The sequence below is a fragment of the Thermodesulfobacteriota bacterium genome (assembly GCA_040754335.1).
In the GTDB taxonomy this organism is placed as follows: Bacteria; Desulfobacterota_D; UBA1144; order Nemesobacterales; family UBA2774; genus 2-12-FULL-53-21.
This window is the reverse complement of the sequence record JBFMCV010000007.1, coordinates 57,672-115,342: the sequence shown is the minus strand read 5'-3', so window position 1 is coordinate 115,342 and position 57,671 is coordinate 57,672. Positions and strand designations below refer to the sequence as shown.

Here is a 57,671-nt window from a genome sequence, read left to right as displayed (position 1 = left end):
GCTCGGTAAAAAAAGAGCCGTGGGGGTGGTTTACTATGACAGGGGCGGAAAGGAGCATTTCGTCGGAGGCGATTATATCGCGGTCGCATGCGGAGCCGTAGAGACGCCCAGGCTCCTTTTGAACTCCGACATTAAAGGAAACGGGCTTGTCGGGAAGAATTTTATGGAGACGACTTTCTACGAAGCCGTAGCCATGCATCCCGAAAGGCTTGATTCCTATCGCGGCATACCGATTGACAGCATTATCTGGAAATGGAACAACCCCGACCCGGAGAGGGGGTTTCCCGGCGGACTGAGGTTATTCCCGACCGCAGGCAGCGCGCTGGGGCCGGTTAACTATTCCCTCCGTTATTTCGAAGGCTGGGGAGAAAATTACGTCAAGGAGATAGAGAAGTGGTTCGGACACGCAATCAGCGTGGGCGGGATCGCCGAATTCTTCCCCAATAACGACACCTTCGTCACGCTCGACCCCAAGATAAAAGATCAGTTCGGGTCCCCGGTCGCCCAGATTCAATCGTTTCTGGGAGAGCCGGAATTAAAGTCGCTGGAGTTTATTTCAAAAAAGTCGAAAGAGATTTTAAAAGCGAGCGGGGCCGGAGACGTAGTCGAGGAGGTCTCCTCCTATGACTTCTTTTCGGCCACCCACGTCTTCGGAACGTGCCGCATGGGTGAAGATAGAGAGACCTCTGTCGTAAATCCTTCCCTGAGAGTCCATAGCATTCCCAATTTATTAGTTACCGATGCCAGCGTCTTCCCCACGTCAGGAGGAGGAGAAGCACCCTCTCTCACGATAGAAGCCCTGAGTTTGAGGGCAGCCGACCTTCTGTTGAGAGATATCAAGAAAGGTTGAACATCTCTTGGTTCGATTCGGATCAAATCTGTTTTTCATCATTCTCCTGAGCGCCGCGGTCGGGGTTCCCGTCGATCCGGCGGCTTCCGCGGAGGACGTACCCGGGTTCGTCAATGTACAGAAGGAATCAGGCGTATACATAGGCGGCCCGCTCGGTCATGCGGCGGTCTGGGGAGACTACAACAACGACGGCTGGCAGGACATCCTGCTCTCGAGCCTGACCATGTTGAGGACGACGAAGTCCAAAAAGAAAAAAAACAGCGAGGCCGGCGTTGAGGGCGGCGAGGGGATTTCGAGGGATCTATTGTTATTTATGAATGTAAACGGCGGGTCTTTTACTGAGACTACCGGCGAAACGGGGCTGCCCGATTTAAGAGCGAAAGCCGCTTCATGGGCCGATTACGATAACGACGGGTATCTGGACGTCGCCGTGATGACCATAATGGCCGGGAAGCCTCCGATTTTATTCAAGAATTCGAAGAAGTTTTCTTTCGCGGACGTTTCGGAAAAAGCGGGTTTGACAATAGAAGGTCCGAACCCGAGTCAGGTCCTCTGGGTCGATTACGATAACGACGGATCGGTCGACCTCTTTCAGGCCGGCACCGGGGGATCGCTCCTCTACCGCAACAAGGGAGACGGAACCTTCGGGGAAGTGTCGGGTCCGGCCGGGCTCGGCGTCAAGGCCAGGACAAATGGAGCCGTTTGGTTCGATTCCAATAACGACGGTTTTCAGGACCTCTTTCTCGCGAACACAGGGACTAATGCTTTTTATTTGAATAAGGGCGACGGTACCTTTGCGGATTACACGGAAAAGTCAGGGCTTTCGGGGGAGGCTTCCTGGAGAACGACCGCAGCTTGTACGGGTGATTATAACGGTGACGGATACCTCGACATATATGTCACGAATCTGGGTCCCCGCATGAGGAACGCGCTTTACAGGAACAATGGAGACGGCACATTTACCGACGTCACGTCCGATACGGGGACGGCGGATGCGGGGGACGGGAGGACATGCGCCTGGGTCGACTTCGACGCGGACGGCGATGTGGACCTTTTCACCACCAACCACGTCCATCCAAACAAGTTATACCTCAATTCGGGCAAAGGCGCATTCACCGACGTCGCGCCCGAAGCGGGAATCGATTTGCCGAAAGACGTATTTGCCGCGACGTGGGGGGATTACAACCGCGACGGGTATATCGACGTGTTTCTTAACGGCCACATCGGTACTGGGCTCATGAAAAATAACGGCAATTCAAATTATTCTATCGTGCTCAAGCTCGAAGGCGACGGCAAAAAGAGCAATAGGTCGGCGGTCGGGGCCCGGGCGGCGGTCTCAACACCGGCAGGCGTTCAGATAAGAGAAGTATCCGGCGGCAGGGGGTGCTGCGAGCAGGACATGCTCCCCCTGTATTTCGGCTTGGGCAAGGAGAAAGTCGCTGATGTCGAAATTACGTGGCCGAGCGGCAAGACCTGTTCTTTCAAGGGTGTCTCGGTCGAGAAGGTCAGGGAGTATACTATCAGCGAGATGAAATGCGGAATTAACCCGTCGAGCTGAAGCCTTGCGCGGCGTATACACTCTCTCATGGAACAAGAGATGAAAGCAGATTTTTCCCTTACGGTGGTGCTTCCTGCGCATAACGAGGAGGGCAACATCAAAAACACCGTTGAGAAATGCCTCTCCTACCTCGAAAAGAATGTCGGCGATTACGAAGTCGTGGTAGTGAACGACGGCTCATCGGATAGAACGCGAGAGATAGTAGAAGAGATGTCTTCTGCTAATCCCTGCGTGGTGCTCGTCAATCACGAAACCAACAAGGGGTACGGCTCCGCGCTCAGGAGCGGTTTGGATAGAGCCTCGAAAGATTATATTTTCTTCATGGACAGCGACGGGCAGTTCGATATTAGCGACCTAGGCCGACTGATCCCGTATGCGGGTCCGGACAGGGCGGTTATCGGTTACAGGGAAGACAGGGCTGATTCTCATATCAGGTCCTTGAATGCCTGGCTATACGGCCTATATATATATTTTGTCTTCGGACTTAAAGTAAAGGATATGGACTGCGCCTTTAAGATTTTTCCGAGGAGCGCATACGAGTCAGTGAGGCCGATAAAATCCGAGGGTGCGCTTTTCAGCGCCGAGTTCCTGATAAAGCTGAAGCGCAATGGGTTTTCATTCAAAGAGGTGCCCGTGAGGCATTTCCCCCGCATTTTCGGCTCTCAAACCGGGGCGAATATGAGGGTGATAATAAAAATGTTCAAGGAATCGTGGAAGCTGAGAAATGAGCTCAGGGACAGATGAAAATAGAGGGTACCTGGGGGATCCTTACGTTCGTTTCACCCTGATTCTCGCTGCGGGGCTGATACTCAGAATCTTCTTCTCCCAGTTTCTCACTTACAGGCCTGATTTTGGTGCATGGACCGGATGGGGAAGCCAGATTTCATCCGCGGGGTTCGGCGATTTCTACGAAAGGCACTGGTGCGATTACATGCCCGGCTATCTCTACGTGCTGTGGGTGCTCGACAACGTCCACCGTGCGCTACCCGGGCTCTCGATAGACATACTCTTCAAGCTCCCCGCGAATCTCGCCGACCTCGGTATCTCTATACTCATATATTATTCCCTCAAGCTGATAACCGGCTATAAAAACGCGATGATAGCGTCGGTCGTATATTTTTTTAACCCGGCGTCGCTTTCGAATTCGACCTTCTGGGGTCAGGTAGACTCATTTCATGCCTTCCCCATACTACTCTCGGTTTATCTGGGGCTGAGGCGGAAATTCATACTTTCAGGCGTGTTCGCCGCGCTCGCGTTCATGATCAAGCCCCAGAGCCTGGTCATATTCCCGCTGATAGGTTTCCTTGCCCTGAAGCCGATAATCGGTACGGGGTTTAGACCGGGCGTCCGGTCTCTATTGCCCTCATTCGAGATGGCGGGCGCAGCTTTGATTACGGCGTTTATCGTCACTCTCCCTTTCATATGGGATGTGGTGGATTCGGCATATCATCTGATCACGGGACCCGCTGATTTGATAATGGAAAGGTTCGCCGCGTCATACGGGCAGTATAAGTCCTCGTCCCTGAACGCGTTCAATTTCTGGGGCGCCGTAGCGATGTGGTACAACGATGACACGAAGTTCATGGGCGTTTCATACAGGACAATAGGCACATCGATATTCGGCGCGGTCTATCTGCTTATAATGGGACTGCTGATAAGATTCTCCGCCGCCCTGAGGGATAAAGAATCCGGTGACTACGGTTATTACGTGTTCGAGGCGATTACGCTTGTGCTTTTCACGCTCTTCCTCTTCGTGACCCGGGCCCATGAAAGGCATCTTCTGCCCATGATAGTATTCTTCACCCTGATTACGTTTCGTACTTGGATATTCTGGTATTTATATGCTATTGTGTCCGGTGTTTATGTGGTTAACATGATTTATTCATATGTGCAGCTTACGACTTCATACGCGGGGATACCTGAGAATTATAACAAATATTTGATTCCGGGAATGTTTTTTTTGTACCTCGGTGTATATATCGTTCTACTCATTAGTTATGTTAAAGATACAGTCAAATATGAAACTTCATTCGATACTCCCTACCCGAGGACTCCGTAAGAGATAACCATATGCCAGAGCAATCTTTTATCGGTAGATACAAGTCCGAGCTACTTCTCGCGCTGATACTGCTGTTCGCTTTCGGGATAAGATTCTACCGCCTGGAGATACCCGACAGTTACTACTTCGACGAGGTCTATTTCGCCTTCACGGCGCAGGAAATGGCTAAAGGGAACAGAGCCGCCTGGGAAAGCAGCGCGAAGGCTCCCGAAGACCTTGCTTACGAATGGACTCACCCTCCGCTCGGGAAGGAGATAAGCGCGATCGGCATCCTGATTTTCGGCAATAACACGTTCGGATGGCGGTTTTTCCAATCCGTCTTCGGGTCGCTGGGAGCACTGTTCATCTACTTGCTCGGTAAGGAATTATTCGACAGTAAATCGGCAGGGCTGATAGCCTCTATCTTGTATAGTTTTGAATCTTTTGTTTTCGTCCTGAGCCGGATTACAATGGTCGATATCTTTATCGCCGTCTTCCTGATCCTTGCGTCTCTTTTTATCGTCAAATATGCGAGGACCAGGCGGAATTCATATCTTTACCTGACCGGGTTCTTCTGCGGGGCCGGGATGTCCGTCAAATGGAGCGGCGTCTATATTACCGAGTTCCTTGCAGGGGTGGCGCTTTTTCTGATGTATTATTTCGAGGTATATACCACGAAGGTCCGCGACAAGGAATTTATCGCCTCTCTTTTAAAAATCATCCCGAGAATGGCGCTCGCATTCATCGCAATTCCGATCCTCGTGTACCTGGCTACGTACATACCCTATTTCTATCACGGCAATTCGTTCCAGGACTTTCTAACCCTCCAGGGATACATGTTCGGGTATCACGGCGGGGTAACTGAGACCCATCCTTATCAATCGTCATGGTGGAAATGGCCTCTCATGCTTAGGCCTGTTTTCCTTCATTATGCGGATTTGGGGAAAGGAATGAGATCCGACATTTATTTAATGGGTAATATTTTCATATGGTATACAGGAATATTGTTCCTGATCCTGGGCATAATACAGGTGGTAAGAAAGGAAACGCCCCCACTCCTTTTCACCGTGCTGAGCGTTTTTGCATATTGGCTCCCTTGGGCTTTTTCTCCCCGGAAGGTCGTATTCCTTTATCATTTCCTCCCCTCTCTTATATTCATACTTTTGACAAGTACGTATTTTCTGAATGAGCTGTGGAAAAGTTCCCGAAAAGGGAAGATTCTCGTAGTCATCTATTTCTGCATCGCCGGCGGGGTGTTCTTCTATTTTTTCCCCGTTCTCTCCGCGCTGCCGATCAGGAATGTTGATCTCGACCGATACATGTGGCTTCACACGTGGAAATAATCTAATGGGTCCTCGTCTGGTGAAGATAGTTTCAATGACCGGAGTGACGGCTTGGAGATTCGGGACGTGATATGAAAAAGTCGGATATAGCCGCTTCTATTATACTCGGCGTCATAATATCGGCGTTTATGATAGCGATATTGAGCACTCTCAAGGACGAGCTCCATATACGGTACGTGCCCTATAATATGATTTGGCCCGCATTCCTGATAATCATCCCGTCTTTAGTAATGCTCTGGGTCTATCTCGCCTCTCATCTCGGGACCAGGTGGCATATACTTTTTCAATTCGGGAAATTCATACCGATCGGGGTATCGAACACGGCGATCGATTTCGGGATTCTCAACTTTCTGATGTTTATCACCGGTGTCCACAAGGGCTACATGTTCTCTGTCTTCAAGGGTATGTCCTTCCTGGTTGCGGTGGCTAACAGCTACGTGTGGAACAAGTTCTGGGCGTTTGAGTGCATGGAGAGGGACGGCATGGGGAAGCAGTTCGTCAAGTTCATAAGCGTGTCTGCCATAGGCTTTGCGCTCAATGTCTTGGTAGCTTCGTTCATGGTTAACGTCATAGGCCCCCTCGGGGGCGTTTCGCCCGTAATATGGGCGAACATAGCCACGCTTACGTCTATAATACTGGTGATACTCTGGAACTTCCTAGGTTATAAGTACCTGGTATTTAATAAGTAGATCAAATATCTGCCCTTCAATTTTGGTTGTCTTAATACTAAAAATTTTTCTGTAATTTCGCTGCAAGAATCGATATCCCGGTTAATTGAGTCTTCCGGCGGGAACCAAGTTTGCGACTTCTTGCCATTGAGGGGTTTTAACGAATTGTCTACCGGCGAAACAGTTCCTTATTTATAGTTCTTTTCAGCCTTCCTGCGTGGCATAAAAATTTTATAAATGTAGAGCCTCAATGCCTGGAGCAAGTAATCGAGGATTACCCCGCTGCTTAACTTGGTCTCTCCGTAAATCCTGTCCTGGAAAAAAATGGGCACTTCCGCAACTTTGTCGTATTTTCCTTTCACGAGGATTTCGAGGGCTATTTTAAACCCCTTCGGGTTCAATTCGATATTTTCTATCACCTCCCGTTTTAGGAGGAAAAATCCCGACATCGGGTCTTTAACGTTCGTAAGTCCTTTTGCGGCGAGGGTCGCTAGTTTGGATGAGATCTTTCTTCGGAAAGACCAGTCCCCGATTTTACCGCTGTCTATGTACCGGCTCCCTATAACGATATCGGCTTCCCCCCTGATTATGGGGCCAGCGAGGTCGGGTATTTTTTCGGGTGGGTGGCTTAAGTCTGCGTCCATGACGCCGAGGATGGAGCTCTTCGACATACGGAAGCCGTCTAAAACGGCTGAAGAGAGTCCCCTTTCATTGAGCCTTCTCAAAACCTCGAGCCGGCCGTATTCTCCCTTTAGCCCCTCGGCAATCTTCCATGTCTCGTCAGGGGAATTGTCGTCCACTATGATTACACCGCCGTCTATACCCGACTCTCTAAAAACGCCGAAGACCTTATCGAGCAGTATCGGTAAATTTTCCGATTCGTTATATGTCGGTATGACTAGTGTCAGGCTCATAGATTTGTAATTTCATTTTATCATTTAATTACAGCGAATTAAAAGTCTATTTACAATCGCCAAACAGACGCAATGAGTTTAAATGCGCAGGTAATCAGGTCTGTTCATATAAGCCCGGTCTAACATTCGTGTTACAGTTGTGAAACTCTCCGCGTCTCAGAAAAACAAACCGCCTGCATGTTCAATTATGCGCAGTAAGCCGCTGGTTATAACTTTGTTCTAATGATATATTACTGACTGCGTTTTTTCTTAAATCCATGAAAAATAAGGAAACGATACTAGTAATAATATTGCTTGCTCTAGGCCTGTCAATTCGACTTTTGGTAAGTCAAAATCCGGGTTTCGAGTCGGATGTTCTAATTCACAAATCATGGGCGGAATCCTTGCAAAAGAACGGTCTCACGAATTTCTATGGGCGTACATGGTGCAACTTGCCTCCGATATTCACTTTCTTATTATATATAATCAGCTACCCGATGATGAAATTTCGGGAATTCGGCTTTCTATTCTTAAAACTACCCGGCATCCTTGCGGATTTGGGTATAGCCGTAACTATCTACTTTGCGTCGAAACGTAAATTCGAGAAAAATGACTTATTGAAACACGCCCCGTTCATAAGCATGGCGGCGTTTTTATTTAACCCCGCTATAATCTTTGATTCGGCGTTCTGGGGAAAGTGGGACGATCCTCTTCTTTCGTTTTTCCTCCTGCTGACAATTTATAACTATAACAATTATAAAGGGGGTGTATTTTATGCCTTCTCGATACTGTCCAAGCTCCAGGGATTGATACTGGCGCCGATACTATTCAATATAAAAAATCTCCCCAGGCTGATTATATCATTCGCAATTACATCATTTGTTATATTATTGCCGTTCCTGCCCGAGATTATAACTCTCTTTAAAAGCGTTTTTATCAATTCGTTTAACAGCTTTCCCCATATTACCGTAAATGCATACAACTTCTGGTGGTTATTTAGCTCGTCGTCCTGGACAAAGGAGTGGTACGATTCACCGCTCGACAATGTTAAATATTTTTTTATTACGCCGAAATATATCGGCATTCTTGTTTATCTTTTGGTGGCGGTTCTTTTGAATATTTACCTGAGGAGATACAGATTTAATTTCCGGTCGTTATGTTTTGCATCATTTTTTATCTACTTGACGTTCTTTATTTTCTTCACGCGGGTACATGAAAGGTATATGTTCTGGGCCATACCGTTTTTGGCGCTTCTGGTCCCGCTCGCCTCTGAAAGAAAGTTTATGTATATATACGTCATTCTGTCTCTGACATTTTTCTTAAATATGTTTGCGGTATATGAGCGTAACTATGGCTCACTTTTTCATGATCCGCATACTATAACCATACTGACGGTAACGAGCTCAGTGATAAATTTATTAAGCTATGTTTACTTATTAACATATCTCATTAGAAATATTTATCGCGCGAGATGGGAACGAACCAAATTCAAATTATTAGGCATTTCATTTCCCAAGATCGCCGAATCAGAATAAATTCATCCAAATAAATTTTTATCTTGCATCGGCCAACCGCAAGGTAAGGCTGATGTATTCATCAAGCGTTTTAAGGAAGACCTCTATCTCTAAAACGCCCAGCCGAACCTGATAAATTGCACCAAAAACAGCATGTATAGCGTAAGTGATAAAAATATGAGCAGATAATTTACTTCCCTCCGTCTGCCCAAGAGGGAGAGGGCTATGAAGATCGGGAACATTGAAAGCGTATAGCGGGGGACGCTCAGCCAGAACGAAGTCGAAGTCACTACCAGCCAGGTCGCAAGCGCATATAGACAATATGACAGGCGTATCCTGAAAAACGAATAAACGATGATTGCGAGGGTCATTACGGCGAATACAAGCTCACCCCATCCCGTCATTATGGAGTCCCTGGGTTTGCTCAACACAATGCCGTCCAAAGCAACCAGAAATCCCCTGTAGAGGAAATCGAAGTGCTTTGCCCAGTGTTTATTTTGAAATTCCAGGAACTTAAGCGGGTCTCCGAACGTAATATAGTTTAATGCCAGATAGACTGCGAGCCCCAGCGGGATAATTGAAATCCAGAGTATATTTCTCCTTACCTGATTTAATTTGAATCCTTTTTGGTTTAGATACTCTATTACGAGAACAGGGAGCAGGATTATTCCTGTAATGCGCGTAGCCGATGCCAGCATCCCGAATAATCCCGAGAGCGCCCATCTCTCTTTTCTTGCGTAATAGAAACTGGCTATAGTGAGCAGAATGAACAGGCTCTCTGTATAAGCGGCATGGAAAAAATATGCGGTTGGGAATATCGATAAATATATCACCGATCTGAACGCATCCTCGCTTTCGTAGTCTAGCCTGACAAGTTTAAAGAAGTAGAATACGGCTCCTGCGTATGAGAGATTCGATACCAGGAGAGCGGCTAGAAGATAATCTCTGAATATCAAAGAAAATATTTTCACGAGATACGGATAGAGCGGGAAGAATACGATAAACAAGTATCTATCGTCTGCCGTCGAGCTCGTGTATCCGTACCGTGCGATGTCTATATAGTGCGGAGTGTCCCATACATTCCAGATCGAGATGATCGTATCGGGATATTTGTTCTCCAGGACTACGTATGCCGTATAGGCGACAACAAAAGTCCATATTATCGAGACCAGGGCTATTAAGGACAATTCTCTCGATTCGGCATTAAGCTTCATTTTGTACCGCCGGTCTCTGCTGCGCGTATCATGCTATTCTAATATTTACTGGAAAATCCGTGTATTATGTTAATCTATTATCCGGAAATATTGAATACCGGTTCCGGTATATTTGATGAATTTCAGTGCCCTGACTCCTAAAAAATATTCGCGCCTGTTTGCCCCACTTCTCTTTTTTATAGCGGGTTACGTCGTTTATTACTTAACTCAGCCCCGGATTCATGATTACTTTAACTATTTCAGCTATCTAGCCGACGCGTTTCTCCACGGGAGGCTGTATCTGGCGGATCCGCCCATACATTTTGAGGAGCTCATAGTGGTCGGAGGTAAATATTACGAGATTTATCCACCTATGCCTGCAATCGTGCTTATGCCGTTCGTAGCCCTGTTCGGGGTTTCGTTCAACCACGTCCTCGTATCCTTTATGCTGGGCGGCGTCAACGTATCGATCGTATACATGATAATGAGGAAGCTTACGGAAAACGAGGAGATACGGTTCTGGATGACAGTCCTCTTCGGGTTCGGCAGCATCCACTGGTATCTGGCCACGGTCGGCTCCGTATGGTACTTTGCTCAAATCGCCTCGACGACGTTTCTGGTCCTGGCTGTGTACGTCACGTTAACGAGCCGGAGACCGTTTCTCATAGGACTCCTTGTCGGGGCGTCATACTGGTCGAGATTGCCGACCCTTCTGACATTGCCCTTTTTTCTGATAATGCTTTCCGATACCTGGCTCCTTTCCACGGATAGGGCGGGACTGCTCGGCAGGGTAAGATTAAGGCCCATTCTTCTGCTCTGCGCGGGCGCCGGTATTTTCGTATTACTCAACTTCATATACAACTACCTCCGTTTCGGGACGCCTTTCGACGTCGGGTACGTCATGCACTCGATTTACCCGGCCAAGGAAAAACTCTCGCCCTGGTTCAATAAGGGACTCTTCGATTTGTCGTATATCCCTTATCACCTCCGCATCATGTTCCTCGAGCCGCCCGCATTCATAAGCACCTGGCCTTATGTAGTCCCGTCGCAGATAGGGCTCTCGATCCTCATTACGACGCCCGCATTCATCTTCGCCCTCTTCGCCGGAATAAGGAACAGGCTCTCTCTCGCATGCTGGTCGGCGGTGATACCGACCGCCTTTCTTATATTCATAAAAAGCGGTACGGGGTGGACGCAGTTCGGTTACAGATACGCTCTCGATTTTTATCCCTTCCTCCTCCTCCTTACTTTCAAGGGCATCGGCGGGGAGATGAAATGGTATCACAAGGCGCTTATTACAGCGGGCGTGCTGGTCAACCTCTGGGGAGTGCTGTTTATCAATAAATTCGAATGGTTCAAGGTGTATTGACCTCACAACCGGCTTTATGTATTTTACAATTTAAAATCTTATCCGGCCCGCTGAATGGATAAACCCCGCAATCTCCATGAGTACCTGCCGCCGTTAGCTATTTATGTCCTCGTAATATCCCTGATCTTCCTTATGAAGCGGTTTATGTCCGCGCCGTATGTAGTATCCGTATCCGCAGTACTCATGCTTTCGATCCCTTTTATGCTCAAGACCGATATGAGCGACCTCAGATGGGACCCGAAGGGGGTGCTCACGGGTATCGCGGTCTCGATCGTGTTGCTCCTAGTCTATATAGCCGTCCTGGCCGGTTACGGCCTGTATTCGGGAAATTCGCTCACCTTCGGCAGGCTCTCTTATACCTTCATACTCATCCAGCTTTTGCTCGTGGCCCTGCCGGAAGAGGTCTTTTTCAGGGGCTACCTGCAGCAGAAGCTCGGTAATACGTTAAAGGGCATAGTGGCCGTAAGCTTTCTATTTGCGCTCGGGCATTTCATAACGCTGTGCCTCGGAGGCGGCCACGGGTTATCGGAGTGCTCTCAGGCTGTACTGACATTCTTCCCTTCCCTCGTTATGGGTTATCTGTATATGGCGACGGGGACGCTCTGGGCGAGCATCATTTTTCATTTCCTTGCCAATATAGTCCATATCTCGGCAGGTTTTTCTTGACGGTTACGGAGGAGGGCTGAGGCGTTTTAAGGCAATGCTCGCTTAAGCCGGTATTTCCCTCCCCGATATTCCCTCTTGGCTCCGATTCGGTTAAAATACTGTAATTATTTTATTTCTTAGAGTGTTATAATTTATACACGGGCTTCGGGATGGATACTGTAAGATTGGGCCTTGCCCAGATAAACGTGCGTGTAGGCGATGTCGAAGGGAATCTCGAGAAGATCCTTGGATACATCAAAAACGCAAGGGCCTTGGGAGTCGATATATTATGCTTCCCCGAGCTCGCGGTTACGGGGTACCCCCCTGAGGACCTTCTCCTCAAGCCGCGGTTCATAAGCGATAACCTGAAAGCGGTGGACAGGGTTAGGAAGGCCACAGACGGTCTAACGGTGGTTCTAGGTTTCGCCGACCGCAGGGAAGACATCTACAACGCGGCCGCGATCCTCCGCAATAAAGAGCTCGTTGACATTTACCGCAAGCACTACCTCCCCAACTACGGCGTCTTCGATGAGGACAGGTACTTTCAGTCCGGGCTCAGGGCGCCCGTTTACAAGCTCGGAGACGCGATATTCGGCGTCAACATATGCGAGGACATATGGTATCCGGGGGACCCCACCAGAAGACAATCCGTACTCGGCGGCGCCCAGATAATTATCAATATTTCCTCATCTCCGTATTATTCGTCCAAGGTAAAGGCGCGCGAGCAGATGCTCGTTACGAGGGCCAAGGACTACTCGGCGGTCGTCGCCTACTGCAACCTCGTCGGGGGACAGGACGAGCTCGTGTTCGACGGCCACAGCGTGATAATCGGAGAGCGGGGGGAGATACTCGCCCGGGCGAAGGGGTTCGAGGAAGACCTGCTCGTATCCGACATAAACATAGACCGGGTGTTCAGGTCGCGCATGCACGACCCCAGGAGGAGGAAAGAGCATCTGGCCATGAAGGCTCACTCGGATAACCCTGAAGTGATCGTCATGGACGCGAAGAAGAATAAGGAGACGCCCGGGCCCGCGGTAAAGCCCAGGGTGGAAGACTTCCTTCCGGTCGACGAGGAAATTCTCAAGGCGCTCGTGATTGGGACGAGAGACTACGTAACCAAAAACGGTTTCAGGAAAGTGGTCATCGGCTTGAGCGGAGGCATCGATTCCGCGATAGTGACCGTCATAGCTGTCGAGGCGCTCGGCAGGGAGAACGTGGTCGCGGTTACGATGCCCTCCAGGTACAGCTCGCGGGGGAGCGTCGGGGATTCGGAAAAATTAGCCGGGAATCTTGGGATCGAGCTTCTGAACATACCTATCGAGAAAGCTTTCAAGGCTTACGGCGATATGCTATCCGGGGTTTTTGCGGGGCTTAGGGAGGATGCGACTGAAGAGAACATCCAGGCGCGCATAAGGGGCAACTTGCTCATGGCCCTTTCGAACAAGTTCCGGTGGCTTGTCCTCACTACCGGCAACAAGAGCGAGATGAGCGTCGGCTACTGCACCATATATGGAGACATGGCCGGTGGGTTCGCCGTTATCAAGGACGTGCCCAAGACTATAGTCTACAGGGTCGCCCGCTTTTACAATTCCTGGAAAAAGAAGGAGATAATACCCGCGGCGATTCTGACCAAGCCACCGTCTGCCGAGCTCAGGCCGGGTCAGCTGGACACGGACTCTCTTCCGCCTTATGAGATACTGGACCCGATACTTAAAGCCTATGTCGAGGACGACCTCAGCATAGAAGACATAGTGTCGCTCGGCTTCAGCGAGCCCGTCGTCAAGAAGGTGACCCGTATGGTCGACACGAACGAATACAAGCGGAGGCAGGCGCCTCCGGGCATCAAAATTACCGCTAGGGCTTTCGGCAAAGACCGCCGCTTCCCGATCACGAACCTCTACAGGGAGTGAGCGGCACCACAGTTATAAGCCCTGGACAAACCGCCTCTCTCCGTTTAATTTAATTACTTTCCCGTTGTTGGCCCCCATTGTTGACTTGTCTTAATTTTCATCTAACATTAATTTAGGGTTAGTCGGCTGAAATCGAAGGCCGGTCTGTTTCAGCTTCATATCATTTTATATCTTTCAGGAAGGTGTTTTTATGAAGCCCGTGGGATATCCGAAGAAACAGGGTCTGTACGACCCGCAATTCGAGCACGATTCGTGCGGCATAGGGTTTGTTGTAAATATAAAAGGCGAAAAATCCCACGCCATAATAAAAAACGCTCTGACTATTCTCCGGAACCTCCAGCACAGGGGGGCATGCGGTTGCGAGGTCAACACCGGCGACGGCGCGGGGATACTGATCCAGACCCCGCACAAGTTTTTTAAGAAGATAGCCGGAGAGGCGGGGATAACGCTCCCTCCCTATCAGTCTTACGCCTCGGGGATGGTTTTCCTACCTCCGAACGCGTCCGAGAGAAAGGAATGCATAAAGGCGTTCGAAAGGATAATAAGCGAGGAGGGTCTGTCCGTCCTAGGATGGCGCGATATACCGACCGACAATTCAACTCTGGGCTTCACGGCGGTCAAGGGCGAGCCCTACATGAAGCAGATATTCATCGCCCGCGGCTCCGGCATCGCAGACGACGGCGCTTTCGAGCGCAAGCTCTACATAATCAGGAAGCGCGGGGAAAACGATATCAGGTTCTCCGGCATGCAGGGGGGCGAGTATTTCTACGTACCCAGCCTCTCCTACAAGACGTTCGTCTACAAGGGCATGCTCACGACCTGGCAGCTAGAGCAATACTATCCCGACCTGAGCGACCAGGACATGGAGTCCGCCATAGCGCTCGTCCACTCGCGTTTCAGCACGAATACGTTCCCGAGCTGGGACCGCGCGCACCCATACCGCTATATTATCCACAACGGAGAGATCAACACCCTGAGAGGGAATATCAACTGGATGCACGCCCGCGAGGCCGTGCTTTCCACCGATTTGTTCGGAGACGATCTCGAAAAGATATTCCCGATCATACAGCCCGACGGAAGCGATTCCGCTAATTTCGACAACTGCGTCGAGTTCCTTACGCTCGCGGGGCGCCCGATAGAGCATTCGATCATGATGATGATACCGGAGCCCTGGTCCAATCACGAGACTATGAGCGACGAGAAGAAGGCGTTCTACGAATACCACAGCTGCCTTATGGAGCCCTGGGACGGGCCCGCGTCGATAGCTTTTACGGACGGGTTCAAAGTGGGCGCTGTCCTCGACAGGAACGGGCTCAGGCCGTCCCGCTATTACGTGACGAAAGACGACATGGTCATTATGGGCTCCGAGGTCGGCGTTCTGGACGTCCCGGCCGACATGGTGCTGCGCAAGGGAAGGCTCCAGCCCGGCAGGATGTTCCTTATCGATACGATCGAGGGGCGCATTGTAGGCGACGAGGAGATAAAAAACAGGCTCGCGAATGAAAAGCCTTACAGGGAGTGGCTCGATCAGAACCTCATAAACCTCTCCGATATACCGCTGTCGGAGGGGATCAAGGACGAGGAGAAATTCGACCACGAAGCCATGGTCGAGAGGCAGAGGGTATTCGGATACACGTTCGAGGATTTGAGGATAATCATGGGCCCGATGGCGGAGAACGGCGTCGAGCCCGTAGGCTCCATGGGGAAGGACACCCCTGTAGCGGTGCTCTCGAACAAGCCGAGGCTCCTTTTCGAATACTTCAAGCAGCTCTTCGCCCAGGTGACCAATCCTCCCATAGACGCGATTCGCGAGGAGCTGATTACGGCGACCGAGGTCACGATAGGCCCGGAGGGCAATATACTCGACCCCAGGCCCGAGAGCTGCCGGCTGATAAAGCTCGACAGCCCCATACTGACTAACGAGCAGCTAGAGCGCATAAGGGGTCTCGACAACAGCACGTTCAAATCCGTGACCCTTCCGATACTTTTCGAGGTCTCTGGAGGAAGCGACGGTCTCGAGGATGCACTCAAGGACTTGTTCACGAAAGCCGACAGGGCGATCGAGGAAGGGGCAAACCTGCTTATACTGTCGGACAGGGGTTTTGACAGGCAGCACGCGCCCATACCGTCGCTCCTCGCGTCTTCCGGTCTACACCACCATTTGATAAGAAACGGGAAGAGGCTCAAGGTCGCTTTGATACTGGAATCGGGCGAGCCCCGGGAAGTCCACCATTTCGCGCTCCTCATCGGCTACGGCGTAAGCGCCGTGAACCCTTATCTCGCTTACGAATCGATAGAGGACATGATAGAGCAGGGGATGCTCAGGAACATCGATAAAAAGACCGCGCTCAAGAACTATATAAAGAGCGTCGTGAAGGGCGTCGTGAAAACCATGTCGAAGATCGGCATATCCGCCGTCCAGAGTTATCACGGCGCACAGATATTCGAAGCCATAGGACTCAACCACGAGTTCGTGGACAAATACTTCACGTGGACGCCGACGAGGATAAAGGGCGCGGGGATCGAAGTAATCGCCGATGAGATAAGGATGCGGCACGAGAAGGCATTCCCGGACCGCGAAGTCGAGCCCGAGACGCTCGACGTGGGCGGCATTTATCAGTGGCGTCCCGAAGGGGAGCACCACGCGTTTAACCCGCGCACGGTGCACCTGCTGCAGAACGCCACACGCACGGGGAGCTACGAGAATTTCAAGAAATTCTCGTCGCTCGTGAACGACCAGTCGAAGCAGCTCCATACGCTAAGAGGCCTGCTCGACCTCAGGCTCGAGCCCGAGCCCATAGACATAGACGAAGTGGAATCCGTGGAATCTATATGCAGGAGATTTAAGACGGGGGCCATGTCCTACGGGGCGATAAGCCTCGAGGCGCACGAAAGCCTCGCCATAGCCATGAACAGGATAGGGGGGAAGAGCAATACAGGCGAGGGCGGGGAGGATCCGCACCGCTACGTCCCCGACCCGAACGGCGATTCGAGAAAGAGCGCGATCAAGCAGGTGGCTTCCGGCAGGTTCGGGGTGACGAGCGAATACCTCGTTAACTCGGACGAAATTCAGATAAAAATAGCCCAGGGGGCGAAGCCCGGAGAAGGCGGTCAGCTCCCCGGAAAGAAAGTCTATCCTTGGATAGCGAAGGTCAGGCTCTCGACACCGGGCGTAGGGCTCATATCGCCTCCGCCCCATCACGACATATACTCGATCGAGGACCTCGCCGAGCTGATACACGACCTCAAGAACGCGAACCAGAGGGCGCGCATCAACGTGAAGCTCGTATCCGAAGTCGGCGTCGGCACGATAGCCGCCGGAGTAGCCAAGGGACATGCGGACGTGATCCTCGTGAGCGGGTATGACGGCGGCACGGGCGCGTCGCCCCAGACGAGCATACAGCACGCGGGTCTCCCGTGGGAGCTCGGCCTCGCCGAGACCCACCAGACGCTACTCGTCAACAACCTCAGGAGCCGGGTGGTGCTCGAAACGGACGGTCAGATGAAGACCGGCCGCGACGTAGTCATCGCGGCGCTCCTCGGAGCCGAGGAGTTCGGCTTCTCCACGGCCCCGTTGGTCGTCCTCGGATGTATCATGATGAGGGTCTGCCATCTCGACACATGCCCCGTCGGAGTCGCAACGCAGAACCCGGAGCTCCGCAAGAAATTCTCGGGCGATCCTGCGCACGTGGTAAATTTCATGCGCTTCATCGCCGAGGAAGTCAGAGAGATTATGGCGCAGCTCGGTTTCAGGACTGTAAGCGAAATGATAGGAAGGACAGACAAGCTCGAGATGAAGAAGGCCATAGACCACTGGAAGGCGAGGGGTGTAGACCTCTCGGAGATACTCTTTCAGCCCGACGTGCCGCCCGACTGGGGGAGGTATTGCCAGATAGAGCAGGACCACGGTCTGAAAGATGCCCTCGACAACAAAGTGCTTCTCGAGATATGCAAGCCCGCGCTCGAAGCGGGCACGCCTGTAGAGGCGATTCTGCCCATCAGGAACGTGAACAGGACGGTGGGGACGATACTAGGGAGCGAGATCACGCGGCGTTACGGTCCGGACGGTCTTCCGCCCGACACTATAAGACTCCACTTCAACGGCTCCGCGGGCCAGAGTTTCGGGGCCTTTATCCCGAACTCCATGACCCTTATCCTCGAGGGCGATTCGAACGATTATATAGGAAAGGGTCTTTCGGGGGGCAAGATCGTGGTGTATCCGCCCAAGGGATCGACGTTCCGGCCCGAAGAGAACATCATAATCGGCAACGTAGCCTTTTACGGCGCGACCGGAGGGGAAGCCTACATCAGGGGCATGGCCGGCGAGCGCTTCTGCGTCAGAAACAGCGGCGTCCACGCCGTCGTAGAGGGCGTCGGCGACCACGCCTGCGAGTACATGACGGGCGGGCGCGTTCTCGTGCTCGGCTCCACGGGCAGGAATTTCGCAGCCGGCATGTCGGGAGGGGTTGCGTACGTTCTCGACGAGACCGGGGACTTCCCCGTGAGGTGCAATAAAGATATGGTCAGCCTCGATAAGCTCGACGGCGAGGACCTGGAAGAGATAAAAGGCATGATAAAACGACACGTCGAATACACGCATAGCGACAGGGGAAGGGACGTGCTTGCGCGCTTTACCGCCGTGTCCGGGAAGTTCGTCAAAGTAATGCCAAAGGATTACAAGAGAATGCTCGAAGCGATAAAGAAAGTCCAAAAAACCGGCCTCAGCGGGGAAGAGGCTCTAATGGCCGCGTTTGAAGAAAACAAACGAGACCTGGCCCGAGTAAGCGGCAATTAATTCTCTCCCTGTCTCGTACAAGTAAATCAATATTCGGTATAATCGTATCGACTTTGACGTGGAGGAAGTTTAATGGGTGACCCTACTGGTTTTATGGAGCATGACAGAGAGCTTGAGCCCGACCGTTCGCCCGAAGAACGCATACGGGACTGGAAGGAGTTCCATAAACACCTTCCGGAGTCGAAGCTCAGGGTCCAGGGGTCGAGATGCATGGACTGCGGAATACCTTTCTGCCAGACGGGGTCTATCATAAACGGATTGACCGCGGGCTGCCCGGTAAATAACCTCATACCCGAGTGGAACGATCTCATATACAAGGGGTTGTGGAAAGAGGCGCTCGAGCGTCTCCATAAGACGAACAATTTCCCGGAATTCACGGGCAGGATATGCCCCGCGCCGTGCGAGGGCTCGTGCGTCCTCGGTATCAACGAAACCCCCGTTACGATAAAGACGATAGAATGCACGATAATAGACAAGGGGTTCGAAGAGGGATGGGTCGTCCCGGAGATACCGGAAACGAGGACAGGGAAAAAAGTCGCTGTCATAGGGTCAGGGCCCGCGGGACTCGCCTGCGCAGCCCAGCTCAACAAGGCGGGACACTGGGTAACGGTATACGAGCGTGACGACAGGGTAGGAGGGCTCCTCATGTACGGCATACCCAACCCTCACCTGGACAAGCGCGTCGTCGAGAGGAGGGTCAAGCTTCTCGCCGAAGAGGGCGTGAAGTTCGTTACGAATACGGAGGTAGGCAGGGACTATCCGGCGGAAAAGCTCCTGAAGGAATACGACGCCGTCGTTATATGCACAGGCGCCACGAAGCCCCGCGACCTGCCTGTCGAGGGCAGGGAGCTCAAGGGCATTCATTTCGCCATGGAGTTCTTGAAGGCCAATACGAAGAGCCTCCTCGACAGCGGTCTCAAGGACAAGAAATACATATCGGCTAAGGACAAGGACGTCATAGTTCTCGGCGGGGGCGATACGGGCACCGACTGCGTCGCCACCTCGATGCGCCACGGATGCAGGAGCCTTCTTCAGTTCGAGATACTGCCGAAACCGCCTTTCGAACGCGCCCCTGACAACCCCTGGCCCCAGTGGCCGAAGGTCTATACGATAAGCTACGGCCAGGAAGAAGCGATGGCCGTATTCGGAGAAGACCCAAGGAGGTACCAGGTGCTGACGACGAGGTTCGCAGGGGATAAGAAGGGCAACGTGAAGGAGCTCCACACCATACAGATAGAATGGCATATGGGCGACAACGGCCGCACATCCTTCAGGGAGATACCGGGCACGGAAAAGGTATGGCCTGCGCAGCTCGTGTTCCTGGCGCTCGGATTCCTAGGGCCCGAAGACCTGCTCCTCGATCAGCTGAAAATTGCACGGGACGACCGCTCGAATGCGAAGGCGGAATATGGAAAGTATCAGACCAGCATCGAGGGGGTATTCGCCGCGGGGGACGCGAGACGGGGGCAGAGCCTCGTCGTCTGGGCGATAAACGAAGGGCGCCAGGCCGCGCGCGAGTGCGACAGGTACCTGATGGGTTCGACGAATCTCCCCTAGTACTTTTCTATAGATGCCGAATAATCAGATGTTAAATAATCCGGGGGATTGAATTCTCTAATTTTCTTGTCATTCTAAACCATGTCCCGGCCAACGAGCCGGGATCTATTCAGCATCTCGTCTTTCTCCTTCCCGACATTCACAAACGATTCCGAGCAACAATTCCGATCAAACGAGGAATCGGTCGCTCTATCTTAACGACCTGCTCACAGCTTACTTGGCTCCGATATTTTCTACCGGCAAATCCGGCGGCACACAGTGTGTGCTTATATACGATTCTCCCGAATCTCCTCTGCCTAACCTAAAAGTGAACCCCAGCCGTTCGTCCTGAGGCGCAGAACCTTCGCTCGTATACGATCCCACCGCATATCCTCTGCTTAATCTTGCAACTAACAAACCCGTTCGTGCTGAGCCTGTCGAAGCATGGACGGGTTTCTCGCCAGTAGGCATGTGGGAGGAATTGAGAGATTTTAGCGGCTGATGCCAGGCGGGCGGGTTCTGTTTATCCCTTGTACCATGCCGGTATCTTATCGCCTATGTAGATGTTCACCGCTTTCGTTTCGAGGTACATGTCTAGCCCTTCCGTGCCGAGCTCCTTCCCTATGCCGCTCTGCTTGAATCCCCCGTAAGGGGTTTCCGGCACTATGCCGCCGTATGTATTCACCCACAGATACCCTGCCTTCACGGCCTTTGCTACCCTGAGGGCCTTCTTTATGTCCCTCGTCCATATCCCCCCGGCGAGCCCGTAAACGGTGTCGTTCGCTAACCTTACGGCCTCTTCCTCTGTCTTGAACGGTATGACTGCAACGATGGGGCCGAAAATCTCCTCGCACGCGACCGTCGAATCGGGCTCGACGTCGGCAAGCACCGTCGGCTCGAAGAAGTACCCCTTTTTTAAATCATCGGGCCTGCCTCCGCCGTGGAGCGCCTGCCCTCCTTCGTTTATCCCTTTCTCGAAATAAGACTTGACCCTGTCGAAGTGCTCTTTCGATATGAGCGAGCCCAGCTCCGTGTCCTCGCTCCTCGGGTCACCCTGTCTTATCTTCTTTACCCTGTCTATAAACGGCGGGAGGAATTTATCGTATATGTCCTCATGCAGGAGGAGCCTCGTTACGGCGGTGCAGTTCTCGCCCTGGTTGAAGAAGCCTCCCCTCAGGGTGGCCTCGATCGTGCTCTCGATATCAGCGTCCTCGAATACGATACATGGCGCTTTGCCCCCGAGCTCGAGGGAGATACGCTTGATGGTCTCTGCCGCCGTCTTCATCACTATCTTTCCGACTTCGGTCGATCCGGTGAACGCCACCTTCGCCACTCCCGGGTGCTCCACAACGGACTGACCCGCTACCTCTCCCATACCCGGCACGACGTTCAGCACGCCGTCGGGCAGTCCCGCCTCGGAGGCGATCCTGGCCACCTCCAGTATGCCGCAGGGGGTATACTCTGCCGGCTTCAGCACTATCGTACACCCGGCTACGAGCGCGGGCGCTATTTTCCAGAGCGAGAGGAGGAGCGGGAAATTCCAGGGTATTATCTGCGCCACGACTCCCAGAGGCTCTTTAAGCGTAACGGTGAGCTGGTTTTCCGATACCGACATGCTCTCTCCGTTGAGTCTCGTGGCCGCGCCCGAGTAATATTCAAGCGTCCTGACGGAGCCCCCTACCTCGACGAGCCGGCTCTCCCGTATCGGCTTTCCTGTTTCGAGCGTATTTGTCAGGGCGACCGCTTCCTTGTTTTTGTCGAGCAGCTCGGCAATTCTGTGAACGAACCTTACCCGCTCAGCGACCGGGACCTTCGACCACGACTCGAAAGCCTTCCCCGCCGCTTTCACCGCGTTGTCAACGTCCTCCTTCTGGGCCTCGGCTATCTCTGCAAAGGGTTCTTCCGTCGCGGGATTCTCTCTGATATACGTCTTCCCGGAGACCGAATCAGTCTCCTTTCCGTTTATGAAAAGCCCGTATTTCCTTATCTTGGCAGTCAAAATTACGTACCTCCCTTAACCGCTATCCCAGAATTCTATCCAATTTTTGGGACATAAGCCAAAAAGAGAAGAATACCTCGGATACGCCCGGTGACTGCGAACCGGCCCCTTCGGGATTACGGATAATCCCCCGGCGAGTCGCCGTAACAGGTTACGGGCGACCTTGCTGCAGGTTATTTTGGCTGCTGTTTATCCGGACCGGAGTGATTCCCGATCCCCCTTTTGCTGCCTGGAAAACGGTCCTATTGCTTGGCCCTGGTTCTTCCCGTGCCCGCCGCGGGCGCCAGGAGTATCTTCAGCAGATCGCGTATCTGGTCCCTGTTGAACGGTTTTTTGAGCACCGAGATCGGTCCCAGATCGAGGGCCTGGTTCATTATCTCGCTGTCCGGGTAGCCTGTAATTATCACGACGGGGAGGTCGCTTTTCGCTTTCTTTATCTCCTTCAGGACCTCCACCCCGTTAATGTCCGGTAGGACGAGGTCAAGGAATACCAGGTCGATGTTCGAATCCTCGATAACCCTCGACGCCTCGACCCCGCTTTGAGTTGCAATTACGTCGTGTCCCTCGGAAGTAACTATCTTTTTGATATCCATTGCGACGAGCTTTTCGTCATCCACCACAAGCACGTTCTTTTTCTTTGGCAGCTGGTCCCAGAGCCACTTATCTATGAGCTCCTTCGTGAACCTCCACTGGTTCCCTACCTTGAATGCGGGAATCTTACCGTCTTCTAGCAGTCTGTAGAGTGTGGGCTTGGCGACTTTGAGGTATTGAGCGGCTTCTTCGAGAGTCAGAACTTGCTCCATTGGCGTGATTCCTCCTGTTTGTCAGTCTCGCGTGAGATAGTTATGAAATTTTTAAACTGCACCTTTTCTTGTATCACCGTCCTGTATATTCATGGAATATATACGGACGAAGCCTTTATTCGGACTTCCGGGCGGGATTGAAATTTACGAATCCAAATATGCATCATCTTATCAACCGTATATTTTATACCAACGAGGATGCAATGTCTGTATCCACGCTATTTCGGCCTATCTTCCATTAATAATTATATAATACAATTCTGGGAAAAGGCTAGTATCATTGACAATAAAAACCCTTCCAGTAATCTAAGTGAAATTCGAATTAATAAGACGGGAGAGACGGGATTTCAGTCCTCGAAATTGTTGCCGAGAAACTGCTTGTCAATGAGGAGCCTATAAGTTTTGAGGAGGCATTGGCGCTCTGCGGGCTTGAAAAGCCGGAAGTTCCCGACCTTATCTCGCTTGCCAGGAAAGTCACGCTGAAATATAAGGGCGACGGCGTTTTTTTAAGGTCAATAATCAGCGCCCAGACCGGTAACTGCCCGGAAGACTGTTCTTTTTGCTCCCAATCGGCGCATTACGATACGGAAGTCAACGCGCATCCTCTCATGGCCGCCGAAAAGATATTATTGGCGGCAAAACAATCGGAAAAGCTGGGCGCGATGGATTTCTGTATAGTGATAAGCGCGAAAGGGCCCTCCCCCAGGATCTTCAGAAAGGTGCTCGAAGTCGTCGACCTGCTGCGCGCCGAAACGGGCCTGAAAATAGGCTGCTCCCTCGGGGACCTCAGGGAAGAGCAGGCCTACGAGCTCAAGGAGCACGGGGTCTGGCGCTACAACCACAACCTCGAGACCTGCAGGAGCTACTTCCCGAATATCTGCACTACCCACACCTATGACGACAGGCTCAGGACGGCGGAGCTCGTCAAGAAAGCGGGCATGCACCTCTGCTCCGGGGGGATACTCGGAATGGGGGAATCGCCCGAACAGAGGATCGAGCTCGCGTTCGAATTGAAAGAGCTCGGCCCTAGCTGGGTCCCCATAAACTTCCTTAACCCGAGACCCGGGACGCCTTTCGAGAAGCTCCAGGCGCTCCAGCCTTTCGAAGCGATAAAAACGATAGCAATATTCAGGCTCATACTCCCCGATAAGATACTCATGACGGCCGGCGGAAGGGAAGTCACCCTGAGAGACCTGCAGTCGATGGGGCTCCTCGCCGGCGCAAACGCGATGATACTGGGGAATTACCTCACCACTCCGGGCAGGTCTCCGGAGGAAGACCTCAGGATGCTCGATGACCTCGAAATGCCCGTCAGGAAGGATGTTAACTGAAGAGAGATCCGGCCTGACAATCCCGGCTTGCGCCCCGCAACTCACTTAGAAAAACAGAGATGCCAGACAGAAAGAAAAATCCGGGGGCCTATGATAAGGAATTCGTATGGCACCCCTTCACGCAGATGAAGGAATACGAGGGGAAGGAACCCGTCGTCATCGAGCGTGGCGAAGGGGCATACCTCATCGATTCCGATGGCAGGAGGTATATAGACGGGGTCTCGTCGCTCTGGGTGAATATTCACGGCCACCGCGTGCCCGAGATCGACAACGCTATCAAAGAGCAGGTGGACCTGCTCAGCCACAGTACCCTTTTAGGCGTTACGAACCCCCCGGCTGCGCTCCTTGCGAAGGAGCTCATAGACATATGTCCGCCCGGTCTCAAGAAGGTGTTTTATTCAGGCGACGGCGCGAGCGCCGTCGAGGTCGCACTCAAGATGGCTTTCCAGTACTGGCAGCATAGAGGAAAGCCCGGCAAGACCAAATTCGTCTCTCTGCGGAACGCATACCACGGCGACACTCTCGGGGCCGTCTCGGTGGGTGGCATAGACCTCTTCCACTCCGCCTTCAAACCCCTTCTCTTCGAGACATATCAGGCCCCTTCCTATTACTGCTACAGGTGCGAGCTCGGTAAGTCATATCCCTCCTGCGGCTTGGCGTGCGCGGATGAGGCCGGCAATATCCTCGAAGCTCATCACGAGGAATTGGCAGGGGTCATATTCGAGCCTTACGTTCAGGCTGCGGGCGGCATGATAGTCTCTCCTCCCGGCTACCTCAGGCGCGTGCGGGAATACTGCGACAGATACGGCGTCCTCCTTATACTGGACGAGGTCGCGACCGGCTTCGGCAGGACGGGCAGGATGTTCGCCTGCGAGCACGAGGGCGTGACGCCCGATATATTAGTCCTCGGAAAAGGAATGACAGGCGGCTACCTCCCCCTCTCCGCCACTATAACGACCGAGGACGTGTACGACGCCTTTCTCGGCGAGTACGAGGAGTTCAAGACCTTCTTCCACGGCCACAGCTACGCAGGGAACCCGCTCGCGTGCGCCGCATCGTTGGGCAACCTCGAAGCCTTCAGAAATTACGATACGCTCGGAAACCTTAAAGAAAAGATCGATTACCTGGAAGAAGAGCTCAGGGAATTCGGCGGACTCAAACACGTCGGTGACGTAAGGAGTAAAGGCCTCATGGCCGGCATAGAGCTGGTCCTCGATAAGGAGTCCAAGGAACCCTATCCTGCGAAGATGAGAATGGGATGGAGGGTCGCGGAGGAGGCCATGAAGGAGGAGGTGCTGATACGGCCCCTCGGAAACGTCGTGGTCCTCATGCCGCCTCTCGGTATACCCATGGAAGATTTGAAGAAGCTCGTCCGCGCGACGTACAATTCGATAAAAAGGGCGACAGAAGCCGCGTGATGTTATATGCGTATACGTAGGCCGCGCATAATCTAAGCCGACGCTTTCCGCGATATGAATCACTCTCTCGACTGGATAGAAAAGGAATTGGCTCTGATCAGGGATAAAAATCTCTTCCGGGCGCTTACGGAGTTAGGGACGGGACAGTCCCCCGAAATAACCATAGACGGTAAGCGCTACGTGCTACTGGCCTCGAACAGCTACCTCGGATTGTCGGTGGACCCCAGGGTCGTCGGGGCGGCCCGCAGCGCGCTCGAGAAATACGGCACAGGCTCGGGAGGCTCCCGTCTAGTGAGCGGGAGCACAGACCTCCACAGGGAGCTCGAGGTGCGTATAGCGTCTTTTAAAAACACCGAGTCCGCGATCGTATTCAGCTCAGGCTACCTCGCGAATATAGGGACGATATCGTCACTCGTGAGCGAAGGCGATACGGTATACAGCGACGAGCTCAACCACGCGTCCATAATCGACGGGTGCAGGATTTCCCGCGCGGACGTCCGCATTTACGAACACCTCGACTATGGGCATCTTGAATCTCTCCTGACGTCTGACAGGGAAAGGAAAGGGAAGAGGCTCATCGTTACAGATACTGTCTTCAGCATGGACGGAGACCTCGCCGACCTCCTCCGGCTCGTCAGCCTCTCGGAGAGGTTCGGCTGCATGCTCATGGTCGACGAAGCGCACGCGACGGGCGTGCTCGGCGAAAGGGGAAGCGGAGCCACTGAGCATTTCGGTGTGGAGGGTGACGTGCCGATAGTCATGGGCACGCTTTCAAAAGCGATAGGCTCTCTCGGCGGCTACATCGCGGGCAGCCGGAATCTCACCGATTTCATAAGGAACCGCGTCAGGAGCTACATATTCGATACCTCCCTTCCGGCTGCCTCTCTCGCGGCGTCCATAGCCGCGATAGATATAATCGAGAACGAGCCCGGAAGGAGGGAGCACCTCCGGCGTCTGATAGAAATGTTCAAGAGCGGTCTCGGAGACATAGGCCTCACGGTGTTGCCTTCCGGTTCCGCTATAGTACCGGTGCTTATCGGCGAGGCGGAGCCCGCTTTGGAATTCGCGGCTGCGCTCAGGGAGAACGGCGTTTATACCCCTGCAGTCCGTCCGCCCTCGGTCCCTCCCGGCAAGTGCAGGATAAGGGCTACGCTCATGGCAAGCCATACTGAAGAGCACGTGAGACTAGCGCTTAACGCTTTCAAGTCCGCATTCAAAAAGTGTATGAGATGAGTCCGTTGCCCGCGGATATCTCGTCTTTTTATTCTTGTCATTCCCGACACAAACCGGGAATCAAGTCTTTTAATAATCCGTAGGAGCGGCTTCCAGCCGCGATCTTACCCCGCACCTTCTTTCTCATCCCAATCTGCTCAACAAAAACCCGTTCGTCCTGAGTTTATCGAAGGACGTAGCCCTTCCCCCGAACATCTCCAGAACCAGCACCCTATTTCATGGTATATTCAGAAACGAGACTATCCTTCTCCACCAACCTGTGCTGTCTCCGCTCTTGTCAATCGAGCTGTCTTTCGCGCTCACGTCGTCGAGAAAACCCATTACGATTTCATTGAACTCGTCGGACCTCTCGATGAATAGCAGGTGCCCCGATCCCTCGATCTCCATATATCTCGAATCCGGGATAATCCGGGCAAGCCCACGCGCGCTTTCAGGCGTGACTATCCTGTCTTCGGTCCCGTTAATGACTAGTGTCGGCGCATGAATGCTTTCCGCGCGGCCGGAGGAGTCGAAATGCATCCCCGCCATTAGCTGACGGCTCCATGCGTAACCGGGCTGCGGGTTCTCGAGCCTCCATGCCACGATCTTCTCTATCTCGTCCGGATGCGCCTTGTAGTATTCCGGCGTGAACGCTAGAGAGAGACCGTATCTTATCCTGTCTTCTTTGGTGATGCCGTATTCGAACCCGAGAGGCACGCTCGCCTTCCCGCTCATCTCGAACGTCCCCGGCAGGATGCCCCAGAGCTTGAAGAGCCCGTTCAGGTGCTGGGAGTTCTTCATTGCGTGTCTGCCCGGCCCCGAGTTCGTAGATACGAGGATCAGGCTCTTTACGAGGTCGGGGTGCCTTAACGCGAGCTCCTGCGCTATGAATCCCCCGAGAGAGATTCCGAGGACGTGTACCGGCCCTATCCCCAACGTCCTCAGGAGTCCCGAGGCGTCGTCCGCCATTATCTCTATCGAGTATTCAGAGTCCGGCTTGTCAGTGTTCCCGGCTCCCCTGTTGTCGAACAATATAACCTGGTATCTCTTGGAGAAAGCCGGAATCTGCTTATACCACATCCACGCCGAGTATCCGAGCCCCTCGATAAGCAAGACGGGCTCGCCCGAGCCGTGGATCTCGTAGTATATGTCTATGCCGTTTACTTTAACGGTACCGGAGCGCGGTCCTGTGACGGTCATATGGATGCAAGCTTCTTCCTTTCGGGTATCAAGCCGCTGCCGTTTGTAGTTCTTTGATTTGAATCGACCTCGACGAATACCTCTTTCACGGCCTGCATAGCATTGATCGCCGCTGGGAAGCCCGCGTAGAGCGCCATTTGTAGGATGATTTCGACGATCTCTTCCCGGGTCACCCCGACGTTCAAAGCCGACTGCGTGTGTACTTTGAGCTGAGCGGTGTGCCCAAGAGCGGCGAGCGCCGCGACTGTGGCGATCTCCCTCGATTTGATATCGAGCTCGGGCCTACCGTAGATATCGTTGAAGGCGAATTCCATAACCAGCTTCTCAAGGTCCGGGTGGAGCGATTTCAAGCGCTCGATCGACTTCTCTGCCCCGTTGCCCTTGATTTCCTTGAATCTCTCTATACCCTGTTCATATCTGTTCATGGTTTTCTCCATACGTATAAATTTAAGGGCAAAAAGATCAGAGTCAAGCGGTTATTTTGCAAATGCACATGTGTTATGAGTTGTAATATCTTGGTATTATTGGCATATATTACACTCTCGCAGATTTTATGTGCAAATGCAAAAATGGCCTGATTTACGCTCCGTTCTTCGTTCCACGAAGACCGCCCGATCCGCCCGGCCGTACACGGGATCAGCATACAGGCTGAATATAAAGGGATTCTTAAATGTCTCTTAATCTCATAACGGCCTGCCGGCGCTCGGTATTTTCATTGAATACCCCGTCCCGATTGACAACCGGCCTCCGTTACTTTAAAGTTTTGTAATAAATTCTAACAAATGAGAGGTGTTACGGCTATGGATTGGGGCATGAAAAACAGAATGGCCAGGATAATCAACCCGCAGACAGGCAGGGCCGTGATGGTTGCGTTCGACCACGGCTATTTCCTCGGTCCTACGCACAAGCTCGAGGTCCCTCGTGAGACAATAACCCCCCTCCTCCCTTACGCCGATACCATAATGCTTACGAGAGGCGTACTCAGGAGCTCGGTAGACCCCGAATCGTGCGCCAACGTCGTCCTCAGGGTCTCCGGAGGCTCGAGCATAGTGGGCGCCGACCTTTCCGACGAGGGCCTCACTACGTCGTTCAGGGACGCTATAAGGCTGAATGTTGCCGGCGTCGGCATATCCGTATTTGTGGGTAGCGAACATGAGAAGCAGACGCTCCTCAACCTCGCCGCGCTTGTCGATCAGGGCGAGGAATACGGCATTCCCGTCCTCGGCATCACGGCGGTCGGGAAGGAGCTGGAGAAGAGGGACGCGAGGTATCTGGCTCTTTGCTGCCGTATATGCGCCGAGCTCGGCACGCACATAGTCAAGACATACTACTGCGAGGATTTCGAGAAGGTAACGACGAGCTGTCCCGTTCCCATCGTTATCGCGGGCGGCCCCAAGCTCGAGACCGAGATGGACGTCTTCGAAATGACCTACAATGCCATACAGCAGGGCGCGGTCGGCGTGGATATGGGGCGGAACATATGGCAGAACGACCACCCCGTTGCGGTAATCAGTGCTATCAGGTCGATAGTCCATGAAAACGGCAAGCCGAAACAGGCCCACGACCTCTTCCTCAGCCTGAAGAACGAGGAAACGAAGAAGGTGGCAGGCGTATAAGTTCCGGATCATGCGTAATCCCGTAAATAAACCTAAACCCGGAGCACGCGGAAAAGAGATGCGTGTGGCGATGTACTATAACAACAGGGACATCAGGCTCGAGGAAATGCCCGTCCCTGGGATCGGCCCCGGCGAGATACTCATGCGGGTCCATGCGAGCGGAATATGCGGCAGCGACCTCATGGAATGGTACAGGCTCCCGAAAGCCCCCCTCGTCCTGGGGCACGAGGTCGCTGGCGAAGTAGTCGAAACGGGCGCCGGTGTAGAGAGGTTCAAGCCGGGCGACCGTATCATCGCCACTCATCACGTCCCCTGCAATACCTGTTATTACTGTTTGAGGGGCAATCACTCTTCATGCGGGACTCTGAGGACGACCCATTTCGATCCGGGCGGCTTCTCCGAGTACATACGCATACCCGCAATAAACGTGGACAGGGGCGTGCTCGGGCTCCCGGACGAGGTCTCCTACGACGAGGCTTCTTTCGTCGAGCCTCTCGGGTGCGTCGTCCGCGGCCAGCGTCTTGCCGGGTTTCGGATAACGGATTCCGTGCTCGTCATAGGGAGCGGCATAACGGGGCTTCTGCACATCCAGCTAGCCCGCGCCCAGGGTGCGGGACGCATAATAGCGTCCGACATAAGCGATTTCAGGCTCAAAGCCGCTTTGGAATTCGGCGCCGATCACGCCGTGCAAGCAGGCGGGGAGACGGCTTCCTTCATCCGCGGCGTCAACGACGGCCGCCTGGCAGACTTCGTCATCGCATGCACGGGCGCGCAGTCCGCGATAGAAGGCGCGTTCAGGTTAGTCGAGCCGGGCGGTACGATACTCTTTTTCGCACCCTCCGGGCCCGATGTCGAGCTCAAAATCCCCTACAACGAATTCTGGTGGTCCGGTATAAAGACCGTGAGCTCTTACGCGGCCTCGCCCGAAGACCTCTCCATAGCGCTCGAGCTCATAAGGGCTAAGAGGGTGAACGTCGGCGGAATGGTGACTCACAGGCTCCCGCTTTCGGAGACTCAGAAAGGCTTCCGCATGGTCGAAGAAGCAAGGGATTCGATAAAGGTCATTATCGATCCCGGACTCTGAGTTCCTATTTCTCCCCCAGTAGATGGCGCAAGATCGAGCTCACGATGGCAAGCACAAGGGCTGCCAGGAGAGCCGTCCAGAAGTCTCTCACGTGGAAGCCCGGAGATAATATCGACGAGGCCAGCATTAGCATCAGCGCATTTATGACGAGGAGGAATATGCCGAACGTCAGTATTGAGAGCGGGAGCGTGATTATCTTGAGGAACAGTCCTATCGTCGCGTTGATCAGGCCTATTATAACGGCCGCGAGGAGTGCGTTTCCTATCCCCTCCACGACGAAACCCGGAATTATATACGACACTATCAGGAGACTCGCGGTGCTGATTATCCACTGAATGAGAAGATATTTCATCGGATCCCCCTTCTGCCGTTTTCCAAAAAGATTCTACCTGTTACCCTCAATATTATTCACGATTTGGGGTAAATAGAAAGTAAAAGTGCGGATAGGCGTCCTGCGCCTCTTCATTTTGACACCCATCCCTTTAAAACCTAAACTGTACGGTTATGGAAAAACCCGTTTTATATCTCATCGACGGCAGCTCTTATATTTTCAGGGCTTACTACGCAATTAGACGCTTGAGCACCTCCAAAGGCTTCCCTACCAACGCCGTCTACGGGTTTGCCTCAATGTTATTCAAGTTCCTGAAGGACTACAAGCCCGACTATCTGGGGATCGTTTTCGACACTAAGGAAAAGACGTTCAGGGACGATATGTATCCTCTCTACAAGGCCAACAGAGGCGCCCCGCCCGACGACCTGGTGCCTCAGTTTGAGAAGATTTTCGACGTCGTGGACGCGTTCAAGATTCCGCAGTTCCGCGTCGAGGGGTTCGAGGCGGACGATATAATGGGCACGATCGCGAGAGACTACGAGCGGCAGGGCATGGACGTCGTCCTCGTCACGGGGGATAAGGACTTCTGCCAGCTGGTATCGGACAAGGTAACACTCCTCGATACGATGAAGAACAAGGAGACCCGGATACCAGACGTAATCCAAAAATACGGCGTCCCTCCCGAGAGGGTTACGGACGTATTCGCGCTCATGGGGGACCCGGTAGACAACATCCCGGGCGTCAAAGGCATAGGCGAGAAGACGGCAATAGGGCTCATCAAGTCGTTCGGCTCCCTCGACAACCTCCTTCGAAACCTCGACGAGCTCGCCGAAAGGCAGCGTAACCTTATCGGGGAGAAGAAGGGGGATGCCCTTCTCAGTAAGGAGCTCGTAACGATAAAGACTGATATGGACCTCGACATGGAGCTCGACAAATTCAGGTACGAGGGCTTCGACAAGGCGAAGCTGAGGGAGATATTCGAGGAGCTCGAATTCAAGAACCTGCTCCGCGAGCTGGGCGACGGGGGCGGAGACGGAGGAGCAGCAGCGGCGCAAAAGAAGAATGAGAGCGGTGCAGTCCCCTACGACAACTATTCGCTCGTTATGACCGAAGACGCTTTGGAGCGTGTGATCGGAAGGATAAAGGAAACGGGCGAGGTCTCTATAGATCTCGAAACTACATCGCCTGACCCCATGCTCGCCGAGATCGTCGGCATCGCGCTCTGCCCCGCCCCTCACGAGGCATACTACATCCCTGTCGCGCACAGGGCGCTTTCCGATTCCTCGACGAGGCAGCTCGCGCTGCCGCTCGTGCTCGGGAAATTAAAGCCCGTCATCGAGGATACAAATCTTCGGAAAATAGGCCAGAACCTCAAATACGAGCTGGTGCTCCTCGAGATGTACGGGCTCAGGCTGGGCGGCATTTCCTTCGATACGATGATAGCGGCCCACATGCTCGATTCATCGAGGATGAGCTACAGTCTGGATGAGCTCTGCCGCGTCTATCTGGGGCACCGCATGATCTCCTACAGGGACGTTACCGGAACGGGGAAATCCAAGATCAACTTCGAAGAAGTTGAGCTCGAGGCGGCCAAGGTCTACTCCTGCGAGGACGCGGACGTGGCGATGCTCCTTTCGGGCAAGCTCGCCCCTGAGCTCGAAGAGGCTCACCTGACCAAGGTCTACAGGGACATCGAGCTCAAATTCATAGATGTCCTTGCCCGGATCGAGATAAACGGCGTAAAGGTCGACGCCGCGAGGTTAAAAGAGCTCTCTAAAGAGTTCGATGCAGGCCTAAAGGAGATAGAAAAGTCGATATACGAGGATGTCGGTTACGAGTTTAACCTGAACTCTCCGATACAGCTCAGGCAGGTGCTTTTCGATACGCTCGGCCTGCCCCAGAAAAAGCTCACGAAAACAGGCGAGTCCTCGACCGACGTCGAGGTGCTGAGCGACCTCAGCAAATTCCACCCCGTCCCCGAGAAGGTGCTCGAGCACAGGACCCTCTCCAAGCTCAAGTCCACGTACGTGGACGCGCTCCCGAAGCTAATCAACCCCAGGACAGGCAGGCTCCACACATCTTTCAATCCCGTTGGCTCTTCCACAGGGAGGCTCAGCTCGAGCGACCCGAATCTCCAGAATATCCCTATAAAGACTACTCAGGGGAAGCGCATAAGGGAGGCGTTCATCCCCGAAGAGGGCTATATAATGCTCTCGGCGGATTACTCGCAAATAGAGCTCAGGCTGCTCGCCCACTTCTCGGGCGACGAAAGTCTCATCGAAGCATTTACAACGGGAGGCGATATACATAACAGGACGGCGTCAGAGATATTCGGCGTAACCCCCGACCTCGTGACACCCGATATGAGGAGGCTCGCGAAGAGCATCAATTTCGGAATTATTTACGGTATAAGCGCTTTCGGCCTCGCGAAGCAGCTCGGCACTTCGGTATCGATTGCGAAGAGCTACATAGACGAGTACTTCAAGCGCTACGGGAAGGTAAGGGAATACATCGATAAATCCGTAAGCGACGCGAAGAGAAAAGGTTATGCAGAGACAATCCTCGGCAGGAGGCGTCCGATACCGGAGCTCGCTTCGGAGGACAGGAACAGGAAGGGCTTCGGGGAGCGGACGGCGATGAACACGCCGATACAGGGCTCGGCAGCCGACATAATCAACATCGCCATGATAAGGATTCACGAGAGGCTCGCGTCCGGTTTAAAGACACGCATGATACTTCAAGTTCATGACGAGCTTCTATTCGAAGTCCCGGAAGACGAGCTCGATGCGGTATCACGCATGGTGAGGGAAGAAATGGAAGGAGCCTGGAAGCTCAGCGTCCCGATCGTGGTCGAGATAGGCACCGGAAAGAACTGGGCGGAAGCCCACTGATCCCAACTGTACATACAGCTGGGATCAAGCCTTGTGCAGTGTAGAATCCGCGGCGTATGAACACCCGCGGGTGACTCATCCCGCTTCGGCGCCAATTTTTGTCTTTCCCGACATTACAGAATTGGCGGCACACAATACGCCGCACCCCCCACCCGTTCGCCCTGAGCGTGTCGAAGCACGCACATGCCGGGCATATGATCCGACAGTATCTCTTCTGGGTATGCCGGCAGCGAGACAAGACCCGTTCGCCCCCTGTCCGTCGAAGCCCGAAGAGCGAAGTCGGTTGTTTGTCACGGCGTAGCACAGCGAAGCCGGACCGTCCGGCGTCTCGTCCCCCCCAACCTTCCTTCGCCCGCCGAAGCGGGCTTCGCGAAGACGGGAGCTTTAGCATAGGAGGATAGCGGAGTCCGAAGCGAAGCCGGAAAGTTGTCGAAAGAGGTATCCTTGTTTTTCCTCTCCCCAGCGAGGAACGGTTGCGATGAATAAGAGCAATCGGTCCCTTCTGAACAGAGGCAATTAAGTACATCAACTTCAGGCTCAATATCTTCTAAACCAAATTAGGGATAGGGTGAGGGGGTACATTAAAATAATTTTGTCATGCTGAACTCGTTACAGCATCTCTCTTTTAAATCTGTAGGAGCGGCTTCCAGCCGCGATATTTTTTATCTGTCTGTGCGAGGTTCTGCAGGAACAGCCGCTATCTCACATTTGTTTTTGTCATTTAATTTCCCCCTTAGAAAAAGGGGGAGTAAGGGGGATTTATCTTTTTAGTCATTCCCGAACAACAGTCCTAAGCAACAATTTAGAGCAAGTAACGGTTGTGAGCGAGCGAACAACCGGACCTCTTGGATTAAGTGCTTCAATGCGAATGTTCGGCTAAACCGCTGCAGAAGACAAAGCGAATCGGTCGCTAATGGTTAAGAGCACGAACGCAGAAATTACTTCGTATCGTCGTTACAAAAGCCAAATTGAGAAGCACAGGTCGCAGTTGACTGATTGTATAGACTTCTGCGAAGGCCCGCGATGAAGGGGCCTCCCGCCTCATCCGTCGACGAGCGTACATCCGTCGGGATCGACCACGGATGAGCCCGACTGGTTTATCGCCGACTTCGCGCCGCTTATAGAGCAGTCGTTCTGGGGATCGATTTCGACCTCGGATGAGCCTGCTGCCTTTATTCCGTTTTCCCTGAGAGACGTGATAAATATGTTGTTATCTATCGGCGAGACGGTCTGTGTGACCCTGACGAACGATTCGTTGCTCGTCTTTATGGCGTCCTTGTTGGCGCTAATGGTAATATCGAAATCGGCTTCGAGAAGGACGAATCCCGAGCCCTGTGTATCTATTCCTATATTGCAGTCGCTGAGTGTTATGCTCCTCGCCGTTATCTCGACGAGGCTTTCCCCGTGGGACCTGATGCAGGTGTTCCCGTCCCCGTCTATCTCGAAGTCGGCTTCGAGGGAGTCGAATGAAAACTCGTCCGTGCCATCGCCGCGTATCGGGTCCTGAAATACTGTCCAGTCGTTGACAATGATCTCCCCGGGCGATACTATCAGCGTCACGTTGAATATCACATCGCTGTCCCGTGTAACGGCGATGAACCTGGAAAGCGTGAAATTGGACCCTTCGAACTCTATTTTTACTGTATCCGCGTTGGGCTTGAATCTGAGAGTGAATTGACCAAGCTGGTTGGTTCTTGTTGAGTCAATCTTTTTATCATTACTGTTAAAGACGGTGACCTTTATGTCTGATACCGAGCCGGTTACGACCTCGAGCACCGTTCCGTTGATCCTGGTCTTGTTGCCGCCGCCCCCGCCGCCCCCGCTGTCGCATCCCCAAAAACCGTACGACATGAATGAGGCCATAACTAGTATTATTAATAAGATCGAATGCCTGCTCAGTAATTTAACCATGATCCTATCCTCCATAGTAGTTGGTTAATGGTTAAAAATAATACGCTACAGCCGGCCGCTTCCCGCTAAACCTATATTAACTGAAAATACTTTATTTTTACATAGATGTTGTAACGCCGGCTGGAAAAGAGAGGTCTTCCCCGGCCGGTGTTACGGTTTTCAATGGACGACTGTCAATGGTGTCCCTTGTGCCCGTGGTGCTTTCCTCCGAAGGACCAGCCGTACTGCCACCCGAGCCACAGCACCCAATCCGTCTCTAACTGCGGCCCGTCGAGGTTCTGATAGACCGGGAGGCCGAATTCGGCGAAGAGCCTCTGCCCTTTTATGAACGCAGGTCCCTCCAGCACGTAGAAGTTGACGCCGAGCAGCAGGTCGAGCCTGTCTCCTCCCTGGAGATCGGGGTCTGCGCATGGCATCATTTCAGGGTTGAGAGCGGGGTTCGCGCCGTTTACGTTCCCCCACGACTGCCAGTCCGCCCTCGCCGAGGTGCTTATCCAGTTAAACCAGTCCCACGCCCCCCATGCAGTCGCGTCGAGCCTGTCCCCGAGCGCATAATCCTTTTTGTTCTCGGCGATCCTGATTACCCCGCTCGCCTGCGCTCCCCAGGAGAACCTCCCGTATTGGCCGAGATAAGTGATCCCCGGAATCAGGTCTAACGTCCCCGAGCCCAGCTGCATATCGTAGGAGCCCCTTTCATCTATAGATCCTGTCGGAAAGCTCAGTCCGGCATTAAGCTGGACCCTCTGCCTGTGCGCGTCGAATATTTTGAATATGGTGGTTATCGACACGTCGCCCAGCCCGTCGTTGGTTACGCTTGAGTGCTCCCCCATCCGGTTTACGTGGGTCATCGATTTCCTGACGTAGGGTATCATGGCCATTACGTTTATCGAGTCCGTCGGCGCGTACATGATCCCGAACATGTGCATCTGTTCGTCCATCTTCGTCGGGATCATCATGTATTTCTCGAGCGCCTCCCGGTTGCTCACTTTATGCGTTCCGTTTCTCAACCCCTCCATGCTCATATACATGAACCTGTAACTCAGCATCCAGTGCCCCGCCCTGTGGACGTGGTCGTCCATGACCCCGGCCGGAGCGTTCGCGTCGGGCCGGTCGGAGTCCCAGAGCTGAGCAGCCGTCTCGTTCGAAAATGATAAAACCGATAACAGACACAGCATTGCTATTATTGTGATTGCTGCATTGGCTTTCATAGTAATATTTCTCCCTGTGTATAAGTTAGGTCAGACCGTCCGGGCGGCGCTATCACCATAGGCTGAAGCGTGCTTATTCCGCACCTTCACCGGCTCCGACAGTTGATTGAACGATCGGTTAGATCACTGTGATAATCCGCCCGGAAATGACAGACGCTCACGGGAGGGCGCTCTTGTTAAGACATGCCCGCGTCTGGATATGCAATTAATAGCTTGGCTAAATTACGACAGCCGGGGGTGAGCGTATAGGGATGTTGCTATCGAGATAGTCCGATTCGGCGGACTGGTTCTCGATAGGGAAGCGGCTTCTGTCTACGCACGTCGCGGAAGGAGCGGCTGCGGGTTTTGGAATTTCGGATTTGAAACCCGAGCTGCAGCAGCTATGGCAGAAGCAATGCTTTTCGGTCCCGGTTTCACCCTCATCCCCGTATATCAGCTCTATCGTTGCTGACAGATATTGCTCATAGCTATGTGATGTGCAGTAAAGTACGGAGAACGAAGGAGAGTCGGCTTCGGGTGGAGAATAACGCTGTAAAGAGTATAGTAATAAATTGAAGGAAATGACTAAAGAAAGTAGAGACGTCGTAAGTACTTCAAATCTCGTACGCATCTGCGTTCAGGATAACAATATCTGTGTTTGCTGGGGTTGGCAAGCGTGGTCTTCTGCGTGGAAACTGGCATAGAGGGGTTGCAGCATAATAGTCTGAAATAATTGGAAGATGATGCAGCGGAGCCGTAAAAATATGAGCATAAAGGCGGGGGTACTCGGGGCTACGGGTTATACAGGGGCCGAGCTCCTGAGACTCCTCTCTGTCCACCCAGGAGTAAGCCTCGAATGGCTTACGTCCGAGAAGTTCGCGGGTAAGAAGATATACGAGGTCTTCCCCCATCTCAGGGGTTTCTCGGACCTCGAGTGCAGGAGTGTGGCGGGACTGAAAGACCTGGGTAAGGTGGACGTGGCCTTCTCCTGCCTCCCTCACGGCTCATCCATGCACTTTACGGCGAGGCTCCTCGATACGGGCGTGCGCGTCATAGATTTCAGCGCGGATTTCAGGTTCAGAGAACCGTCCGTTTATGAGAAGCTCTATGGAGGCGTTCATAAATTCAAGGATTTGCTTGAGGGAGCGGTCTACGGGATCCCGGAACTCTTCAGGGACAAGATCACGAACGCGAATCTCGTGGCGAACCCCGGATGCTTCGCCGCGGGGGTCATACTAGGGTTGTATCCGCTTCTATCGGAAAACCTCGTTGACACAGGCTCGATAGTGGCCGACGCCAAGGCGGGGGCTTCAGGCGGGGGACGCGCCCCGTCGCTTCCTCACCATTTCCCGGAATCGAACGAGAACGTAAGGGTCAATCTGTCCGCATCCGAGACCCAGGGGCCGGAAATGGAAGATATTCTCTCGCTTCTCTCACGGAGAAAGGTCGGAATCAGCTTCATGTCCCATACTCTCTCGATCAACAGGGGCATACTGACGACGATCTACTCACGGCTCAGGGATGATGCCACGCCCGGATATATCTCGGATATCTACGAGAGATATTACGGCGGCGAGCCCTTTATCAGGATATATGCCGGGGAGACGTTGCCCGAGGTCAAGGACGTGAGGTCTTCCAACGTTTGCGCGATCGGCTTCCGTGTGAAGGGAGACAGGCTTATTACGGTCACGGCTCTCGACAATCTCGTCAAGGGGGCATCGGGGCAAGCAGTGCAGAACATGAACTTAATGTTCGGTTTTGAGGAAACTGAATCATTACGCGCTGCCGGAATCTATCCGTAGTCTTGATTGGTCATTATTATAGGTGTTAAATATTTTGGGGCTGGTATTCTCCTGGATAACATGTGATGAAGGGGGGTTGTATTTCCCGACATTCACAAACGATTCCGATCAACAATTCCGAGCTTGTGAGGAATTGGTCGCACCTGGTTGAGTGCACGGGACGTATTATCCATCATCCCAATGTTGCTGAAGCCAAATTAGAGGAATCGGTCGCTCTCTCCTGTATGCTAGGTTGTAACTTTCTTGACTCCGATATTTCCTTCTGCCAAATCCGGCGGCACACAATGTGTGCTCATATACGACCCTTCAAAACCGCCTTTGCCTGACCAATTAAACCCCCCCCTCCCTTTCGTAAAGGGAGGTTGGGAGGGATTTGTTGTTACATTTTGTTTTTCTTTATCCTGCATCTTGCACCTTCCACGTAGGAGCGGCTTCCAGCCGCGATTTCCTTATATACCTCACCCTTTTTCAAAGTGGGAGGGCCCGCCCTGAACTCGTTTCAGGGTTGTTTCAGGAAAAGAAGAGCAATATACCGCTTTCTTATGTATTCTGATGTGGGCAACTATAGTCCACGAATCACTCGACATCGACGATTATGAGCACGCTGACTGAAATATTGTTATCGGCGGAAGAACGGTTCTCCTATCGCACTGCCGTCATAGAAGACGGCGTGAGCGTCACGTATGGGGACCTCGCCCGCATCTCCCGGGGCTTCGCGTCCTTTCTCTCCTCACGCGGAATTAAAAAAGGGGACAGGGTGGCAATATTCCTCCCCAACTCTATCGAGTTCGTGACGGCTGTTTTCGGAGCGTCTCTCGCCGGCGCCGTATCGGTCCCTGTAAACAGCACCTTCAAGACGGAAGAGGTCGCATTTTATCTCGAGCATTCGGGCGCGAGGCTGATTGTTACATCGGACGAGCTCGAGCATACCGCTTCCGGGGCTTCGTCCGGGAAAGGCGTAAAGGTCGTATCGATAAAAGGAGAGGGCGCTGGCTGGAAGTTCCACGGACAGCTAGCGGGAAAGGACTTCGACGCCCTGGCCGCCGGGCCGGAAGACGAGGCGGTATATCTTTACTCGACCGGGTCCACCGGAAAACCGAAGAGGGTTGCGAGGACACACTACAATCTATCCGCCCTCGCGGACAACCACACGCAGACAGTCGGCTGGACCTGCGAAGACAGGATACTCTTCGCCGTCCCCATTTCTCACACTTACGCCTTCGGGAACTTTATAAGCGCCGTCAAATCAGGGGCTACTGTAGTCGTTTCAAGGGAGTTCAACAGGAACCGGGTCCTCGATCTCCTCGAAAGGGAGCGCATTACGGTCTTCCCGGCCGTCCCGGTCATGCTCGACGTGCTCTCGAAGACGCACCTGGCCGAGCCCGGGGATTTCACTTCGCTGAAACTTGTCATATCAGCAGGCGCACCGCTTCAGGAACGTACCTTTTTCAAATTCCATGAGAGGTTTTCCGTCTATCCGCGGCAGCTGTACGGATCGACGGAGACGGGGGTCATATCGATCAACCTCTGCGGCGAAGATGAGATAGAGACGCGGCGGAGTTCCGTAGGCAGGCCCGTGAAGAACGTAATCGTGAAGGTGTTCGGGGAAGACGGATTTGAAGTCGCCGCGGGAATGACGGGGGAGATAGCCGTAAAAAGCCCCTCCATGACCACAGGCTATTACGGGCTTCCCGAGGAAACGGCGAGGGTGTTCAGGGATGGGTATTACTTCACGGGCGATCTGGGTTTCATTGACGAAGCGGGTTATATATACATCAAGGGGCGCAAGAAATTCCTCATCAACGTCGGCGGCTTCAAGGTCGACCCGGAAGAAGTGGAGAGCCTCCTCTCGCGGCACCCGGACGTTGTCGAGGCCGCGGTACTTGGTATTACGGATAACCTCGGGAACGAGCGGGTGAAAGCTGTCATAGTCGCCCGGCGGCCGATGGATGTTAAGGACGTGCTCGACTTCCTCAAGGACAGGATCGCCGGGTACAAGCTCCCGGCTCTCGTCGAATTCCGCCCGGAGCTTCCGAGGAGCCCGGCTGGTAAAATATTGAGAGAGAGATTGAAGTGAGCGCATAAGGGATAATGCAGAATGAGGGATGACATAAAGGCAAGGGTAAAGAAAGTCCTCACGGGGAATGTGCTCCGGGATATCGACGCCGGCGGTCTGGGCGACAATGCCCCGCTCCTCGAGTACGGCGTAGGGGTCGATTCCGTATCAAGGCTCGAGTTCCTGGTAGCACTCGAAGAGGAGTTCGGCGTCAGGCTCGACGAAGCCGAGATAACGCCTGAATTTTTCGAGACCGTGGATAGTATTTCCGATTACATCGCGAAGAGAATGCTCTGAAACTACAATCCTAATTCGTCAGGCCCTTTTCCTTCAGATACCTCTCGAACGAGTTTATGAATTCCTTCCTGACCCTCTCGCTCGCCCTTCCTATGGGCTCGATCACCGTCTTTTCGTAGAGCTCGAATGCCGTCTCCTCGAGCTTGGTGTCGTTTGTCGTCCTTGCGAGCCTCAGGACCGCGATCGAGTTATAGAATATCGCCCTGAATAGCGACCTCCTCGCGTCGTTGAACTTGAATTCCTCGAGCGACTTCTGCGCTTCGAGTAGTGCGTAATAACCCACCCCGAAAAATAACGTGAGGAGCTTCTTTGCCTCTTCTGGCGACATCCCTTCTATGAGATAGACGAGCGGGGCCTCTACTATCGACTCCAGCTCCTTCTCCTTGCTGATGATGTTTGCGAGCTCCTTCACCTTCTCGTCGTCGGCGTTGTTCAAGAGGTCTTTTAACGCCCCCTGCACGTACTCGAGCGCGAAGCTGTCCCTTATCTCCTCGAGTGTGAGGCCTTCGGATTTCATGGCCTTGATGTGAGCGAGCTTCTCGAGAGTGGCTTCTGGGAAGATGAGGCGCGTCTTCGTCACGCCCCCTTCCGTAATTTTCTTTCTTTTTGGTTTCGGTATGAGTCCCAGCCTCGAGCAAACCTTGATTGTCTTTTCAGGGTCGGCCCCGAGGTCTATTTTTCTTTTCTTCGCTTCCCTTATGATTTCTTCCAGTGAAATTTCAGCCATACCATGATATTAAGCAGTATCTAAAGCCTTTGTCAATCGTTTTTTTATTGACTTTCGGTCAGTTATGCGGGGTTCCCCGGCAAGTAAGTGTGCCCGCTCCTTAAACGTCCCTCAGGATTCCGCCTGGGAACAAGATACCGACCTGCGGTCTGATCGCCGCCCTCTTCGATTGATTTTGCGCGTCGTTTGGTTTATTACTTTCTTATGGCCAAGAGCACGCTCGTCTTGTATGAGCCCCTCGGCAGTCTCACGGATAAAAGCTATTACTGGAACGAATACGTGCAGTTCTACGAGCAGTATTGGGGAGGGCCGACTTCGCCTTTCGGTGTGTGGTTCGGGAACGAATACGAGTCTTTCGTAAACGCCCTGTCGGAGAGCCTGGGAATGTCTCAGGATGAGATCGAGCACTGCTTCTTTACCAAAGACGAAGACGGGAAATATTACGTCGCCCCCTTCAAATCGAAGGCGAACCTGTTTTTCTGCGAGAACTTCATCCCGGTCGAATGGCTCGTGCTGTTCAGCGAGGAAGACAGGCAGACCCTCTACACGCACTGGGGGTTCAACGCGCTTCATTACGATACGCGCGTCAACACGGCACTCGGCAGGCTCGACGAAGCAATAGAGATCGTCTCCGGCGTTGCGGATAAGCATCCCGCGGAGCTCGACGCTTCGAGCTGCATGTATCTCGCGGAAGATTTATCACGCGGCCTGGCCGAGCTCAGGATGTGGCTCTCGGGTTTCGATGACGGCGGTTTCATCGTTCTAAACTACGGCGAGCTATGCTCGGTCATAAATCCCTACAGCCTTGAGAATGAACGTTCGGTCGGAGAGGCCTGGAAGTTCCTCCGTTTGCTGAAAGAAGGGCATTACACCGAGGCTGACAGCTCACTCAGGTCTCTCATTCAAAAGTGGGAGGATATAAGGAGCTACGCCTCGGGGAGCCTCGATAATTCCACTCTTCAGTGATCGCCGCATCGCCGGACATTGAATCAATCCCCCGGAGATTCATAAAAAATAATCCGGAATATTGAAAGTACCGTATTCCGTCTCCCGAATGGTTATCGACCCCCTTTCGTATAAGTAATTATGAGCGGACACCGTCCGGAAATAACAATATCCGGGAATTCCTGCCTGAACGTTCCGTTTAACGGGGTTTTCTTCAATGATTTGTTCATGTTATCGCTCTTGAATTGAATCTGAAACCAATTGCTGTTCGTAATGGTTTATAGATACAAGATCGATTGAACATAGATGCATCCACAAACCAGCCGTGAGCATCTTAAACTGAAGGAGGCTAAAAATGTTAAAGAAGCCTGAATTTGCAGACGTATTCGACGATTTCGCAGTCAGCCACGCGGAATCCTCCATAGTGGAGAGCTTCGACCAGGACGAATTGGAAGACGTCGATATATTCTTCGATGAAGAATCGCAGATTACTGAGGAAACCGAGCAGAATATTACCGAAAAAACGGTTGGGGAAGAGGAAATAAGTCAGGATTTAAGGCTCGTAAACGCGTATTTCAAAGAGGTGAGCACTGAGGCTCTCCTGGCGCCTCACGAGGAGGCGCACGTAGCCGCTAAGATAAAATGCTGCGAGGAGAGGGCGAAGACGCTTAGAAAAAAGATCGAAAGGATTATCGGGAAGAGGCTCGGTGAAGATATCGTCGCGCTCAATTCCTGGGTCAGGAGCTTCATTGAGACGAACGCCGGAGCTGTATCTTCAAACGGGAGAAAGCGCTTGACCGCCGAAAGGGAGCTGCTGCTTTACACGAAGCTCTACGAAGCCTATGTGACGAAAGGGTTTCAGCTCCGAAACAGGTTCATCAAGGCCAATCTCAGGCTCGTTGCCAGCATGGCGAAGAGGTACGTCGGAAGGGGCGTCCCGTTTCTCGATCTCATTCAGGAGGGGAACCTCGGGTTGATCAAGGCGGTCGAGCGGTTCGACCACACCAAGGGCTACAGGTTCTCCACTTACGCCTGCTGGTGGATCAACCAGGCCATGACGAGGGGAATATTCAACCAGACCCGGACCGTAAAGATGCCTGCTTATCTCCTGGAAAAGGCGGGCAAGGTAAGGCACGTGAGGAGGCTCCTGACCAAGGATTACGAGAGGGAGCCATACGCCGAGGAAATAGCGGAGAAGGCGCAGATGAGCGTCGAGAACGTGAAAAGAATACTGGAGTCGAGCGTGAACAAGGTAGTGAGACTCGACACTCCCGTGTGGAACGGAGAGAAAGTGACGTACATGGACTTTATGGAAGATTCGAGCTCTCTCGAGGTCGACAGCGTGATCGCCGAGATATCCATCCCCGATAACATAAACGACGCCCTGCTCATGCTTTCGATGAGGGAGAGGGAAGTCGTGAAGATGAGGTTCGGCATAGGCTACGACTGCCCGTATACGCTCGACGAGATAGGCAGGAAGTTCCGCCTAACGAGAGAGAGGATAAGGCAGATAGAAAAAAAAGCCCTCGACAGGATAAGGAGGTCGAAATCCGCTCCTGTCTTGAGGAGCTTGATGGAAGTATATAACTGACAACAAGGTAGCGGGCGGGCTTTACGGCGGCCTGCCCGTTCGAATCGAAGAGAGGCCGATTGGGGTGCATCCAGTTATATGGCGCTGCACCCTTTTTTATTTCCCTCCGGTCTGGATTACCCGTCCTAACATGTGTATCATCGATTTATTCGCACTTGAATGAAAACCGGTCATATATCCGAAATCATACGCGTATTGAAAAAAGAGTTTCCCAAGTGGAGCGTCCCCGCGGTAACGCTTGAGGCCGAGACCTCGCGCGACCCCTTCAGGGTCCTCATCTCCACGGTGCTGAGTCTGAGGACGAAGGACGAGACCACGGCCGAGGCCTCGAGGAGGCTCTTCGCCCTGGCCGACAACCCGCGGGACATGCTCGCGCTCGGCGAGAAAGAGATTGCGGAAGCTATATATCCGGTCGGCTTTTACAGGACGAAAGCGAAGAACATATGCGGGATATGCCGCGAGCTCATAGACAGGCACGGCTCGCGCGTGCCCGACGACCTCGAAGAGCTGCTGCGGCTTAAAGGCGTCGGCAGAAAGACGGCTAACCTCGTCCTCACGCTCGGATACGGAAAGCACGGGATATGCGTCGACACACACGTCCACAGGATCTCGAACAGGCTCGGGTACATAGAAACCAGGAACCCGTATGAGACCGAAATGGCGCTCAGGAAAAAACTCCCCAGGAGGTACTGGATAGACTACAACAGCCTGCTCGTGGCGTTCGGCCAGTATATCTGCCGTCCTTTATCACCCAAATGCAGCATCTGTCCAGTGGAGGCGTACTGCGACAAGATAGGGGTCGGAAAAAGCCGCTGATAACCTCAATTATCTTGTCATTCCCGAATGTCTTTATAGGGAATCCATTTCTTTAATCCTGCATCCTGTCTTTAATCCTGCATCCTGTATCTTGCATCATGTCTGTAGGAGCGGCTTCCAGCCGCGACCGTCCGGGCACCAACACTGCATGTCATTTCGACCACTGCTTCGAGCGAGCGAGAAGCAGGACGCCCTCGGTTAATTACGAATTTGCCACTTCCACACCACTTCTCAGCTGCAGAAAACAAACCGGGGGAAATCTATCGTTTGCTTTTTCTTTTAATTCCCTCCTTTCGTAAAGGAGGGTTAGGGTGGATTTTGGTTTTCTTTGACCGTGAGAGAGGAGTTGCCCTGAACTTGTTTCAGAGTAAGGGTGAGGAGTGCATTTCTGTCATTCCCTCAACCGACAGGTTTGACTATCCCGCTATCTCAAATATAATTCATTCACCTCTTAAACAGCTTGTTTGTCTTCATATCCGGGAGGTTTTTACGGTTTGGAAACGGTAGTATTCTATGTGTTCGCGGCCCTCTCGGTTGCAGGGGCCCTTCTCGTAATAACGCACAAAAACCCGGTCTCGAGCGCCGTGTCGCTCGTGTTGACGCTCTTTTCCACAGCCGTGCTCTTCGTCCTCCTCCTGGCCCATTTCGTGGCGGCCATACAGATACTCGTTTATGCGGGCGCTATAATGGTTCTGTTCCTCTTTACCGTCATGTTTCTGAACCTGAGGCCGGAAGCGCTCAGTTTCGACGCCCGGAATATGGCTTTTAAGGTAAGCGTCTTCCTCGTAGTGATTCTGTTCACGGGATATTTCGCCAGCATGGGGTTCAATAGAGCCTTTTCCCAGTCGGGCGCGCCTGCCGCGCCCACGGAGGGGTTCGGCACTGTCGAAGGCGTCGGCAGGCTCCTGTTCACCGATTATCTCCTGCCCTTCGAGCTTACATCCGTTCTGATAGTGGCCGCGATAATCGGCGTAGTCGCCATAGCGAAGAGGAGGGAGAGCTGATATGGGCGTTTCTCTCGAGCATTATTTCGTCTTGAGCGCGATTTTGTTCGTCATCGGGGCTTATGGCGTGATTGCGAGGAGGAACCTCATCGTTGTCCTTATGTCGCTCGAGCTGATGCTCAATTCCGCGAACCTCGCTTTCGTCGCGTTCTCACGTGCTCATAACGACATGACGGGACAGGTGTTCATGATAATGTCCATAACCGTCGCTGCGGCCGAAGTTGCGGTCGGGCTCGCCCTGGTCGTCGCCGTTTATGCGCACAGGGAGACACTCGACGTCGATATTTTGAAGATACTGAAAGGTTAGAATCTGATGATAGTCTGGATTATTCTCATCCCTCTATTGGGCGCGGCCGTAAACGGCCTCTTCTTTGCTTCGGGTTTCTGGAAGAAATACCTCGGCAGGGACGAGCACACTGAAAAAACGATTGTGAGTGTTGTCGGGTGCGGCGTCGTTCTCGTATCCGCCCTCATTTCATCCGCGCTCTTTTTCAAGCTCCTGTCTTTAGAGCCGACACGCCGGGAGATAATACAGAACCTCTTCGTATGGATACCCTCGGGCGGTTTTACCGTGAGCTTCGAGCTCCTCTTCGATACGCTCTCCTGCGTAATGGCTCTCATAGTCACGTGGGTCGGGTTCCTGATACACCTCTATTCGGTCGGATACATGCACCACGACAAGGCTTATTCGAAGTATTTCACTTACCTTAATATTTTCATCTTTTTTATGCTCACCCTCGTCCTCGGCGACAGCTTCCCCCTCATGTTCGTAGGCTGGGAAGGGGTTGGCCTCGCATCATACCTCCTCATAGGTTTCTGGTACGAGAACCCGGATAACGCCGATGCCGGCAGAAAAGCCTTTATCGTGAACAGGATAGGGGACTTCGGGTTTATTTTGGGAATCTTCCTCATATTCTTCGTATTCGGCTCCGTCAACTACCAGGACGTGTTCGGAAAGGCGTCAGACCCTGCTTTCATGAGCGCAGTCCCCTCAGCCGTTATCACTGTCATCGCCCTCCTCCTCTTCGTGGGTGCGGTCGGCAAATCCGCGCAGATACCGTTATATGTATGGCTGCCCGATGCCATGGCGGGCCCCACGCCGGTGAGCGCTCTCATACATGCGGCCACCATGGTCACCGCAGGCGCCTACATGATAGCCAGGTGCAGCGTAATCTATTCCCAGTCGCCCACGGCACAGATGGTCGTGGTCACCGTTGCTGCATTGACCTCATTCCTCGCGGCAACGATCGCCGTAACTCAGAACGACATAAAAAAGGTGCTCGCCTATTCCACGATCAGCCAGCTCGGCTACATGTTCATGGGCATAGGCGTCGGCGCGTATACGGCCGGTCTCTTTCATCTCGTTACCCACGCATTCTTCAAGGCCCTCCTCTTCCTGGGGTCTGGGAGCGTCATACATGCGCTCTCGGGCGAGCAGGATATAAGACACATGGGCGGGCTCAGGAAATTCATCCCGCTGACTGCTATAACGTTCCTCATAGGCACGCTGGCGATAGCGGGCATTCCCTTCTTCGCTGGCTTTTTCAGCAAGGACGCCATACTCGGCACTGTGTACGACCGGGGCTATTCGATACACTGGCTGATCGGCCTCGTTACCGCGATTCTTACTGCAGTCTATATGGGCAGGCTCTACCTCCTCACGTTCGAAGGGAAATCCAGGGTCTCCGACGAGGTCAGGGACCATATACACGAGTCGCCCCCGACCATGACTGTCCCGCTCATGGTGCTGGCGTTCCTTTCGATAGTGGGCGGATATATGGGCGTCCCCGAATTCATGGGAGAGCTCGTCGGTATACACGAATCGAACCTCTTCGACAAGTTCGTTTCCTCATCGATTACAATGGATAACTTTATCTCGGCCGGGCATCATCTGCTCAGTCATACGGCGCTGATAGTGCTTACTATATCGGCCGCCGCAGTCGGCATAGTTGCTGCTTGCTATCTTTACTATTTCAAGCCGTCCCTTCCCGAAAAGATCGCTTCCAGTAAATCTATAGAGCCTCTGTACGAGGGATCCCTCCACAAGTGGTACGTGGACGAGCTGTATAACTATGTATTCGTCGAGCCTTTCAGGTACCTTTCCGAGCAGGCCGCGAAATTCGATCTGAGGTTCATAGACGGGGCCGTGAACGGGGTCGCGGATATTCTGAAAGACATGGCTCTCACCCTTCAGGCCGCTCAGAGCGGGGTGCTCCGCAGCTACGCGACGCTCATGGCCATAGGGGCTTTCGCGATCCTCGTGTTCATAATCATCTGGCAGAGCTTTTGAAACGGGCACGATTTCTCTCCGGCGAAACTTAGTAATAAGTTGCCGGTCGGAGCTGTTTCCGTGATCGCACGAAATGTAGTGGGTCTATATTCCCCGACATTACAGAATTTGCGTTAAGAAAATCGCGTGTTTAAGCGTAAAAAAATCTTTCAGCTTTCTATTGAAAGATTTTAGATTAAACGCAGGATTTTTTTAGCAAATTATGTTCTGTCGGTTGATTTTTGCTTCTTTTCATCAAGGAAAAGAAGGATAATATAGCTTCTTTTTTTGCGAGGGTCCGACTTTTCACAGCGTCACAACGCCAAACCGGATTGAGCCGTAGCAATCTCATCTTCTAATAAAATGTAGGAGCGGCTTTCAGCCGCGATTCCTTATTTCCTTTCATTCATCCATCTAACCAAACCCGCTCGCACTGCTCGTCCGGCGTAGCTGTGCGAAGCCGAATGTACGCCTGTCCTGAGATAAGTCCAAGGTCTCGCAGGCGTACGATACTCTGCACTGACAGAAACAACGCGAGAATTCGTCAATGGAGGGGCATAAAAAAAGGCGGCGGGCCCGACGAGGGCCGCCGCCTTCAAGTCTTCACTGCGCCGTAAGGGCGGTTTGTTTACACGTCGAAGTAAAGCTTGAACTCGTACGGGACGGGTCTCAGCTTCACAGGGTTTACTTCCTTGTCGGTCTTGTACTCGATCCAGGTCTCGATAACGTCTTCGGTGAATACGTCTCCCTTCATGAGGAACTCGTGGTCGGCTTCGAGCGCCTTGAGCGCGTCTTCGAGCGATCCGGGAACGTTCGGTATGCCCGCCAATTCCTCAGGGCCGAGCGCGTATATGTCCTTATCGAGCGGCTCGCCGGGGCTGAGCTTCTTCTCAATGCCGTCGAGTCCCGCCATCAGCATCGCTGAGAACGCGAGATAGCCGTTGCATGAGGGGTCCGGGAACCTGCACTCGAGCCTCTTGGCCTTGGGGCTCGGCGAGTACATCGGGATCCTTATTGCGGCGCTCCTGTTCCTTGCTGAATATGCCAGGTTTACCGGGGCCTCGAATCCCGGGACGAGCCTCCTGTACGAGTTCGTTGTCGGGTTCGTGAAGGCGCATAATGCTCTTGCGTGCTTAAGGATGCCGCCAATGTAGTTCATCGCGAGGTCGCTCATTCCGGCGTAGCCGTTACCTGCGAAGAGCGGCTTGTCCTTCTTCCATATGGACTGGTGGACGTGCATGCCCGAGCCGTTGTCTTCGAAAAGGGGCTTCGGCATGAACGTGACCGTCCTTCCGTACTTCTTCGCTACGTTTCTGAGTACGTACTTATACCACATCATCTGGTCGCCCATCTGCACGATCGGAGAGAACCTCATGTCGATTTCACACTGTCCGGCCGTGGCGACTTCGTGATGGTGAGCTTCTATCTCGATTCCGAGCTTCTCGAGCTCCCTGACCATTTCCGAGCGCATGTCCTGGAACGTGTCCGAGGGCGGCGTCGGGAAATACCCTTCCTTGTGTCTCGGTTTATAGCCGAGGTTCGGGTTCTCGTCCCTGCCGGAGTTCCATATGCCTTCGATCGAGTCCACGAAATAATAGCCTGTGTTCGAGGTCTGGTCGTATCTTACGTCGTCGAAGATGAAGAACTCGAGCTCCGGTCCGAAAAACGCCGTGTCTCCGATGCCGGTGCTCTTCAGATAGGCCGCGGCCTTTTTCGCTATGTTGCGGGGGTCGCGGGAATAGGGCTCGCGCGTGATCGGGTCCACTATGTCGCATATTATCGCCAGTGTAGGGTGTGTCATGAACGGATCGATTCTGGCCGTTTCGGGGTCCGGGATTACAAGCATGTCGCTTGCGTGGATCGACTGCCATCCTCTTATGCTCGATCCGTCGAATCCGAGACCTTCTTCAAACGTGCCGAGCTCGAACACGTGCGCTGGTACGCTGAAATGCTGCCACATACCAACGAAATCGAGAAAACGCAGGTCTATGACCTCTATGCTGTGATCCTTAATTATCTTCAACACATCAGAGGGCTTCTTGGGAAGCATCTCCTCCGATCCTCCTTTGCTCTTGGACTTTATTGCTGTGGGCATGTTCTTACTGCTCCTCCTATGGTTCTATATTTTTAAGTTTCAGTGAATTATAAGGCGTCTTCGCCCCTCTCTCCGGTTCTAATTCTGATGACTTCTTCCATCGGTAAAATAAATATCTTCCCGTCGCCGATTTTACCTGTTTTTGCGCTGTCCATTATAGCATCTATGACCTTGGTCACCATGTCATCGGATACGATAATCTCGAGCTTGATTTTGGGCAGGAAATCTATGACGTATTCGGCCCCTCTGTAGAGTTCGGTGTGTCCTTTCTGTCTGCCGAAGCCCTTTACTTCGGTAACTGTCAGGCCCTGGACACCTATTTCCTTGAGGGACTCTTTTACATCGTCCAGCTTGAAAGGCTTAATGATGGCTTCTACTTTTTTCATGGGATATTCCTCCTTCCCATCCAATGATTGCAAACAACATACCACTTATCTAAAAGCTTTTCAATCAATGATAAAAGGGGCTTATAAGAGAAGTCCCAAATTAAAAGTGCCTAAAACTTAAGCAAAGCATTCTAAAAATTAAACATTCCCCGAGTGTTTATGAAACTCCACCGATAAATTGTGTCTGCCGTCCATTGCAACAGGAGTCCATACTGAATCTTCCTGCACGCTGGAGAGGGTTCCGGCTGCGACGTTCATCCTGCCTGCCCGGCTAAGCTTCAGCGTAGACGTGAGCCTGCCGAAGGATGCATATTTCCCCTCCCCCTTAGAAAAGGAGAAGGTTTCACTTCCCGTACCAGGCGCACCGTACGGGTGTCAACTGCGCATTGATTTCATATTATTGACGTTTTTTGTCAGCTTTTGTTAGGTATATAGAGCGGGTTTGTGGGTGGTATAATGCAATAATTACAGTATGTTATAAAACATCGCTCCCTTTTTGCGCAGTGGCATGATAATTGCTCATCTCTCCGTTGTGAGAACTAATCTGGCAAAATTGCTGGTCAGGGAAGGTTTGGTCAGCCTCGAGCAGATAAGGGAAGCTGTCGAATCGGGTAAAGAGAGCGGCTGCGATCTGGGCGAGTCCCTTGCCGCCCTCGGCTACGTTAAGGAGCAGCAGCTTGTCGAATTCCTGAGCAAGGAGTACGGGGTCCCGTCCATGGATATCGACGGCTGCGAAACCGACCGGAGCGTGATCGGGCTCATTCCCCGTGAGACGGCGCTCGAGAAATTTCTCGTTCCCATAAGCGTCGATGGCGCTGATCTGACGATAGCAGTCTCCGACCCCTCGAATATTTTAATGTTAGACGACCTTGGGTTTATCACGGGCAAGAACATCAAGCCCGTCGTCGCCTCCGAAAGATCGATCAGAAATAAATTAGCCGAATATTATGGACAGAACGATGCGGACGGGCCAGATTCGGATGAAGATGTCGACGATGTGTCGGATGCGGAAGGAATGCTTTCGAACCCCGGTCTCGGTTCCGGAACGGATTTTACGGAAGTACCGGCACAGAATGCAATCGATGATAATACCGGACAAGATAACAAGCCCGGACCGGATTTTGTTTTCGACTTCACGGTTGAGAAGGGCGGGGATACTGATTTACCATTCTCTCCTGCCGGTGAAAGACTTATGTTTGAAGAAGAGAACAGCGGGAGCGAAGAGGATACCGACGTGAACGCCGCTCAGTCGGGCTCAGGAGGGCTTGAAAGCCCGCCGCTTGAAGCAGGTCCGTTTGCGGAAGATAACGGCAGCAACAACGGCCCCGGATTACTCACGGATAATGTGCTTGACGGCGTTGATATGGAGAATCCCGATCCGCACCCGGACGCTCAGTCAAATGAAAGCACCGGGGAAAGCGCCCGGGAGCCGGTCGGTTCCGAACGGGTTCCGGACAGAGCATTCGAACCGTCCGGTGAATCAGACCGGCGTTCGAGCGGGGACGGTTATTCTCCTTCGCATGAAGAACCCTCCCAGGCAGCGCACTCAATGAACGGTGCCGAGCCTGATGGGCATGATAACAGGATGAAGGAAAACAGGGGCTCGGTCCTTATAGTAGACGTCAGTCCGACGGTCAGGAAGATCATGAGGATAAGCCTTGAACGTGCCGGGTATAAGGTGGTTTCGGCAAGTGACGGTATGCAGGCCCTGGCCAGGCTCAACGAAGCTATCCCCGACCTGGTATTCGTCGATATCAGGCTTCCCCACATGGACGGTTACCAGCTCTGCAAGGTGATCAAGAGTCACGGCCTAACGAAGGAAGTGCCGGTCGTGATGCTCTCGGGGAAAGCCGGGGTCCTGGATAAGATGAAGATAAAGATGGCGGGGGCGAGCGACCTTATTACGAAGCCCTTCGGGTCGGCCGACCTCGTCGGGGCAGTTGAGAAGTATGCCGGATGAGGGAATTTGTCATATTTCGGAGAATACGTGAGCGGTGCCGGGATAAGTTAACATGGTGCGAAAATTTTTCGTAGTCGACAGGGAAGGAGAGAGCGGTGATTACGGTCAGGCTTTCGAGTCCGTTCCAGGGCAGGTAACGGAGGACGAAGCCAGGCTGGAAACGGGGCTTCTCTTCCTGATTTCCGAGCTTGCGCTTCTCATGGAGGATTTAAGGGATATAAAGGACAAGGAGCCCGTCCAGTCCCTTAAAATATTATCGGATACCGTGAACAAGACGGCAGGCTTCGCCGAAGAGTCGCTCGGCGGGGCCCTCCGGGAAGGTTTCCTCTTAGACGCCCTCCTCGACGCATCGGGAAGCTTCTCGCACCTGAAGCTCCTTCATGCGGAGCATAACCGTCTATCCGCACAGACGGCGATTAATCTCTACGCCGGCTGGACGGGCGACGCTAACGGCAAGAATCAGGCTTTCCAGCAGATATCCCTCGGCATGGCCCGGGTTCTGGAGTCCTATTTGAATTACATCGCCGGTTTTTTCAGTACGCCCTATCTCGCGAGGGAATGGAAGGAAACGCTCGAGATATACATAAGCGAGCTCAAAGAGCTGGTGAAGAGCGTCGTCTACAGGTAGAGCTTACACGCCCCCACATATCGCTTGCCCCGCTCTACCGTGCCCGTTCTGTCCGTCGGGTAACGTGTTTTCCGCATAGATTGCGTCTGCATGATTCCAAATCGCACCGAACCTTGTTATATTATCCCTATCCGGAAAAGAACACATCCGGCGGTTCTCATTCGGAGGAGTCTTGCATGCGAAAAGAAAAGAACGTATTCGGAGAGGAGCTCGAGACATGCTCGTCATCCCCTGTGACGGGTTTCTACCGTGACGGCTGCTGCAGGACCGGGCCTCAGGACCTGGGCATGCACGTAGTATGCGCGGAGGTCACGGAGGAGTTTCTCGAATTTTCCAGGTCGCGCGGTAACGACCTTTCCACGCCCAATCCGGAATTCGAATTCCCGGGGCTCAAGCCCGGCGACAGGTGGTGTATATGCGCGCTCAGGTGGAAGGAAGCGTTCGACAGCGGGTTCGCCCCTCCCGTCCTGCTCGCATCTACGCACGAGTCGGTGCTTGAGGTCGTTTCTCTCGAAGACCTGAAACAACATGCGATCGACCTGGCATGAGCTTGCCCGCCTGAACGTGCGCAGTAAGCCTCATTTCGCTTTATCGGATTAGTCTTTTAAACTGAAGCCTGTAGAGAGCGATATGATCAAAGGAGATTGATTTGAGCGGGCGGTCCGATTGGCTTCTCGGCGAGAGAGCGGCGGTCGTGTTCGACGACATAGTCGAGCCGGTATTCGCACGTTTGATTGAGCAATACGGCGGGGCGGGCGGTGTCGTCGTGGAGGCTGTGCCGGACAGCCCTCTGATCACGGGTCTCAAGAGATACTCCTCTATCATGGTCAGGCACCCGAACGGCATGGAGATGATAGTCTCGGTCTACTGGGTCGAAGGGAGCGGGAGGCTCATCGCCGAAAATATCCGTATGGTCACGCTGAGCAAATCCTTCGATATATTTACCGTAACCAGGGAGGCGCTCGAGGAGCAAGTCAAGTTCCTGAGCGCTCTCGGGAGATAACCGGTACCCGCTCCGCACAGCCCTGTTACGAGCCGCTTGCTGCTTATGAAACTGTTGCGGTATCCGATCGAGACCGGGCCCGCCGAAAAACCCGCCCTTATTTCTTCTCCTCTTTCGGCGCAACGTTGTCTATCCTTACGAGCACCCTCCTCGGCTCTATATTTTCGAGGGAGATGTCCTTGGGGAATTTCAAGCTCGATTCAGATATATTCACGGTCTTTATCCCTTTCCTCGCCTCAGGTATCTTGAGGAAGAGCTCGACCTCCTTCTCGTTGAAGAAGTAAAACGCCCTCCTCGGCCCTAGGAATGTGACTTTTACGGTCTCGGGCTTGATGTCGTCGACCTTCAGGTCCGACGGCAGCGTCGTATATTTGACCGGGACGTTGTAGGTCCTGTAGACGAGCTTTGATTCGTGCACGAACACGAACCACAGTGCGACCGCCATCAGCACGGCAATCGCTTTTTCCCTGTAGTTCTTCGTAAAGAAAGTGAACCAGTGCTTTCTTTTCTTTATAGGCTTCACCTCGCTGTAGAATTTTTCGAGGATCAGGTTGAGCTGCTCGCTCCCTATCTCCCTCAGCTCCCCGTTCCTCGCGACGGAGATGGTCCCCTTTTCCTCCGACACCACCAGGCAGAGCGCGTCGCTCAGCTCCGAGAGCCCCAGGGCGGCCGCGTGCCGCGTGCCCCTGTTGAGAAGCATTGCGAAGTTCTTCGACAGCGGAAGGTGGCAGGAGAATTTAACCACGTTCCCGTTATCTATGATTATCGCCCCGTCGTGTCCTATGGAGTGCGGGTCGAGGAGGCTCTTGAGGAGAGGCTCGCTCAGCTTCCCGTTAAGCGTCTTCCCGCCTTCGACCGACCTCTCTATTGTTGTTTTCCCCGGAAGCACGATGAGCGCCCCGATCCTGTCCTTGGCGAGGTCGGTGATCGTGTTTACGAGCACCTCGATCTCCTCGCGGGACGAGCCGCGGGATCTTTCGAGGGCGAGCTGCGGGTTCAGGCTCCAGAGGGCGATCTGCTCGAGGAACTGCCTTATCTCCTCCTGGAAAATGATTATGAGGGCGATGAATATTACCGCGAAGAACGTCTGTAGCACCGAGGTCGTCAGCACGAGGTTGAACTGACGCGCCAGGAGATAGACGATGCTTATTATTATCACCCCTGTGAGCACGAAACGCGCCTTCGTCTTGTTGAATAAAACAAGCAGCGCGTAGATGAGGAGCGACATAAAGGCGATATCGAAAAGGCCGGGGACGCCTATTTCTTTTATTATGTCCGTCACGAACTGGATGGGATTCAATTAAACTTGCCCTTTCGTTTAGTTTTGTAAGTATATCAGAAGAGTCTTCGGTCTGACAGTTTTTTGCAGGGGACGGCCCCGCTCGAATGCTATGTGTTGCGATATATTATCATACACTTGCCAGAATTCATTGGATTTTCGAGACTAAAAGCACCCTAAGGTCCATGACGTTCGTGTTCGTCGGCCCGGTTATCAGGAGATCGCCGAGGGGCTTGAAAAAATTGTAGGAGTCGTTTTCGACGAGGTGCCTGCGCGCGTCGAGTCCGAGCTTGCGTGCCCTTTCCATGGTAGCTCCGTCGGCGAACGCCCCGGCCGCGTCGGTGGGGCCGTCCGTGCCGTCCGTCCCGGCGCTCAGCACGAGCACGTTTTCCAGCCCGTCTATGTCGATTGCCGACGCGAGCGCGAATTCCTGGTTCCTCCCTCCGGTACCTTTTCCTTCGAGAGTGACTGTCGTTTCCCCGCCCGATATTACGCAGGCGGGCGGTGCCGCGGGGTTCCCTGACGATATTATCTCCCTCGCTACCGCCGCGTGGAGCTTCGCGGCGGCCCCGGTTTCGCCCTCTATAAACGTTGAGAGGATGAGGGAATTGTATCCGAGCTCAGCCGCCCTCTCCTTTGCCGCCATGGCTGCCGCTATATTGCTCCCGACCACGACGTTCTGCGTGCGGCTGAATGCGGAGTCTCCGGGCTTGGGCGTCTCCTCGGCCCCGCCGTTCATACCGCTTTCTATGTATGTGACAATCGCCGGAGGCAGCTTCCGTTCGAGCCCGTACTTCGCGATGATATTCCGGCAGTCGGCGAACGTGCTCGTGTCCGGCACCGTAGGGCCCGAGGCGATAGAGTCGAGGTCGTCCCCTATGACGTCCGAGAGGATGAGGGAGATGAGCGCCGAGGGATAGGCGAGTCTCGCGAGCCTCCCGCCTTTGACCCGGGAAACGTGTTTTCTTATCGCGTTCATCTCGTGTATCGTCGCACCGCATTCGAGCAGTCTCTTTGTGAGAACCTGCTTGTCCCCGAGCGTAATACCTTCCGCGGGCAGCGGCAGAAGCGCCGAGCCTCCTCCCGAAATCAGGAATATCACGAGGTCGCGTTCACCAGTTTTTCCGAGGAGGCTCACGATCTCCATTGCGCCCCTCAGACCCGCCTCGTCGGGCACGGGGTGGGACGCCTCGTTTATCCTGACCTTCTTCAGCGCGGCCGTGTGGCCGTACTTTACGTTTATTATCCCTGCCGTGATACGGTCCCCGAGTATGTCCTCGACGGCGCGTGCCATCGGGGCCGCGGCTTTCCCCATACCTATCACGTATATGTTCTCGAAGTCCGGCAGCGTGTATTTCCTGCCGTTTATTTCAAAGACGCCTTCCTTTACCCCAAGATGTTTTCTTACCGCGTTACCGGGCTCGACCGCCCCGAGTCCGGCCTTGAAAATGGAAATCGCATCAGCCCTGAGCCTCTCCCGGTCCATGGTCTCACATTATAACGAGAGCATTGTAATGT

Annotated in this window: 46 protein-coding genes (1 of these 46 only partly in view); 30 read left to right on the top strand and 16 right to left on the bottom strand. The window is 53.1% G+C overall.

The features are described 5' to 3' along the window. From AB1598_13765 to AB1598_13740, 6 genes are all read left to right on the top strand, one after another. Positions 1-850, top strand: the 3' portion of a protein-coding gene (locus AB1598_13765; GenBank protein ID MEW6146073.1) for a GMC family oxidoreductase. 800 nt of this gene lie to the left of the window's left edge; only the last 850 of its 1,650 coding nucleotides appear in the window; the start codon falls outside the window, past its left edge; the stop codon is at positions 848-850. 7 nt (positions 851-857) lie between these two features. Next, complete coding sequence (locus AB1598_13760; GenBank protein MEW6146072.1) at positions 858-2,408, top strand: CRTAC1 family protein; 1,551 nt, start codon at positions 858-860, stop codon at positions 2,406-2,408. Positions 2,409-2,447: 39 nt separating this feature from the next. After that, entirely contained in the window at positions 2,448-3,152 is a 705-nt protein-coding gene (locus AB1598_13755; protein MEW6146071.1) for a glycosyltransferase family 2 protein, read from the top strand. Continuing rightward, positions 3,133-4,467 carry a hypothetical protein gene (locus tag AB1598_13750; protein MEW6146070.1) on the top strand — a complete coding sequence of 445 codons (1,335 nt, stop codon included), beginning with the start codon at positions 3,133-3,135 and terminating at the stop codon, positions 4,465-4,467. The genes AB1598_13755 and AB1598_13750 overlap by 20 nt, the downstream gene beginning before the upstream one ends. Before the next feature lie 11 nt (positions 4,468-4,478). Continuing rightward, positions 4,479-5,789 (top strand): phospholipid carrier-dependent glycosyltransferase, encoded by a 1,311-nt coding sequence (locus AB1598_13745; protein MEW6146069.1) that lies wholly within the window; start codon positions 4,479-4,481, stop codon positions 5,787-5,789. A 71-nt stretch (positions 5,790-5,860) separates the two neighbouring features. Next, positions 5,861-6,478, top strand: coding sequence for a GtrA family protein (locus tag AB1598_13740; protein ID MEW6146068.1), 618 nt, complete (start codon positions 5,861-5,863; stop codon positions 6,476-6,478). A 167-nt stretch (positions 6,479-6,645) separates the two neighbouring features. Here AB1598_13740 and AB1598_13735 read toward each other — a convergent pair whose 3' ends face one another. The 4 genes from AB1598_13735 to AB1598_13720 form a co-directional block, all read right to left on the bottom strand. After that, on the bottom strand, positions 6,646-7,371 hold the full coding sequence (locus AB1598_13735; protein ID MEW6146067.1) for a polyprenol monophosphomannose synthase: 726 nt from the start codon (positions 7,369-7,371) through the stop codon (positions 6,646-6,648). Between the two features lie 751 nt (positions 7,372-8,122). Next, positions 8,123-8,434, bottom strand: a complete 312-nt coding sequence (locus AB1598_13730; GenBank protein ID MEW6146066.1) for a hypothetical protein — start codon at positions 8,432-8,434, stop codon at positions 8,123-8,125. A gap of 93 nt (positions 8,435-8,527) precedes the next feature. After that, positions 8,528-8,650, bottom strand: a complete 123-nt coding sequence (locus AB1598_13725) for a hypothetical protein (GenBank protein ID MEW6146065.1) — start codon at positions 8,648-8,650, stop codon at positions 8,528-8,530. Between the two features lie 324 nt (positions 8,651-8,974). Continuing rightward, on the bottom strand, positions 8,975-10,078 hold the full coding sequence (locus tag AB1598_13720) for a glycosyltransferase family 39 protein (protein ID MEW6146064.1): 1,104 nt from the start codon (positions 10,076-10,078) through the stop codon (positions 8,975-8,977). A gap of 115 nt (positions 10,079-10,193) precedes the next feature. Here AB1598_13720 and AB1598_13715 point away from each other — a divergent pair, with 115 nt between their 5' ends. The 5 genes from AB1598_13715 to AB1598_13695 all read left to right on the top strand — a co-directional run bounded on the left by AB1598_13715 (position 10,194) and on the right by AB1598_13695 (position 20,333). Then, positions 10,194-11,426, top strand: coding sequence for a hypothetical protein (locus tag AB1598_13715; protein MEW6146063.1), 1,233 nt, complete (start codon positions 10,194-10,196; stop codon positions 11,424-11,426). A 54-nt stretch (positions 11,427-11,480) separates the two neighbouring features. Continuing rightward, a complete protein-coding gene (locus AB1598_13710) occupies positions 11,481-12,092 on the top strand; it encodes a CPBP family intramembrane glutamic endopeptidase (GenBank protein ID MEW6146062.1) in 612 nt (203 codons plus the stop codon). 149 nt (positions 12,093-12,241) lie between these two features. Continuing rightward, the gene (locus AB1598_13705; GenBank protein ID MEW6146061.1) at positions 12,242-13,981 is read left to right on the top strand and encodes an NAD+ synthase; all 1,740 of its coding nucleotides are present in this window, start codon (positions 12,242-12,244) and stop codon (positions 13,979-13,981) included. A gap of 190 nt (positions 13,982-14,171) precedes the next feature. Then, positions 14,172-18,776 (top strand): glutamate synthase large subunit, encoded by a 4,605-nt coding sequence (gene gltB / locus AB1598_13700; GenBank protein ID MEW6146060.1) that lies wholly within the window; start codon positions 14,172-14,174, stop codon positions 18,774-18,776. A gap of 72 nt (positions 18,777-18,848) precedes the next feature. Continuing rightward, on the top strand, positions 18,849-20,333 hold the full coding sequence (locus AB1598_13695; GenBank protein ID MEW6146059.1) for a glutamate synthase subunit beta: 1,485 nt from the start codon (positions 18,849-18,851) through the stop codon (positions 20,331-20,333). Between the two features lie 502 nt (positions 20,334-20,835). Here the strand turns inward: AB1598_13695 and AB1598_13690 are convergent. Both AB1598_13690 and AB1598_13685 read right to left on the bottom strand, forming a co-directional pair. Next, a complete protein-coding gene (locus tag AB1598_13690; protein ID MEW6146058.1) occupies positions 20,836-22,311 on the bottom strand; it encodes an aldehyde dehydrogenase family protein in 1,476 nt (491 codons plus the stop codon). Positions 22,312-22,553: 242 nt separating this feature from the next. Further along, the gene (locus AB1598_13685) at positions 22,554-23,114 is read right to left on the bottom strand and encodes a response regulator (protein ID MEW6146057.1); all 561 of its coding nucleotides are present in this window, start codon (positions 23,112-23,114) and stop codon (positions 22,554-22,556) included. A gap of 344 nt (positions 23,115-23,458) precedes the next feature. On the opposite strand from AB1598_13685, the gene bioB reads away from it, so the two are divergent. From bioB to bioF, 3 genes are read left to right on the top strand one after another with little or no spacing between them, the layout of a single operon-like run. Further along, positions 23,459-24,445 (top strand): biotin synthase BioB, encoded by a 987-nt coding sequence (bioB, locus tag AB1598_13680; protein ID MEW6146056.1) that lies wholly within the window; start codon positions 23,459-23,461, stop codon positions 24,443-24,445. A gap of 59 nt (positions 24,446-24,504) precedes the next feature. Beyond that, positions 24,505-25,863 carry an adenosylmethionine--8-amino-7-oxononanoate transaminase gene (gene bioA, locus AB1598_13675; protein ID MEW6146055.1) on the top strand — a complete coding sequence of 453 codons (1,359 nt, stop codon included), beginning with the start codon at positions 24,505-24,507 and terminating at the stop codon, positions 25,861-25,863. A gap of 54 nt (positions 25,864-25,917) precedes the next feature. Next, on the top strand, positions 25,918-27,096 hold the full coding sequence (gene bioF, locus AB1598_13670; GenBank protein MEW6146054.1) for an 8-amino-7-oxononanoate synthase: 1,179 nt from the start codon (positions 25,918-25,920) through the stop codon (positions 27,094-27,096). A 216-nt stretch (positions 27,097-27,312) separates the two neighbouring features. On the opposite strand, the gene AB1598_13665 is transcribed toward bioF, so the two are convergent. Further along, positions 27,313-28,275, bottom strand: a complete 963-nt coding sequence (locus tag AB1598_13665) for an alpha/beta fold hydrolase (GenBank protein ID MEW6146053.1) — start codon at positions 28,273-28,275, stop codon at positions 27,313-27,315. Beyond that, a complete protein-coding gene (locus AB1598_13660; protein ID MEW6146052.1) occupies positions 28,272-28,700 on the bottom strand; it encodes a carboxymuconolactone decarboxylase family protein in 429 nt (142 codons plus the stop codon). The genes AB1598_13665 and AB1598_13660 overlap by 4 nt, the downstream gene beginning before the upstream one ends. A 387-nt stretch (positions 28,701-29,087) precedes the next feature. Here AB1598_13660 and lsrF point away from each other — a divergent pair, with 387 nt between their 5' ends. Continuing rightward, the gene (gene lsrF, locus AB1598_13655; protein ID MEW6146051.1) at positions 29,088-29,891 is read left to right on the top strand and encodes a 3-hydroxy-5-phosphonooxypentane-2,4-dione thiolase; all 804 of its coding nucleotides are present in this window, start codon (positions 29,088-29,090) and stop codon (positions 29,889-29,891) included. 58 nt (positions 29,892-29,949) lie between these two features. Next, positions 29,950-30,975, top strand: coding sequence for a zinc-dependent dehydrogenase (locus AB1598_13650; protein MEW6146050.1), 1,026 nt, complete (start codon positions 29,950-29,952; stop codon positions 30,973-30,975). A 4-nt stretch (positions 30,976-30,979) separates the two neighbouring features. Here AB1598_13650 and AB1598_13645 read toward each other — a convergent pair whose 3' ends face one another. Continuing rightward, positions 30,980-31,327: a phage holin family protein gene (locus AB1598_13645; GenBank protein MEW6146049.1), complete on the bottom strand. Its 348-nt coding sequence runs from the start codon at positions 31,325-31,327 to the stop codon at positions 30,980-30,982. Positions 31,328-31,479: 152 nt separating this feature from the next. On the opposite strand from AB1598_13645, the gene polA reads away from it, so the two are divergent. After that, a complete protein-coding gene (gene polA, locus AB1598_13640) occupies positions 31,480-34,197 on the top strand; it encodes a DNA polymerase I (GenBank protein MEW6146048.1) in 2,718 nt (905 codons plus the stop codon). A 1,041-nt stretch (positions 34,198-35,238) separates the two neighbouring features. Here the strand turns inward: polA and AB1598_13635 are convergent. Then, the gene (locus AB1598_13635; protein ID MEW6146047.1) at positions 35,239-36,108 is read right to left on the bottom strand and encodes a carboxypeptidase-like regulatory domain-containing protein; all 870 of its coding nucleotides are present in this window, start codon (positions 36,106-36,108) and stop codon (positions 35,239-35,241) included. Between the two features lie 173 nt (positions 36,109-36,281). Then, positions 36,282-37,316, bottom strand: a complete 1,035-nt coding sequence (locus tag AB1598_13630; GenBank protein ID MEW6146046.1) for a transporter — start codon at positions 37,314-37,316, stop codon at positions 36,282-36,284. 743 nt (positions 37,317-38,059) lie between these two features. On the opposite strand from AB1598_13630, the gene argC reads away from it, so the two are divergent. The 3 genes from argC (at position 38,060) to AB1598_13615 (ending at position 41,450) form a co-directional block, all read left to right on the top strand. Continuing rightward, complete coding sequence (gene argC / locus AB1598_13625; protein ID MEW6146045.1) at positions 38,060-39,097, top strand: N-acetyl-gamma-glutamyl-phosphate reductase; 1,038 nt, start codon at positions 38,060-38,062, stop codon at positions 39,095-39,097. Positions 39,098-39,692: 595 nt separating this feature from the next. Next, positions 39,693-41,174: a class I adenylate-forming enzyme family protein gene (locus tag AB1598_13620; protein ID MEW6146044.1), complete on the top strand. Its 1,482-nt coding sequence runs from the start codon at positions 39,693-39,695 to the stop codon at positions 41,172-41,174. 21 nt (positions 41,175-41,195) lie between these two features. Beyond that, on the top strand, positions 41,196-41,450 hold the full coding sequence (locus AB1598_13615; GenBank protein MEW6146043.1) for an acyl carrier protein: 255 nt from the start codon (positions 41,196-41,198) through the stop codon (positions 41,448-41,450). A gap of 10 nt (positions 41,451-41,460) precedes the next feature. Here the strand turns inward: AB1598_13615 and AB1598_13610 are convergent, their stop codons facing one another. After that, the gene (locus AB1598_13610; protein MEW6146042.1) at positions 41,461-42,177 is read right to left on the bottom strand and encodes a MerR family transcriptional regulator; all 717 of its coding nucleotides are present in this window, start codon (positions 42,175-42,177) and stop codon (positions 41,461-41,463) included. Between the two features lie 204 nt (positions 42,178-42,381). Between AB1598_13610 and AB1598_13605 the strand changes: the two genes are divergently transcribed. The 6 genes from AB1598_13605 to nuoL all read left to right on the top strand — a co-directional run bounded on the left by AB1598_13605 (position 42,382) and on the right by nuoL (position 48,823). Next, positions 42,382-43,143, top strand: a complete 762-nt coding sequence (locus AB1598_13605) for a hypothetical protein (protein ID MEW6146041.1) — start codon at positions 42,382-42,384, stop codon at positions 43,141-43,143. 334 nt (positions 43,144-43,477) lie between these two features. Further along, entirely contained in the window at positions 43,478-44,713 is a 1,236-nt protein-coding gene (locus AB1598_13600) for a sigma-70 family RNA polymerase sigma factor (GenBank protein MEW6146040.1), read from the top strand. 159 nt (positions 44,714-44,872) lie between these two features. Next, positions 44,873-45,529: an endonuclease III gene (gene nth / locus AB1598_13595; GenBank protein MEW6146039.1), complete on the top strand. Its 657-nt coding sequence runs from the start codon at positions 44,873-44,875 to the stop codon at positions 45,527-45,529. Positions 45,530-46,023: 494 nt separating this feature from the next. Further along, positions 46,024-46,533 carry an NADH-quinone oxidoreductase subunit J gene (locus tag AB1598_13590; GenBank protein ID MEW6146038.1) on the top strand — a complete coding sequence of 170 codons (510 nt, stop codon included), beginning with the start codon at positions 46,024-46,026 and terminating at the stop codon, positions 46,531-46,533. A 1-nt stretch (position 46,534) separates the two neighbouring features. Further along, a complete protein-coding gene (nuoK, locus tag AB1598_13585) occupies positions 46,535-46,840 on the top strand; it encodes an NADH-quinone oxidoreductase subunit NuoK (GenBank protein MEW6146037.1) in 306 nt (101 codons plus the stop codon). A 6-nt stretch (positions 46,841-46,846) separates the two neighbouring features. Next, a complete protein-coding gene (nuoL, locus tag AB1598_13580; protein ID MEW6146036.1) occupies positions 46,847-48,823 on the top strand; it encodes an NADH-quinone oxidoreductase subunit L in 1,977 nt (658 codons plus the stop codon). Positions 48,824-49,430: 607 nt separating this feature from the next. On the opposite strand, the gene glnA is transcribed toward nuoL, so the two are convergent. After that, positions 49,431-50,852: a type I glutamate--ammonia ligase gene (gene glnA / locus AB1598_13575; GenBank protein ID MEW6146035.1), complete on the bottom strand. Its 1,422-nt coding sequence runs from the start codon at positions 50,850-50,852 to the stop codon at positions 49,431-49,433. Positions 50,853-50,944: 92 nt separating this feature from the next. After that, positions 50,945-51,283: a P-II family nitrogen regulator gene (locus tag AB1598_13570; protein ID MEW6146034.1), complete on the bottom strand. Its 339-nt coding sequence runs from the start codon at positions 51,281-51,283 to the stop codon at positions 50,945-50,947. A gap of 508 nt (positions 51,284-51,791) precedes the next feature. On the opposite strand from AB1598_13570, the gene AB1598_13565 reads away from it, so the two are divergent. The 4 genes from AB1598_13565 to AB1598_13550 all read left to right on the top strand — a co-directional run bounded on the left by AB1598_13565 (position 51,792) and on the right by AB1598_13550 (position 54,874). Beyond that, on the top strand, positions 51,792-53,243 hold the full coding sequence (locus AB1598_13565; GenBank protein MEW6146033.1) for a response regulator: 1,452 nt from the start codon (positions 51,792-51,794) through the stop codon (positions 53,241-53,243). Positions 53,244-53,295: 52 nt separating this feature from the next. Then, the gene (locus AB1598_13560) at positions 53,296-53,871 is read left to right on the top strand and encodes a hypothetical protein (protein MEW6146032.1); all 576 of its coding nucleotides are present in this window, start codon (positions 53,296-53,298) and stop codon (positions 53,869-53,871) included. A gap of 176 nt (positions 53,872-54,047) precedes the next feature. After that, positions 54,048-54,419: a DUF2237 domain-containing protein gene (locus tag AB1598_13555; protein ID MEW6146031.1), complete on the top strand. Its 372-nt coding sequence runs from the start codon at positions 54,048-54,050 to the stop codon at positions 54,417-54,419. Positions 54,420-54,520: 101 nt separating this feature from the next. Further along, positions 54,521-54,874 (top strand): hypothetical protein, encoded by a 354-nt coding sequence (locus AB1598_13550; protein MEW6146030.1) that lies wholly within the window; start codon positions 54,521-54,523, stop codon positions 54,872-54,874. 97 nt (positions 54,875-54,971) lie between these two features. Here the strand turns inward: AB1598_13550 and AB1598_13545 are convergent, their stop codons facing one another. Together AB1598_13545 and AB1598_13540 are read right to left on the bottom strand one after the other, a co-directional pair. Next, positions 54,972-56,174, bottom strand: coding sequence for a diadenylate cyclase (locus AB1598_13545; GenBank protein ID MEW6146029.1), 1,203 nt, complete (start codon positions 56,172-56,174; stop codon positions 54,972-54,974). A gap of 127 nt (positions 56,175-56,301) precedes the next feature. Further along, entirely contained in the window at positions 56,302-57,639 is a 1,338-nt protein-coding gene (locus AB1598_13540) for a glycerate kinase (protein ID MEW6146028.1), read from the bottom strand. Positions 57,640-57,671 lie beyond the last annotated feature (32 nt).

Bases quoted from the DNA above. Each gene is read 5' to 3' on its own strand.
- AB1598_13600 (MEW6146040.1), top strand. From the start codon at position 43,478: ATGTTAAAGAAGCCTGAATTTGCAGACGTATTCGACGATTTCGCAGTC.
- bioF (MEW6146054.1), top strand. From the start codon at position 25,918: ATGAATCACTCTCTCGACTGGATAGAAAAGGAATTGGCTCTGATCAGG.
- AB1598_13685 (MEW6146057.1), bottom strand. From the start codon at position 23,114: ATGGAGCAAGTTCTGACTCTCGAAGAAGCCGCTCAATACCTCAAAGTC.
- AB1598_13725 (MEW6146065.1), bottom strand. From the start codon at position 8,650: ATGACGTATATATACATAAACTTTCTTTCAGAGGCGAGCGGGACCAGA.
- gltB (MEW6146060.1), top strand. From the start codon at position 14,172: ATGAAGCCCGTGGGATATCCGAAGAAACAGGGTCTGTACGACCCGCAA.
- AB1598_13630 (MEW6146046.1), bottom strand. From the start codon at position 37,316: ATGAAAGCCAATGCAGCAATCACAATAATAGCAATGCTGTGTCTGTTA.
- bioA (MEW6146055.1), top strand. From the start codon at position 24,505: ATGCCAGACAGAAAGAAAAATCCGGGGGCCTATGATAAGGAATTCGTA.
- nth (MEW6146039.1), top strand. From the start codon at position 44,873: ATGAAAACCGGTCATATATCCGAAATCATACGCGTATTGAAAAAAGAG.
- AB1598_13755 (MEW6146071.1), top strand. From the start codon at position 2,448: ATGAAAGCAGATTTTTCCCTTACGGTGGTGCTTCCTGCGCATAACGAG.
- AB1598_13605 (MEW6146041.1), top strand. From the start codon at position 42,382: ATGGCCAAGAGCACGCTCGTCTTGTATGAGCCCCTCGGCAGTCTCACG.
- AB1598_13650 (MEW6146050.1), top strand. From the start codon at position 29,950: ATGCGTGTGGCGATGTACTATAACAACAGGGACATCAGGCTCGAGGAA.
- lsrF (MEW6146051.1), top strand. From the start codon at position 29,088: ATGAAAAACAGAATGGCCAGGATAATCAACCCGCAGACAGGCAGGGCC.
- AB1598_13620 (MEW6146044.1), top strand. From the start codon at position 39,693: ATGAGCACGCTGACTGAAATATTGTTATCGGCGGAAGAACGGTTCTCC.
- AB1598_13750 (MEW6146070.1), top strand. From the start codon at position 3,133: ATGAGCTCAGGGACAGATGAAAATAGAGGGTACCTGGGGGATCCTTAC.
- argC (MEW6146045.1), top strand. From the start codon at position 38,060: ATGAGCATAAAGGCGGGGGTACTCGGGGCTACGGGTTATACAGGGGCC.
- AB1598_13710 (MEW6146062.1), top strand. From the start codon at position 11,481: ATGGATAAACCCCGCAATCTCCATGAGTACCTGCCGCCGTTAGCTATT.
- AB1598_13665 (MEW6146053.1), bottom strand. From the start codon at position 28,275: ATGACCGTCACAGGACCGCGCTCCGGTACCGTTAAAGTAAACGGCATA.
- AB1598_13565 (MEW6146033.1), top strand. From the start codon at position 51,792: ATGATAATTGCTCATCTCTCCGTTGTGAGAACTAATCTGGCAAAATTG.
- AB1598_13635 (MEW6146047.1), bottom strand. From the start codon at position 36,108: ATGGTTAAATTACTGAGCAGGCATTCGATCTTATTAATAATACTAGTT.
- AB1598_13610 (MEW6146042.1), bottom strand. From the start codon at position 42,177: ATGGCTGAAATTTCACTGGAAGAAATCATAAGGGAAGCGAAGAAAAGA.
- nuoL (MEW6146036.1), top strand. From the start codon at position 46,847: ATGATAGTCTGGATTATTCTCATCCCTCTATTGGGCGCGGCCGTAAAC.
- AB1598_13715 (MEW6146063.1), top strand. From the start codon at position 10,194: ATGAATTTCAGTGCCCTGACTCCTAAAAAATATTCGCGCCTGTTTGCC.
- AB1598_13720 (MEW6146064.1), bottom strand. From the start codon at position 10,078: ATGAAGCTTAATGCCGAATCGAGAGAATTGTCCTTAATAGCCCTGGTC.
- AB1598_13570 (MEW6146034.1), bottom strand. From the start codon at position 51,283: ATGAAAAAAGTAGAAGCCATCATTAAGCCTTTCAAGCTGGACGATGTA.
- polA (MEW6146048.1), top strand. From the start codon at position 31,480: ATGGAAAAACCCGTTTTATATCTCATCGACGGCAGCTCTTATATTTTC.
- AB1598_13560 (MEW6146032.1), top strand. From the start codon at position 53,296: ATGGTGCGAAAATTTTTCGTAGTCGACAGGGAAGGAGAGAGCGGTGAT.
- AB1598_13645 (MEW6146049.1), bottom strand. From the start codon at position 31,327: ATGAAATATCTTCTCATTCAGTGGATAATCAGCACCGCGAGTCTCCTG.
- nuoK (MEW6146037.1), top strand. From the start codon at position 46,535: ATGGGCGTTTCTCTCGAGCATTATTTCGTCTTGAGCGCGATTTTGTTC.
- AB1598_13695 (MEW6146059.1), top strand. From the start codon at position 18,849: ATGGGTGACCCTACTGGTTTTATGGAGCATGACAGAGAGCTTGAGCCC.
- AB1598_13735 (MEW6146067.1), bottom strand. From the start codon at position 7,371: ATGAGCCTGACACTAGTCATACCGACATATAACGAATCGGAAAATTTA.
- AB1598_13540 (MEW6146028.1), bottom strand. From the start codon at position 57,639: ATGGACCGGGAGAGGCTCAGGGCTGATGCGATTTCCATTTTCAAGGCC.
- glnA (MEW6146035.1), bottom strand. From the start codon at position 50,852: ATGCTTCCCAAGAAGCCCTCTGATGTGTTGAAGATAATTAAGGATCAC.
- AB1598_13615 (MEW6146043.1), top strand. From the start codon at position 41,196: ATGAGGGATGACATAAAGGCAAGGGTAAAGAAAGTCCTCACGGGGAAT.
- AB1598_13740 (MEW6146068.1), top strand. From the start codon at position 5,861: ATGAAAAAGTCGGATATAGCCGCTTCTATTATACTCGGCGTCATAATA.
- AB1598_13730 (MEW6146066.1), bottom strand. From the start codon at position 8,434: ATGCCGATATATTTCGGCGTAATAAAAAAATATTTAACATTGTCGAGC.
- AB1598_13555 (MEW6146031.1), top strand. From the start codon at position 54,048: ATGCGAAAAGAAAAGAACGTATTCGGAGAGGAGCTCGAGACATGCTCG.
- AB1598_13705 (MEW6146061.1), top strand. From the start codon at position 12,242: ATGGATACTGTAAGATTGGGCCTTGCCCAGATAAACGTGCGTGTAGGC.
- AB1598_13745 (MEW6146069.1), top strand. From the start codon at position 4,479: ATGCCAGAGCAATCTTTTATCGGTAGATACAAGTCCGAGCTACTTCTC.
- AB1598_13660 (MEW6146052.1), bottom strand. From the start codon at position 28,700: ATGAACAGATATGAACAGGGTATAGAGAGATTCAAGGAAATCAAGGGC.